This is a genomic window from Nocardioides sp. CF8 (assembly GCF_000389985.1).
GTDB classification, from domain to species: Bacteria; Actinomycetota; Actinomycetes; order Propionibacteriales; family Nocardioidaceae; genus Nocardioides; species Nocardioides allogilvus.
In genome coordinates, this window is record NZ_CM001852.1 from 2913179 (window position 1) to 2969611 (window position 56433).

General features: G+C 71.2%; 54 protein-coding genes and 1 pseudogene (1 of these 55 running past the window's edge). 24 read left to right on the top strand and 31 right to left on the bottom strand.

Translation table 11 applies throughout. The annotated features are described in order from the left end of the window. Positions 1 to 447 (bottom strand): annotated as a pseudogene (locus tag CF8_RS22585) (hypothetical protein); the annotation flags it as partial. Between the two features lie 165 nt (positions 448 to 612). Here CF8_RS22585 and CF8_RS14275 point away from each other — a divergent pair. After that, positions 613 to 1125: a GNAT family N-acetyltransferase gene (locus CF8_RS14275; RefSeq protein ID WP_036491093.1), complete on the top strand. Its 513-nt coding sequence runs from the start codon at positions 613 to 615 to the stop codon at positions 1123 to 1125. Here CF8_RS14275 and CF8_RS14280 read toward each other — a convergent pair. Both CF8_RS14280 and CF8_RS14285 read right to left on the bottom strand, forming a co-directional pair. Then, positions 1101 to 1766 (bottom strand): DUF402 domain-containing protein, encoded by a 666-nt coding sequence (locus tag CF8_RS14280; RefSeq protein WP_036493212.1) that lies wholly within the window; start codon positions 1764 to 1766, stop codon positions 1101 to 1103. The two genes, CF8_RS14275 and CF8_RS14280, sit on opposite strands and share 25 nt — an antisense overlap. 8 nt (positions 1767 to 1774) lie before the next feature. Further along, on the bottom strand, positions 1775 to 2131 hold the full coding sequence (locus CF8_RS14285; protein ID WP_036491095.1) for a DUF3499 domain-containing protein: 357 nt from the start codon (positions 2129 to 2131) through the stop codon (positions 1775 to 1777). A 50-nt stretch (positions 2132 to 2181) separates the two neighbouring features. Between CF8_RS14285 and CF8_RS14290 the strand changes: the two genes are divergently transcribed. Then, entirely contained in the window at positions 2182 to 2613 is a 432-nt protein-coding gene (locus CF8_RS14290) for a metallopeptidase family protein (RefSeq protein ID WP_010833816.1), read from the top strand. Between the two features lies 1 nt (position 2614). Here the strand turns inward: CF8_RS14290 and CF8_RS14295 are convergent, their stop codons facing one another. From CF8_RS14295 to CF8_RS14305, 3 genes are all read right to left on the bottom strand, one after another. After that, positions 2615 to 3973, bottom strand: a complete 1359-nt coding sequence (locus tag CF8_RS14295; RefSeq protein ID WP_010833817.1) for a DUF5719 family protein — start codon at positions 3971 to 3973, stop codon at positions 2615 to 2617. Further along, positions 3966 to 6863 carry a glycosyltransferase family 2 protein gene (locus CF8_RS14300; protein WP_010833818.1) on the bottom strand — a complete coding sequence of 966 codons (2898 nt, stop codon included), beginning with the start codon at positions 6861 to 6863 and terminating at the stop codon, positions 3966 to 3968. The genes CF8_RS14295 and CF8_RS14300 overlap by 8 nt, the downstream gene beginning before the upstream one ends. Positions 6864 to 6957: 94 nt before the next feature. Continuing rightward, a complete protein-coding gene (locus tag CF8_RS14305; RefSeq protein ID WP_010833819.1) occupies positions 6958 to 7215 on the bottom strand; it encodes a WhiB family transcriptional regulator in 258 nt (85 codons plus the stop codon). Between the two features lie 165 nt (positions 7216 to 7380). Here CF8_RS14305 and cofD point away from each other — a divergent pair, with 165 nt between their 5' ends. From cofD to CF8_RS14320, 3 genes are all read left to right on the top strand, one after another. After that, the gene (cofD, locus tag CF8_RS14310) at positions 7381 to 8397 is read left to right on the top strand and encodes a 2-phospho-L-lactate transferase (protein ID WP_010833820.1); all 1017 of its coding nucleotides are present in this window, start codon (positions 7381 to 7383) and stop codon (positions 8395 to 8397) included. A gap of 7 nt (positions 8398 to 8404) precedes the next feature. Next, positions 8405 to 9364: a coenzyme F420-0:L-glutamate ligase gene (cofE, locus tag CF8_RS14315; RefSeq protein WP_010833821.1), complete on the top strand. Its 960-nt coding sequence runs from the start codon at positions 8405 to 8407 to the stop codon at positions 9362 to 9364. A 63-nt stretch (positions 9365 to 9427) separates the two neighbouring features. Further along, a complete protein-coding gene (locus tag CF8_RS14320; RefSeq protein ID WP_010833822.1) occupies positions 9428 to 10165 on the top strand; it encodes a DUF3105 domain-containing protein in 738 nt (245 codons plus the stop codon). An 18-nt stretch (positions 10166 to 10183) separates the two neighbouring features. Here the strand turns inward: CF8_RS14320 and CF8_RS14325 are convergent, their stop codons facing one another. Then, a complete protein-coding gene (locus tag CF8_RS14325; protein ID WP_010833823.1) occupies positions 10184 to 11251 on the bottom strand; it encodes a mannose-1-phosphate guanylyltransferase in 1068 nt (355 codons plus the stop codon). Positions 11252 to 11274: 23 nt separating this feature from the next. Between CF8_RS14325 and CF8_RS14330 the strand changes: the two genes are divergently transcribed. After that, entirely contained in the window at positions 11275 to 11991 is a 717-nt protein-coding gene (locus CF8_RS14330; RefSeq protein WP_010833824.1) for a TIGR03089 family protein, read from the top strand. On the opposite strand, the gene CF8_RS21100 is transcribed toward CF8_RS14330, so the two are convergent. The 9 genes from CF8_RS21100 to CF8_RS14375 form a co-directional block, all read right to left on the bottom strand. Continuing rightward, entirely contained in the window at positions 11988 to 14711 is a 2724-nt protein-coding gene (locus CF8_RS21100) for an FG-GAP-like repeat-containing protein (protein ID WP_010833825.1), read from the bottom strand. The two genes, CF8_RS14330 and CF8_RS21100, sit on opposite strands and share 4 nt — an antisense overlap. A gap of 267 nt (positions 14712 to 14978) precedes the next feature. Continuing rightward, positions 14979 to 15761: an ABC transporter ATP-binding protein gene (locus CF8_RS14340; protein ID WP_010833826.1), complete on the bottom strand. Its 783-nt coding sequence runs from the start codon at positions 15759 to 15761 to the stop codon at positions 14979 to 14981. After that, positions 15761 to 16675: an ABC transporter permease gene (locus CF8_RS14345; protein ID WP_010833827.1), complete on the bottom strand. Its 915-nt coding sequence runs from the start codon at positions 16673 to 16675 to the stop codon at positions 15761 to 15763. Before CF8_RS14345 ends, CF8_RS14340 begins: the two co-directional genes overlap by 1 nt. Then, positions 16672 to 18690: a glycosyltransferase gene (locus CF8_RS14350; RefSeq protein ID WP_010833828.1), complete on the bottom strand. Its 2019-nt coding sequence runs from the start codon at positions 18688 to 18690 to the stop codon at positions 16672 to 16674. Before CF8_RS14350 ends, CF8_RS14345 begins: the two co-directional genes overlap by 4 nt. Further along, complete coding sequence (gene glf / locus CF8_RS14355) at positions 18687 to 19877, bottom strand: UDP-galactopyranose mutase (RefSeq protein ID WP_010833829.1); 1191 nt, start codon at positions 19875 to 19877, stop codon at positions 18687 to 18689. Before glf ends, CF8_RS14350 begins: the two co-directional genes overlap by 4 nt. 50 nt (positions 19878 to 19927) lie before the next feature. Further along, positions 19928 to 20836 carry a glycosyltransferase gene (locus CF8_RS14360; protein WP_010833830.1) on the bottom strand — a complete coding sequence of 303 codons (909 nt, stop codon included), beginning with the start codon at positions 20834 to 20836 and terminating at the stop codon, positions 19928 to 19930. Beyond that, positions 20833 to 21756: a glycosyltransferase family 2 protein gene (locus tag CF8_RS14365; protein ID WP_036493227.1), complete on the bottom strand. Its 924-nt coding sequence runs from the start codon at positions 21754 to 21756 to the stop codon at positions 20833 to 20835. Before CF8_RS14365 ends, CF8_RS14360 begins: the two co-directional genes overlap by 4 nt. 16 nt (positions 21757 to 21772) lie before the next feature. Beyond that, positions 21773 to 23263, bottom strand: a complete 1491-nt coding sequence (locus CF8_RS14370) for an LCP family protein (protein WP_010833832.1) — start codon at positions 23261 to 23263, stop codon at positions 21773 to 21775. A gap of 90 nt (positions 23264 to 23353) precedes the next feature. Continuing rightward, complete coding sequence (locus CF8_RS14375; protein ID WP_036491100.1) at positions 23354 to 23860, bottom strand: acyl-CoA thioesterase; 507 nt, start codon at positions 23858 to 23860, stop codon at positions 23354 to 23356. 23 nt (positions 23861 to 23883) lie between these two features. On the opposite strand from CF8_RS14375, the gene CF8_RS14380 reads away from it, so the two are divergent. From CF8_RS14380 to CF8_RS14400, 5 genes are all read left to right on the top strand, one after another. Beyond that, a complete protein-coding gene (locus CF8_RS14380) occupies positions 23884 to 25062 on the top strand; it encodes an LCP family protein (RefSeq protein WP_010833834.1) in 1179 nt (392 codons plus the stop codon). Continuing rightward, positions 25059 to 25925 (top strand): crotonase/enoyl-CoA hydratase family protein, encoded by an 867-nt coding sequence (locus CF8_RS14385; RefSeq protein ID WP_010833835.1) that lies wholly within the window; start codon positions 25059 to 25061, stop codon positions 25923 to 25925. The genes CF8_RS14380 and CF8_RS14385 overlap by 4 nt, the downstream gene beginning before the upstream one ends. Positions 25926 to 26026: 101 nt before the next feature. Continuing rightward, positions 26027 to 26674 (top strand): PadR family transcriptional regulator, encoded by a 648-nt coding sequence (locus CF8_RS14390; protein ID WP_084622887.1) that lies wholly within the window; start codon positions 26027 to 26029, stop codon positions 26672 to 26674. Beyond that, positions 26674 to 27084 (top strand): DUF1707 SHOCT-like domain-containing protein, encoded by a 411-nt coding sequence (locus tag CF8_RS14395; protein ID WP_010833837.1) that lies wholly within the window; start codon positions 26674 to 26676, stop codon positions 27082 to 27084. The genes CF8_RS14390 and CF8_RS14395 overlap by 1 nt, the downstream gene beginning before the upstream one ends. Before the next feature lie 59 nt (positions 27085 to 27143). Then, positions 27144 to 27824, top strand: a complete 681-nt coding sequence (locus CF8_RS14400) for a GAF and ANTAR domain-containing protein (RefSeq protein ID WP_010833838.1) — start codon at positions 27144 to 27146, stop codon at positions 27822 to 27824. 63 nt (positions 27825 to 27887) lie between these two features. On the opposite strand, the gene CF8_RS14405 is transcribed toward CF8_RS14400, so the two are convergent. The 3 genes from CF8_RS14405 to CF8_RS14415 form a co-directional block, all read right to left on the bottom strand. Next, positions 27888 to 28496, bottom strand: a complete 609-nt coding sequence (locus tag CF8_RS14405) for a flavodoxin family protein (RefSeq protein ID WP_036493236.1) — start codon at positions 28494 to 28496, stop codon at positions 27888 to 27890. Between the two features lie 54 nt (positions 28497 to 28550). Continuing rightward, positions 28551 to 29189 carry a response regulator transcription factor gene (locus CF8_RS14410; RefSeq protein ID WP_036491102.1) on the bottom strand — a complete coding sequence of 213 codons (639 nt, stop codon included), beginning with the start codon at positions 29187 to 29189 and terminating at the stop codon, positions 28551 to 28553. 79 nt (positions 29190 to 29268) lie between these two features. Further along, the gene (locus CF8_RS14415) at positions 29269 to 30459 is read right to left on the bottom strand and encodes an acyl-CoA dehydrogenase family protein (RefSeq protein WP_010833841.1); all 1191 of its coding nucleotides are present in this window, start codon (positions 30457 to 30459) and stop codon (positions 29269 to 29271) included. Between the two features lie 61 nt (positions 30460 to 30520). Here CF8_RS14415 and CF8_RS14420 point away from each other — a divergent pair, with 61 nt between their 5' ends. The 3 genes from CF8_RS14420 to arfB are packed head-to-tail and all read left to right on the top strand — an operon-like array spanning position 30521 to position 32040. Then, complete coding sequence (locus CF8_RS14420; protein ID WP_010833842.1) at positions 30521 to 31186, top strand: TetR/AcrR family transcriptional regulator; 666 nt, start codon at positions 30521 to 30523, stop codon at positions 31184 to 31186. A gap of 9 nt (positions 31187 to 31195) precedes the next feature. After that, on the top strand, positions 31196 to 31609 hold the full coding sequence (locus CF8_RS14425; RefSeq protein WP_010833843.1) for a CoA-binding protein: 414 nt from the start codon (positions 31196 to 31198) through the stop codon (positions 31607 to 31609). Between the two features lie 11 nt (positions 31610 to 31620). Continuing rightward, positions 31621 to 32040 carry an alternative ribosome rescue aminoacyl-tRNA hydrolase ArfB gene (arfB, locus tag CF8_RS14430; protein WP_010833844.1) on the top strand — a complete coding sequence of 140 codons (420 nt, stop codon included), beginning with the start codon at positions 31621 to 31623 and terminating at the stop codon, positions 32038 to 32040. Here arfB and CF8_RS14435 read toward each other — a convergent pair. The 7 genes from CF8_RS14435 to CF8_RS14465 all read right to left on the bottom strand — a co-directional run bounded on the left by CF8_RS14435 (position 32037) and on the right by CF8_RS14465 (position 37423). Continuing rightward, complete coding sequence (locus CF8_RS14435; RefSeq protein ID WP_010833845.1) at positions 32037 to 33020, bottom strand: Gfo/Idh/MocA family protein; 984 nt, start codon at positions 33018 to 33020, stop codon at positions 32037 to 32039. The two genes, arfB and CF8_RS14435, sit on opposite strands and share 4 nt — an antisense overlap. A 4-nt stretch (positions 33021 to 33024) precedes the next feature. Next, positions 33025 to 33516: a 5-(carboxyamino)imidazole ribonucleotide mutase gene (purE, locus tag CF8_RS14440; protein ID WP_051204514.1), complete on the bottom strand. Its 492-nt coding sequence runs from the start codon at positions 33514 to 33516 to the stop codon at positions 33025 to 33027. 37 nt (positions 33517 to 33553) lie between these two features. Next, on the bottom strand, positions 33554 to 34705 hold the full coding sequence (locus tag CF8_RS14445; protein ID WP_010833847.1) for a 5-(carboxyamino)imidazole ribonucleotide synthase: 1152 nt from the start codon (positions 34703 to 34705) through the stop codon (positions 33554 to 33556). Between the two features lie 15 nt (positions 34706 to 34720). Next, a complete protein-coding gene (locus CF8_RS14450) occupies positions 34721 to 35032 on the bottom strand; it encodes a winged helix-turn-helix domain-containing protein (RefSeq protein WP_010833848.1) in 312 nt (103 codons plus the stop codon). Between the two features lie 71 nt (positions 35033 to 35103). Further along, positions 35104 to 36132 carry an adenylate/guanylate cyclase domain-containing protein gene (locus CF8_RS14455; protein WP_010833849.1) on the bottom strand — a complete coding sequence of 343 codons (1029 nt, stop codon included), beginning with the start codon at positions 36130 to 36132 and terminating at the stop codon, positions 35104 to 35106. Continuing rightward, the gene (locus CF8_RS14460) at positions 36122 to 36625 is read right to left on the bottom strand and encodes a PH domain-containing protein (protein WP_010833850.1); all 504 of its coding nucleotides are present in this window, start codon (positions 36623 to 36625) and stop codon (positions 36122 to 36124) included. The genes CF8_RS14455 and CF8_RS14460 overlap by 11 nt, the downstream gene beginning before the upstream one ends. Positions 36626 to 36637: 12 nt before the next feature. After that, complete coding sequence (locus CF8_RS14465; RefSeq protein WP_010833851.1) at positions 36638 to 37423, bottom strand: biotin--[acetyl-CoA-carboxylase] ligase; 786 nt, start codon at positions 37421 to 37423, stop codon at positions 36638 to 36640. A gap of 41 nt (positions 37424 to 37464) precedes the next feature. On the opposite strand from CF8_RS14465, the gene CF8_RS14470 reads away from it, so the two are divergent. The 4 genes from CF8_RS14470 (at position 37465) to CF8_RS14485 (ending at position 41744) form a co-directional block, all read left to right on the top strand. Next, on the top strand, positions 37465 to 39087 hold the full coding sequence (locus CF8_RS14470; protein ID WP_232211517.1) for an acyl-CoA carboxylase subunit beta: 1623 nt from the start codon (positions 37465 to 37467) through the stop codon (positions 39085 to 39087). Beyond that, positions 39087 to 39308 (top strand): acyl-CoA carboxylase subunit epsilon, encoded by a 222-nt coding sequence (locus CF8_RS14475; protein WP_036491105.1) that lies wholly within the window; start codon positions 39087 to 39089, stop codon positions 39306 to 39308. The genes CF8_RS14470 and CF8_RS14475 overlap by 1 nt, the downstream gene beginning before the upstream one ends. Positions 39309 to 39359: 51 nt before the next feature. Beyond that, positions 39360 to 41036 carry a DUF885 domain-containing protein gene (locus CF8_RS14480; protein ID WP_036491106.1) on the top strand — a complete coding sequence of 559 codons (1677 nt, stop codon included), beginning with the start codon at positions 39360 to 39362 and terminating at the stop codon, positions 41034 to 41036. 102 nt (positions 41037 to 41138) lie between these two features. Beyond that, positions 41139 to 41744 carry a Maf family protein gene (locus CF8_RS14485; protein ID WP_010833854.1) on the top strand — a complete coding sequence of 202 codons (606 nt, stop codon included), beginning with the start codon at positions 41139 to 41141 and terminating at the stop codon, positions 41742 to 41744. On the opposite strand, the gene CF8_RS14490 is transcribed toward CF8_RS14485, so the two are convergent. From CF8_RS14490 to CF8_RS14500, 3 genes are all read right to left on the bottom strand, one after another. Then, positions 41734 to 42207, bottom strand: coding sequence for a GtrA family protein (locus CF8_RS14490; protein WP_010833855.1), 474 nt, complete (start codon positions 42205 to 42207; stop codon positions 41734 to 41736). The two genes, CF8_RS14485 and CF8_RS14490, sit on opposite strands and share 11 nt — an antisense overlap. 24 nt (positions 42208 to 42231) lie before the next feature. After that, positions 42232 to 43278, bottom strand: a complete 1047-nt coding sequence (locus CF8_RS14495; RefSeq protein ID WP_036491108.1) for a sialidase family protein — start codon at positions 43276 to 43278, stop codon at positions 42232 to 42234. 185 nt (positions 43279 to 43463) lie between these two features. After that, positions 43464 to 44660: an acyl-CoA dehydrogenase family protein gene (locus CF8_RS14500; RefSeq protein ID WP_010833857.1), complete on the bottom strand. Its 1197-nt coding sequence runs from the start codon at positions 44658 to 44660 to the stop codon at positions 43464 to 43466. Between the two features lie 95 nt (positions 44661 to 44755). On the opposite strand from CF8_RS14500, the gene CF8_RS14505 reads away from it, so the two are divergent. The 4 genes from CF8_RS14505 to CF8_RS14520 all read left to right on the top strand — a co-directional run bounded on the left by CF8_RS14505 (position 44756) and on the right by CF8_RS14520 (position 50187). Then, positions 44756 to 45772, top strand: coding sequence for an iron ABC transporter substrate-binding protein (locus CF8_RS14505; RefSeq protein WP_010833858.1), 1017 nt, complete (start codon positions 44756 to 44758; stop codon positions 45770 to 45772). Positions 45773 to 45819: 47 nt separating this feature from the next. Continuing rightward, the gene (locus tag CF8_RS14510) at positions 45820 to 47298 is read left to right on the top strand and encodes an ABC transporter permease (RefSeq protein ID WP_010833859.1); all 1479 of its coding nucleotides are present in this window, start codon (positions 45820 to 45822) and stop codon (positions 47296 to 47298) included. Beyond that, entirely contained in the window at positions 47295 to 48326 is a 1032-nt protein-coding gene (locus CF8_RS14515) for an ABC transporter ATP-binding protein (RefSeq protein ID WP_010833860.1), read from the top strand. The genes CF8_RS14510 and CF8_RS14515 overlap by 4 nt, the downstream gene beginning before the upstream one ends. Positions 48327 to 48399: 73 nt before the next feature. Beyond that, on the top strand, positions 48400 to 50187 hold the full coding sequence (locus tag CF8_RS14520; RefSeq protein ID WP_010833861.1) for an acetyl/propionyl/methylcrotonyl-CoA carboxylase subunit alpha: 1788 nt from the start codon (positions 48400 to 48402) through the stop codon (positions 50185 to 50187). 21 nt (positions 50188 to 50208) lie between these two features. Here the strand turns inward: CF8_RS14520 and CF8_RS14525 are convergent, their stop codons facing one another. Next, on the bottom strand, positions 50209 to 51126 hold the full coding sequence (locus CF8_RS14525; RefSeq protein ID WP_010833862.1) for an SGNH/GDSL hydrolase family protein: 918 nt from the start codon (positions 51124 to 51126) through the stop codon (positions 50209 to 50211). Between the two features lie 94 nt (positions 51127 to 51220). On the opposite strand from CF8_RS14525, the gene CF8_RS14530 reads away from it, so the two are divergent. After that, a complete protein-coding gene (locus CF8_RS14530) occupies positions 51221 to 54598 on the top strand; it encodes a pyruvate carboxylase (protein WP_010833863.1) in 3378 nt (1125 codons plus the stop codon). Here CF8_RS14530 and CF8_RS14535 read toward each other — a convergent pair. Continuing rightward, positions 54595 to 55824 (bottom strand): SpoIID/LytB domain-containing protein, encoded by a 1230-nt coding sequence (locus CF8_RS14535; RefSeq protein ID WP_010833864.1) that lies wholly within the window; start codon positions 55822 to 55824, stop codon positions 54595 to 54597. The two genes, CF8_RS14530 and CF8_RS14535, sit on opposite strands and share 4 nt — an antisense overlap. Positions 55825 to 55973: 149 nt before the next feature. Between CF8_RS14535 and CF8_RS14540 the strand changes: the two genes are divergently transcribed. Next, positions 55974 to 56433 carry the 5' portion of a hypothetical protein gene (locus CF8_RS14540; RefSeq protein WP_010833865.1) on the top strand. 203 nt of this gene lie beyond the right edge of the window, so the window shows 460 of its 663 coding nt (coding positions 1–460); the start codon lies at positions 55974 to 55976; its stop codon lies beyond the right edge, outside the window.

Genomic DNA, 56433 nt, shown 5'->3' on the forward strand with positions numbered 1-56433 from the left:
GCACCATGCGGTTTGCTGGTCCACGAACGTCGCTGCTTCGGGGGTGAGCCCGACGGTGGTCTGCGCGATCCGCCGCGCCCGCCACGGGGTGACCAGTCCGGCCAGCACGCCGGCCCACAGCTGTGGGAGTCGGTAGCGGAGCTCGATCACGTCGGTGAGGTAGGACCCGACCGCATCGCAGGTCTGGCCGAGCATGGTCGCGACATCAGGAATGGTGAACTCATCGATCGCCGGCGACCCTTCACCGGCGAGTGTCTTCGGGGACTGGAAGCACGCGGCCGGATCCGACGAGTCGAGGACGGGGTGCAGCGCGACCCAGTGGGCCGCCAACTGCATCGAGCGGACCTCGGAGGCGTGGCGCTGGTCCTGCTCGGCCCGCAGCGCGACCAGCACCTGCGCCGGGGTCTCCGGCAAGGTGTCGGTGCTGCTGCGGGTCGTGGTCGCCATACGAAAATCCAAGCAGGGACCACCGACAGCGGACCCCCGAAACAGCCGATTCCGGGGGGTCTGGGGAAAAAGAATTTCAAAAAGTTTGCGGGGTTTCGTGACGGTCGCTGCGCGACCTCCTCAACCGCCGAGAGCGGCTCCCGACGCACACCTGAGAATGAGAGCATGAGATCCGTGGATCTCCGTGATGTCGTGCTGACAACGCCCAGGCTGACGCTGACATCGTGGCTCCCCGGCGATGTCGGACCCTTGCTCGAGGTGCACTCGAACCCCGAGACCATGAGGTTCGTGCGCCACGGCCGCCCAGAGTCGCGAGCCGAGACCGAGCAGCTCGTCGGCTGCTACATCGCCGAGCACGCTGCTCGGGGATGGACCAAGTGGCGCCTCGCAGACGCCGAGGGCAGTGTGGTCGGGAGAGCGGGTTTCGGTGGCGACGACGCCGTTCGACAGCTCGCCTTCGTGATTCGGCGCAGCCACACCGGACGCGGGCTCGCGACGGAGATCGCCGAGGCGTTGGTGGGCTGGCATCTGTCACACGCAGACGGCGCGCAGCTCAGGGCGATCGCCGCAGTCGGGAACGACGCCAGCGTCAGGGTGCTCCAGAAGGCCGGCTTCGTCGAGGACGGGACAGAGGACTTCGACGGCATTGCCTGTCACTCGTTCGTCCACCCGTCGTGAAGGACCGACCAGACCGGATCCGGCCTGAAGCGCTCCCACCCATCACAGAACGGCGGGCCCCAGTCGGCCACGATCGCAAGGACGTCGGCAGCATCGGCCTCGATGGCCGCGGCGACAACCGGCGTGAAGACTCCCTGCGACACCGCGAGTGCGAGCTCGTCCTGGTCCTTGAGCGTCGCCGTTCGGTCGGGCGCGACGACCACGTCGAGCACGTGGTCGCTCGTGTAGAGCGTCGTCGAGTCGCGGACGTGGGGACGCTCGAGGTTCACGTACCAGCCGACGAACTCTCCGAAGACGAAGAACAGCCACACCGACCACGGGCGACCGGTCGGCGCGATCCGCAGCTGGTCGTGGCGTGCGTGCACTTCCGTCTCCGCGACGACCGGCGCCGTGAACAGAGTGCCGGGGTCATCGCGCTTGCCCCGCCCATCGGCGCGCGCGGCCCGCAGCACCGGCGTGCCCACCGGCAACCACACGACCAGTCCGGCAGCGTCGTCGCGCACCACCGTGACCGGTTGCGCGAAGTGCGGAGCGGACGTGTCCAGGACCGGGTCACCCGTGCCCAGCGGACCGGAGCCCTCCCGCCACATGACCTGCGTGCCGACAGGCCAGTACGGCGCTGTGCCGGACGGGCGCCGCACGCGACGGTTCACTCCGAGCTGAAGACCCGGAGGTGACCGCGCTTCTCACCGAGGCGGGGGTCGTCGGCGGAGTGCATCGGCGGGGCGGGCTCGGGCGGGCGCGCGGCTTCGCGGACGGCGTCGGCGAGGGCGAGCAGGTCGTCGGAGCTCGGGCCTCGGGACTTGATGTCGGAGGCGAGGCGCAGGACCTCCCAGCCACGCGGCGCGGAGAGGCGTTCGGAGTGGAGCTCGCACAGGTCGTAGGCGTGCGGTTCGGCGTAGGTCGCCAGCGGTCCGAGGACGGCGGTCTGGTCGGCGTACACATAGGTCAGCGTGTTGACGGCGCTGCGCCCGCAGGCAGTGCGCGAACAGCGACGGAGACTCACGCGCCAGACGCTACCCGCCGAGTCGCCCGCTTCGGATTAGGCTCGCGGTCGTGACTGAGGCCAGGCGGTTGACCCGCGACCGTCGTGGCCGTGGCCAGCGTGGCCCCGGCATCGTCCCGCGCGACCCGGGCGTGCCGGAGCGACCGACCCGGCGCGAACGCTTCGACCGGCTCGTCCTCGACATCGTCACCGAGGTCGACGCCCGCTGGCACCGCCAGCTCGGGATCGTGGAGTACGCCGTCGAGGACACTCCCCTGCTGCCCGACGACTGGGGCGAGGACACCGTCCCGCTGTCGTCGCTCATCCGCGGCGCGGGTGGCGACGCGAGCCGGCTCGTGCTCTTCCGGCGACCGATCGAGCACCGCTGCGAGACGCGCGCCGAGCTCGAGGCCATGGTGCTCACGCTCGTCGTCGAGCAGGTGGCCGAGCTCCTGGGCCTGCCGCCCGAGGACGTCGACCCCCGCTACACCGACCAGGGCTGAGTCAACGCAGCGCCGGCCGCACGTCCGGCACCCGGCCGGCCACCGCCAGCGTGGTCAGCGGCAGCACCGCCAGCCCGGGCGGTCCGACCTCGAGCGCGGCGACGACCCCCGACCGGTCCACCCGGAGGTCCAGGACCGCTCCGTTGCGCGGGAGCTTGAGCCGGCTGGCCATGCCCGGCGTCAGCTCGACGCGCTCGCGGGCGATCTCCTTGCCGTCGGCATCGACCACGACGTAGGTCGCCACGCCCACTCCGTCGGCGCCGGAGAGCACCAGCCGCGACGCCCCCCGCGGCAGGGCGAGCGCGGCGCGCGCAGCGACCCGCTCCCCCGCCACCGCGTGCGACAGGTCGCCGCCGGCGAGCGTGCGCAGGGAGGCGGTCACCGGTTGGGACGCGTCGAGCCGCAGCCCGAGCGCTCCACGGGCGGCGCGGCTCCCCAGCAGGTCGGTGAGCTCGACGGTCTGCGTCGAGCCGGGCGCGACGCGGATCTCGTCGGTGTCGGCCGGCGCGAACTCGCTCTCCTTGGTGATGACCTTGAGCTCGACGCGCGCCTCGCTCGTCCCGGGGTTGGCCAGCACGAGCGTGCGCTCGCCCGTCTTGCCGCCCATGCCGAGGAGGTACGCCGACGTGCCGGGCTCGCTCTGGGACGGCAGCCAGTCCCGGCTGCGCGCGCCCCGGCCGAGCTCGTCGACCTGGTCGACGACGTCGACGCCGAGCCGCCCACGCGAGACGAGCACCTGCAGTGTGAGCTCCTCACGGGTGGGCACGATGTCGGCCAGCTCGAACCGCATGGTCCGCCCGCCCGGCACGGTGACCCCGCGCAGTGCGGGGACGTCCAGTGGGCCGTCCGGCCCGAGCACGGTGACGTCGGCGACGGCCGGTCCGCCGTCGGGGTTGACCAGCTCCAGCGTGGAGGAGTGCTCGGGGGCAGCGCCCACACCGGTGAACCACTGCCCGGGCTTCGGCGCGCTGCACGAGATGGCCGACGCGGCGCCGTAGCGCACCCCGAGCAACCCGGCGGCGAGGTCGCCCTCGGCCTGCGCCACCACGGCGTCCGCCCGGCCCAGCCGACGGGTGCCGTCGAGCGCGACCTCGTCCTCGTCGGGGAGCCGGAGCGTGACGTCACCGGCGACGCCGTCGGCGTTGGCGAGCCCCACGGTGCGGGCCCCCGGCAGGGCCGGCGGGCAGACGAGCGTGGCGCGGGTGAGCGGCACGTCGGTGGGCGGGTGCGTGGTCGACGGATCGTCGAGCGGTCGCACCAGCGCCAGCGCGGCGACCGTGAGCAGCGGCACGACGATCGCGAGGATCTCGAGCGGTCCGAGGCGGCCGGTCGGCAGGGAACGTCGGGAACGGTCAGTCATCCTCGCGCGCCTTCCGCAGGGTGGGGGCGGCCAGCACCAGCACGACGACGATCGCCAGGCCCTGCACGACCAGCAGCAGGATCCGGAAGACCGAGGTGCGGCTCTCGACATCAGCGGCGGCGAGCGGGCGGTCGACCCGCCAGGCCCGGGTCGAGCGGTCCTCGGCGCTGGCCTGGTCGAGCCCGGCCGTGGCGTCGAGCCCGGCCGCGACGGCGCCGTCGGCGGGCGAGGGCAGGACGACGTACTCGATGCCGGCATCGCCGAGTGCCTTGACGACGCTCGCGGTGGGCGCCGAGACGAGCGCGCGCACCTGGGCGTCGAAGTCGGGGTCGACATCGGCGAGCGCCAGGATCTCGTCCTCGCCGAGGGTGACACCGTCGCCGCGACGGACGCGGTAGTCGACACCGGTCTCGACCGAGCCGCGGAGGACCAGCACGCCGTGCTCGTCGCCGAGCTGCGAGCTCTGCTCCATGTAGGCGGGCACCACGGTCGGCTCGGTGCGCGTGAGCGCGTCGTCCTGGTCCACGAGCCACCACCCGAGGCCGCCGAGCGGCACGGCCGCCGCGAAGACTGCGAGCAGGACGGCGAGGCCCCGCTGCCAGAGCGGGTGCGCCTGCCCGTCGTGGAGGCGCCGCAGCCAGGCCTCGGCGCCGATGACGGTCGCGATCACGGCGACGCCCTGCAGGATCACCACGAACAAGCCCAGGCTCGGCCGCGTCTCGGTCACGGGCAGCGACAGCCGCACCCAGCCGAGGACGGCGACGACGAGGGCGGCGGCGAGCGCGACCAGCCAGCAGACGAGCACCGGGACACGCGTCGAGCGCGGCACCAGCGCCATGACGGCGAGTACGGCGAGGAGCGCGCCGAGCCACCACGGTGCCCCGACGTCTCCGAGCCGGCCGGTCACCAGCCCGACGAAGTCCACGCGATCGCCCGGGAGCCGACCGGCCTCGAGCAGCAGGCCGGGCGCGGACCCGGTGGTGATGAGCGGGAGCAGCCACGGCGCCAGCAGCACGGGCACCGCGAGCAGCGAGACGACCGGCGGGCCCCACGCGTCGCGGTCCTTGAGCAGCCGGGGCGCCACGAAGGCGGCGGCACCGAACACGATGGCGGCGACGAGGAGCGCGAAGAGCCAGACACCGGGCACGAACGCCGCGCCGAGCGCCACCAGCAGGGCGGTGCGCCACGCGGCGCGCCAGCGGCCGTCGCGCTCGGGGTCGGCGAACCCGAGGGCGGCACGCGCGGCCCACGGCAGGAGGGCGGCGACGGCGACCGTGCCGAACCGACCCTCGCCCCAGGCACCGGAGGTGGCCGGCACGAGGCCGTAGGTGACGGCACCCCAGACGTGCACCCACCGCGGCAGGTCGCGGGTGTCGACCAGGTGGCCGACGACCGTCAGCAGGCGCCAGGCGCCCCAGGCAGCGAACGGGATGGCGAGCAGCATCAGCGTCGAGACCACCGCGCCCGTGCTGCCGCCGAAGAGGGTCGCGAGCAGGGCGAAGGGCAGGACGTAGGCCGGCGCGGGCACGTCGGTGCCGGTGCCGAGCGGGTGCCTGGTCTCGACGTGCAGCCGCCACCAGTCGGCCGCGTCGGCCGGCACCTGCGACAGCGCGCCGCCCGTGATCGTGCCGAAGGCCGGGCGGGCCGCGACGACGGCCAGGACGGCGAACAGGGTGAGCGCCATCGCGACCGGGTTGGTGACGAACTTCGCGACGATCCCGGAGTCCTGGAGGAACTCGTCCTCCTCGTCGGCGGGCGCACGCGAGGACCCGGCGCCCGAGGGGGCCGGCGGCTCGGCGGCGAGCTTGGCCGCCCGGCGACGCTCGGCGACGTCGGCCGCCTGGTTGGTCGCCGCTGCGGCGAGGTCGGTGACGAAGTCGAGGCCGTGGCGGTAGGGCAGCCACACCGGGGCGAGCAGGGAGCGGGCGTCGGACTCCTCACGGCGCCGGTCGACGCGCGCGCGACGGGCGGCGAGCAGGTGTCCCGGGCGCGAGTAGACCGACAGCACCGCCGCGAGCTCGTCGAGCGCCTCGCCCGGCGAGCGGACGACGAGATAGCCCAGCACGCGCAGCAGCGAGCCGAAGAACAGCCGGACGACCTGCCAGGCCAGCCAGCGCCGCGGGGCGTTGGCGAGCATGGTGAACAGGGCGGCCCGGCGCTCCTGGTAGTGCGTGTGCCGTCCGGTGAGAGGCGTGCGGCGCACGCCGCGGTGTGCCGCCTCGGCGTGGAAGACGACCGCCTGCGGGATCACCATCGTGTGGTGGCCGGCCTGCGCGGCGCGCCAGCCGAAGTCGATGTCGTTGCCGAAGATCGGCAGCTCGTCGTCGAAGCCACCGAGCTCCTCGAGCACGCGGCGGCGTACGAGCATGCCGGCGGTGTTGACCGCGAGGACGCGGCGGGCCTCGTCGTGCTGGCCCTGGTCGTACTCGCCGCGCTCGAGCCCCGTCTCGCGGTGCCCGGTGCCGGTGATCGTCAGGCCGACCTCGAGCAGCCGCCGCAGGGAGGGCCACTCGCGCAGCTTGGGACCGAGGATGTCAGCGTCGGGATATTCCTCGATCGCCAGCGTCAGGGCCAGCAGGGCGTCGGGATCGGGGTTGGCGTCGTCGTGGAGCAGCCAGATCCACTCGTCGTCGCCGGCGGGGTCCGGGGACAGCGGCGGCAGCGTCGCGAGGGCGGCACGGACGGCCTGCGGGAAGGTGGTCGCACTGTCGAGGACGTGCACGACCTGCTCACCCCAGGCGTCGCGGACGAGTGAGGCGCTGTCGTCGCGGCTGCCGGTGTCGACGGCGACGAAGGCGTCGACCGGACGGTGCTGGGCGGCCACCCCGTCGAGCACCGCGGGCAACCATCGCGCCCCGTCGTGGCTGACGAGCAGGGCAGTGACGGTCACCGGAGCACCCTAGCGAGCAGGCGGTCACGCCCTGAAATGCAGTCGCCCCGGGTCGAGGACGACCCGGGGCGCGACTGGTGTTCGGTGCTGCGACTCAGACTGCACGCTTCTTCAGCTTGCGACGCTCCCGTTCGGAGAGACCGCCCCAGATGCCGAAGCGCTCGTCATTCATCAGTGCGGACTCGAGACAATCGTTGCGGACCTCGCACGTCAGGCAGACCTTCTTGGCCTCACGCGTGGACCCACCCTTCTCCGGGAAGAAGGCTTCTGGGTCGGTCTGCGCGCAGAGCGCACGGTCCTGCCAACCCATGTCTTCGGCGTCCGGCTCAAGGAGAAACAGTTCTGCTCTCATGGCTTTCGCCCTTTCGACCCTTGGCGGTGCACGTTGTTCGTATGAACAACACTATGGGAATTACATGCCTGTCGTACCCATGAAGTCAAGCCCGAATCTGCTATGGCCCGAACGGGCCATGGGACTCGGACGTCCGGGCCACGAGCCGTAGGGCAGGCTGGTCGCATGCAGAAGATCACTGTTCTCTCCGGCGGGACCGGCGGTGCGCGCTTCCTCCAGGGCCTCCTCCACGGCATCGCGACCTCCTCCCTGCCGGGGGTGGCCCCCGACGCCGAGGTCACGGTCATCGCCAACACGGCCGACGACCTGTGGATCCACGGCCTGAAGGTCTGTCCCGACCTCGACACGGTGATGTACACCCTCGGCGAGGGCATCGACGTCGAGCGCGGGTGGGGCCGCAAGGACGAGACCTGGAGCGCGAAGACGGACCTCGAGGCGTACGGCGTCGAGTCGACCTGGTTCGGACTGGGCGACCGCGACATCGCGACCCACCTCGTCCGCAGCCAGATGCTGGAGGCGGGATACTCGCTCTCCGAGGTCACCGCGGCCCTGTGTCGCCGCTGGAGCACGGCCCCCTCCTGGGGAGGCGTCCGGCTGCTGCCGATGACCGACGACCGGGTCGAGACCCACGTCGCGATCGCCGACGCCGAGGCCCCGAGCGGCAAGCGCGTCATCCACTTCCAGGAGTACTGGGTGCGCCTGCACGCCGAGGTTCCGGCCGAGGCGCTCGCTTTCGTCGGTCTGGACCAGTCGGCGCCCGCACCCGGCGTCCTCGAGGCCATCGGCGACGCCGACCTCGTCATCCTGCCGCCGTCCAACCCGGTCGTCTCGGTCGGCACCATCCTCGGCGTGCCCGGCATCCGCGCCGCCCTGACGGCCACCAGCGCCCCGGTCGTGGGCCTCTCCCCGATCGTCGGCGACACCCACGTGCGCGGGATGGCACACCAGGTGCTCACCGCCATCGGCGTGGACGTGACCGCCGCCGCGGTGGCCGAGCACTACGGCTCGCGCGCCACCGGCGGCGTGCTCGACGCCTGGCTGGTCGACGAGACCGACGCCCACCACGTCGCCACGGTCGAGGCCGCGGGCATCGCGTGCGTCGCCGTACCCCTCATGATGACGGACCACGACGCCACCGCGGCCATGGCGGCCGCGGCGATCGAGCTGGTCCGTCCCGCGTGAGCACCCCGTGACGCACCTCGAGGTCACCGCCCCCGACGGGCTGCCCGAGATCACGCCGGCGTCCGACCTCGCGGCCCTGGTCGTCGGCGCTACGACCCTGCGCGACGGCGACGTCGTGGTCGTCACCAGCAAGGTGGTCAGCAAGGCCGAGGGCCGGGTCCGGCTCGGCGAGCGCGAGGGCGCACTCGCCGAGGAGACCGTCCGGGTCGTCGCCCGCCGGGGCCCGACCACGATCGTGCGCAACCGGCTCGGGCTGACCATGGCCGCCGCCGGCATCGACGCCTCCAACGTCACGGCCGGCTCGATCGTGCTGCTGCCCCTCGACCCCGACGCGAGCGCGCGCGGCCTGCGTGCGCGCCTCCACGAGCTCACCGGCGCCAACGTCGGCGTCGTCATCACCGACACCGCCGGGCGGGCGTGGCGCGAGGGCCAGACCGACATCGCCATCGGTGCGGCCGGGCTGCGCGTCACGGTGGACCTCGCCGGCCGGGTCGACGGCTACGGCAACGACCTCGCCGTCACGCTGCCGGCCGTCGCCGACGAGATCGCCGGCGCCGCCGACCTCGTGCAGGGCAAGCTCGCCGGCCGGCCCGTCGCCGTCGTGCGCGGCCGCGCCGACCTCGTCCTTGCGATCGGCGACGACGGTCCCGGTGCCGGCTCGCTGATCCGGCCCGAGGGCTCCGACCTCTTCGCGTACGGCGCTCGTGAGGCCGTCGTCCGGGCGCTGATCGGCGCCGACGACGACCGGGCGCCCTTCGGCCGGCCCGTCGAGGCCGACGAGCTGGCGGCGGCCGTCTCCCGGGTGGTGGGCGGCGCGTCGCCGTACGCCGAAGGCACCCTCACGCTGCCCGCGGCCGCCGAGCAGCACGCCGTCGCGGCCGTCTGCTTCGCGCACGGCTGGCGCCTGGACGCGTGGCTGCCGGGCGTTTCGGGAGTGGTGGCGCACGTCTCACCGACGACTCCGTAGACTCTGCCCCCGACCCCGCCTGAACACAGGGCGAGCCCACCGACTTCGAGAGACTCACCGACCGTGGCCAAGAAGGACAGGACCGACCGTCAGGCGGTCATCGACTCCATCCGCAGCAAGCAGAAGGGTGCCGAGAAGCGGCGTGGCTACGCCATCGTCGGCATCTGCGCCACCATCGCCCTGCTGATCGTCGGCGCCGCGGCCTACCAGCCGATCAAGGACTGGTACGACCTGCGCGGGTTCGAGGAGCAGGGGCTCGACGAGATCGGCGCGGCGGCCGACGCCTGCGGTGAGATCACCACCAAGAAGGCCAACGGCTCCCAGGAGCACGTCGACCCGGGCACCCCGATCTCCTACGAGGACTCGCCCCCGGCCTTCGGCCAGCACTACAACGTGTGGGACACGATCGACCGCAAGCTCTACACCAGCAGCGACCGCCCCGACGTGGGCGAGCTCGTGCACAACCTGGAGCACGGCTACACGATCCTCTGGTACGACGCGACCGTGGCCGAGAGCGACGCGATGATGGACGACCTGCGGGGCATCGCCTCCAAGTTCGACGACAACGCCAACTACCGCAACAAGTTCAAGGCCGTGCCGTGGACCTCCGAGGACGGCGAGCCCTTCCCCGGTGACGAGCACGTCGCGATGACCCACTGGTCGGTCGGCGGGGCCGGCGAGTCCGCCGCCGACAAGCAGGTCGGTGTCTTCCAGTACTGCTCGGCTCCCAGCGGCGCGGCGCTGGAGGACTTCATGAAGAAGTACCCCTACACCGACTCCCCGGAGCCGGACGCGATCTGAGTCCTCGAACGACGCACCTCACGTGAGGTGTCCGTGGCCGTCCTCCTTGAGGGCGGCCACGATCGATTTCACGTCCTGCGCCCGCTCGAGCGTGGTCACCAGCAGCGCGTCGCCGGTGTCGACGACCACGACGTCCTGCAGTCCGACCACGGCGACCGTCCGACCTCCGTGGGGCACGACCAGGCCGCTGGCGTCGATGGTTCGCACGAGCCCGGCGTCGCCGAGCACGGTCACCGCGTCGTCGCCCACCAGAAGGCCCTCGAGCGAGGCGAAGTCGCCGATGTCGTCCCAGCCGAACGTTCCCGGGACGACCGCCACGCGGCCGGCGGCGGCCGCTGGCTCGGCCACGGCGTGGTCCACGGCGATCCTGGGCAGCGTCGACCAGAGCTCGGCCAGGGTCGACGGGTCGGCGGCGATCGCGCGCAGGGTGGCCGCGAAGTCGGGGTCCTGCTCCGCGAGCAGGTCCAGCAGCACTCCGGGTCGTACGACGAACATGCCGGCGTTCCAGCGACAGCCGTCGGCGACGTACGCCGCTGCGACCTCGGCCGAGGGCTTCTCGACGAACTCCCGGACGGCGAAGGCACCGGTGACGTCGTCGAGCGCGTCGCCGACGCGGATGTAGCCGAACCCGGTGGCGGGGTGGGTCGGCTCGATGCCGATGGTCACCAGCCAGCCGGCGCGAGCCGCCTCGACCGCCGTGGCGGCGGCTGCGTGGAAGGCCTCGGTGTCGGTGATCACGTGGTCGGCGGCGAAGGAACCCATCACCGCATGGGGGTCGCGGACCTCGAGGAGGGCCGCAGCCAGCCCGATCGCGGCCATCGAGTCACGCGCCGAGGGCTCGGCGACCACCGCGTCCGCGTCGAGCTCGGGCAGCTGGGCCGTGACAGCCGCCCGGTGCGCCTGCCCGGTGATGACGAGCATCCGGTCCTCGACCAGCGGGGCCAGCCGGTCATGGGTGGCCTGGATGAGGGTGCGGCCGCTGCCGGTCAGGTCGTGCAGGAACTTCGGCGAGTCCTGCCGGGACAACGGCCACAGGCGCGTGCCCGCACCACCGGCGGGGACCACGGCCCAGAAATGCTCGATCATGGCCGCAACCCTAGGGTGTGCCCGTGACGACGTTCTCCGCCGAGCTGGCCCGACAACTGCGTGGTGACGCGGGTCGCCCGTTCATCACCTTCTACGACCACGCCACCGACGAGCGGGTCGAGCTGTCGGTGACGACCTACGCCAACTGGGTGGCCAAGGCGGCGGGGCTGCTCGTCGAGGAGGGCGACCTCGAGCGCGGGATGCGGCTGCGCATCGACCTGCCCACTCACTGGCTCGCCCCGGTGTTCATGGCCGCCGCCTGGACGGTCGGGCTGGCGCTCACGGACGACGACGACCCGGACGCCGTCGTGTGCGGTCCCGACACCCTGGCCGACTGGGCCGAGCGGGCCGACGACCTGCCGGTGCTCGCGTGCAGCCTGCGCCCGCTCGGGGTGCGGTTCGCGGAGCCGGTCCCGGCCGGCGTGCACGACGTCGGCATCGAGATCTGGACCCAGCCCGACGCCTTCTCGCCGTGGGACCCGCCGACCGGCGACGACGTCGCGTGCGACCTCGAGGGCCTGCGCCGGACGCAGGGAGAGCTGATGGAGGCGGCCGCCGCCGGGAGTCTCCTCACCGACGGCGGCCGTCTCTTCTCGGGGACGAACCCGGCTTCCCCACCGGGGATCGTCACCCTCACCGAACCGCTCGCACGCGGCGGTTCGCTGGTCCTGGTGCGACATCTCGCTGCCGAGCGGTCGCAGTCGACGTACGACGCTGAGCGCGCCACCCACCGGGTCTAGCCGGCGAGGTTGTAGGCCCCCATCCCCTCACCGAGGAAGCGCGGACGCGCGACCCCGGAACGGGTGCCGGAGTAGAGGTAGAGGTAGCCGGTGCTCGGCTGCCGCACGAGGTAGTCGCCGGCCCCCTTGGCCTTGATGTCGCTGACCGGGATCACCCAGTCGAAGGGCGTCAGGTCGGTGGGCAGCCCGGTGCGGGCCACCGAGCGTCCTGCCACCGCGCGGCCCGCGCTGATGGCCGTGCCCGTGCCGGCGAAGACCGACAGTGCGCCGCCCGGGGGCGTGCCGAGCAGGTCCGGGAAGCCGTCGCCGGTCACGTCGCCCACGGCCGTGATCCCGGCGATTCCACCGAATCCGGACCCGATCGCCGTCGGCGAGGCGAGCTGGCCTGCACCGTTGCCGCGGTAGAGCCACAGGCTGCCGTCGGTGCGGCGGGTGATCACGTCACCGGCGCCGTCCCGGTCCCAGTCGCCGGCGTTGATGATCATGTCCGCGTCGGCGATGACCACGCCGGTGTCGATCGGGGCGCCCAGCTCGAAGGTGCCCTTGTGCGGCACGACGACCAGGCTGTTGCCCTTCACGCCGACCAGATCGGGCGCGCCGTCACCGACGAGGCTGCCGGCCGACGTCAGCGAGCGCAGGGACCGCATGTTGGCCGCGGGACCCAGCGGCAGCGAGAAGGTGCCGTCACCGTGTGCGAGGTGGATGTAGACCTTGCCCTTGGCGCTGCGCGCGACCAGGTCGCCGCGCCCGTCGCCGTTGAAGTCGGCTCCGCCGGTGATCCGGTTGTACGCCGACCACGACCCGGGCACCGCGGAGCGGTCGCCGAACTTCCCCGTTCCCGAGCCGGCGTACGAGAAGAGCCGGCCCTTGGCGTCGCGGGCGAACACGTCGGGTGCACCGTCACTGTTCTGGTCGCCGACACCGATGAGCTGGGTGTAGTTGCCCAGGCCCTTGCCGAGCACCGAGCGGAGGAAACCGCCCTTCTTCGTCCCGAGGAGGGCGACCATGCGGCCCTTGTGCCGGGCGACGAGGTCGTTGCGGCCGTCCTTGTTGAGATCGCCGACCGCCGTCATCAGCGTGTGGTCCTTCGTGGTCTTGACGACCTTGGAGGTGGCCTTGAACTTGCCGTTGCCCTTGCCGGGGCGGATCCGGAGCACGCCCTGCTTGCTGGTCGAGACCAGGTCGAGCACGCCGTCGCCGGTGACGTCGGGCGAGACCAGCACCTCGGGACGGTTGGCCCAGCCCTTGGCGGAGGTCACCGACGCCTTGCTGAACGACGTCAGGCCACCGGTGGGCAGGATGAGCGCGCGGTTGTCGGCGGCGCTGCGCACGACCATGTCGGGGTAGGCGGCTCCGACCAGGTTGGACTGCGGCGCCGGGTCGGTGATCTGGACCGGCGGCGGCGGGGCCGGGGCTGCCGGTGCGGCCGAGGAGGCGTAGGCCCGGATGTTGGGGAGCTTGGCGTAGAGGTAGCGGCCGGGGCACGCGGTCTTGCCGGCGTCGCGGTGACCGCTGATCGCCTGGAACGTGGACTTGCCGACCTGCTGGGCGGTCGAGGCGGGGTTGACGCCGTTGATGGCGAGCTTCCAGGCGAAGAGCGCGCCGTAGGACTGCAGCATCACCTCGGGGGGCTGGACGACGTCGAAGTTCCCGATCGCCGACATCGCGAAGGAGTAGTCGTTGTAGCCGAGGGTGTGGGCGCCGACGACGTTCTTGTCGACGCCGCCGTAGCGGCCCTCCCAGATGCGACCGAAGCGGTCGACGAGGAAGTTGTAGCCGATGTCGCTCCAGCCCCGGGACTTCACGTGGTAGGCGTAGATGCTGCGCATGATCGCCGGCACCTGGGCCTCGGTGTAGTCGTTGGCGTTGACCGTGTGGTGCACGAAGCCGGCGCTGACCGTGCCGTAGCGCAGCGACGACTTGTTGCGGATCGACTCGTCGGCGCCCCACTGGGCGCGGCTGTAGATGGTCGGCATGGCCGGAGCGGTGCGCGCCGCGCGGAGCGAGATGGCGCCCTCGCTGCGGTCCTCGAACTCCTCGTCGTAGGAGCCCTGCGTCTGGCTGCCCGACTGGGTGCCGGACTCGGCCGGCGCCTCGGTCTCGGTGTCCTCGGCGGTGCCGGGCTCCACCACTGCGAGCTTGAGGTCGGCCGGCAGCGCGGTGGCGGCCTCGCCGTCGACCGCAGCCTTGACCTGGACGTCGTCGACGTCGCCGATGATCACCGGGTCGGTGCCCGGGCGGGCAGCGGCGGCTTCTGCCGTGTCCGCGTCGGGGGCGTGGTCGTCGTGGTAGTCGATCGTGCTCCAGCCGCTCCACGTGCCGTCCTGGCGCGTGCGGACGAGCACGGTGATGCCGCCCTCGGGGATCTCCTGGCCATGGGCCCAGGTGACACCGACCGCGCCGTAGCCGGAGACGCTCTGCGGCCGGCTGGTCACGTGGTCAGCGGCGGCCGAGCCGCGCATCAGCGTCGATCCGGCCAGCGGGCGGGCATCGCCGCTCTGCGTGGTCAGCGGCACCTCGGTGACCTCGGAGGGGACGGCCGCCGTCGGCACGGTGGCCGAGGCCAGCGCGCCGGTCAGCGCCGGGGCGCCTCCCGGGGCGGGGGCTCCCACGATGTCGAGAGACAGGACACCTGCTGCCGGGGTGAGCACAGCAAGGACCACACCGAGGGCCAGCAGCTGCTGGCACGCAGTGACGAAACGGGCTTGAACAGGACGCATAAGTAACGACTCCAAGTGCGCGGGGAAGGTCACACAGGAAGCAACAATCACACCAGTCACTCTGGTTCGCCAGAGTTCGTGAGTAACTACAACGTTGTAATTTCCACTCGCCACGCCGATGACTTTGCGAAATGTCAAGTTTTGACGCTGATATTCGCACGCAACGACGCCGCGCGGGGTAGTTCAGTGAGGGTTGGTGGCCGTCAGGACGAAATCCGACGAACTCTCACTGAACTACCCCGCGCGGGGGTGACGTGGCGCGGCGACTCAGATGTCGGCGCCGAGCCCGTCGTCGGAGGAGGCCTTGCCGCGCTCCTCGTCGTCATCGTCGTCGTAGTGCAGGAACGCGATGCCCTCCTCGACGTCGCCGTCGAAGGCGAGCTTGCCGTGGTCGAGGACGAGCACGCGGCTGCACAGGTTGCGCACGGAGCCGGGGGCGTGCGAGACGTAGAACATCGTCACGCCGGACTTCACGATCTCGTCCATGCGCTTCTTGCACTTGCGCTTGAACGGCCGGTCCCCCACGGCGAGGGCCTCGTCGGCGATGAAGATGTCGGCGTCGACGTTGATCGCGACCGCGAAGCCCAGGCGGGCCTTCATCCCCGAGGAGTAGTAGGCGACCTCGGTGTCGAGGAACTTGCCGAGGTCGGCGAAGTCGACGATCTCGTCGAACTTGCGCAGCGTCTCGTTGCGCGACATCCCGAGGATGGCGGCGTTGAGGAAAAGGTTGTCGCGCCCGGTCAGCTGCGGGTCGAAGCCCGCGCCGGTGGCGATCAGGCCGGCGATCCGGCCACGGGTCAGCACCGAGCCGGCGTCGGGACGCATCACGCCGCTGACGAGCTTGAGCAGGGTGGACTTGCCGGAGCCGTTGAGCCCCATCAGCCCGATCGCCTCGCCCTCCTGGACGGTGAAGGAGACGTCGTCGACGGCGTTGAAGACGTCGTGGGTCTTGCGTCCCCGTGCCTTCGCGAGCGCGAGCTGCTTGAGCGAGCGGTGGTAGGACATCGTGAACGACTTGGTGGCGTTCTCCACCTGGATCATCGTCGTCATCAGAGGCGCTCCGGGACCTTGGCCTCGAGGCGCGAGAAGAGCCGCTGGGCGAGCACGACGCCGACCAGGGCGATCAGCGTCATCACCAGGCCGCGGGTGTAGAGGTCGCCCGGCAGGTGCAGCGCCTGGGTGTAGGTCGGGTCGCTGGTGGTGCCGGTCCAGAACCCGCGCTGGATGAGCAGCACGGCCTCCGCCATCGGGTTGAAGAGGTAGTAGGAGGCGATCGGCTCGCCGAAGCGGTCCTGCACCAGCGTGTAGGGGTACATCATCGGCACGCTGAACGTGACGAACTGGGTCAGCGTCTGGGCGACCTTGCCGAAGTCGCGCATGAAGACGTTGGCCACGCTGAACACCAGGCCGAGCGCGAGCCCGAGGAGCGCCACGAGCAAGAAGCCGAGCAGCGCCGCGGCCATGCCGGCAGCGTCGGGCCGCCAGCCCAGCAGCACGCAGACGAACACCAGGATCACCATCATCGGGAAGGTGTGCCAGGCCGCCACGAGCATGCGGGCGACCGGGAACATCTCGCGGGGTACGGCGAGCTTGGTGATCAGCGACCGGTTCTGCACCAGCGACTGGGTGCCGCCGTTGAAGGTCTCGGTGAAGAAGTGCACCATCACCATGCCGGCGAACAGGTGCACGGCGAAGTTCTCCATGCCGGCACCACGACCGACCATCACCTGGAACAGGAAGTAGAACAGGCAGAAGCGGATCGCGGGCTGCAGGTAGCTCCAGGTCCACCCCAGCACCGTGCCCTGGTAGCGCGACTGGATGGTGTTGCGCACCAGCATCCGCAGCAGGTAGCGGCGGCGGACGACCTCAGCCAGACCCGTCGCCGCCGGCGGCACCAGCGGCAGCGCCTCCAGCTCCTCGGGGGTGCTGCGACGCCGTACCGGCGACGGTGAGCCTGTGGTCATTTCCACGGCTCGAAGGTCTTCTCCCACGCCTCCGGTGAAGTGATGTCGCCCAGGGCTGCGCGATATTCGGCGGCCAGGCGCGGCCACTCCCGCTGGAACTTCGCGTGGATCTCGACGGTGCGCTTCATCAGCTCGCGGAACTTCTCGGGGTCGCGCTGGTAGAGCGCGGCCGAGGTGCCGTCGGGCATCGAGACGACGGCCGAGTCGTAGCGAGCGATGCGGTACCACTTCGCGTCCATCGCCGGGATCTCGGCCTCGGGGTTGCGCTGCGCGGTCGGCCGCACCGACTTGAGCTGGCGCAGCGGCATCGTGGCCGCGCGGACCAGTAGCGACTTGCGGCTCGGCACCCCGGAGTCGTCCTTGCCCTTGCGCGGGGGCTTGTGGCGGCGTACGGCGGGGAAGCTGTCGGGATCGGCCTGCAGCTGGGCATCGGTGAACTGCTTGCGGAACGCGTTGACCTCGGCGAGCTTGCCGGGGAGCATCTCGTGCAGGCCGTAGGGACCCGCCAGCACGTCCTCGAGCGCCTTCAGCCGGAGCTCGACCGTGGAATATTGCATCGAGACCAGGTGGGCGACCTGGTGGTTGAGGCTCTCGCGCACCATGCGGCCGCCCCGCTCGTAGGCCGAATGGAGCAGCGCCGCCACGAACCGGTTGCGCTGGTGGAAGTAGGCCTGCCAGTCGAGGGCGTCGTTCTTGTCGGTCCACGGGATGTGCCAGACGGCCGCACCGGGGAGCGAGACGGTCGGGTAGCCGGCGGCCTTGGCGCGCAGGCCGTACTCGGAGTCGTCCCACTTGAGGAACAGTGGCAGGCTCAGCCCGATCTCCTCGAGCACCTGGCGCGGGATCAGGCACATGAACCAGCCGTTGTAGTCCACGTCGACGCGCTTGTGCAGCCAGCGCGTCGAGCGCAGGTTGCGGGCGCCGAAGTCCCAGTCCTGGAACACGCCGGGGGCCGAGAGCCACCAGAAGCGCCACGGCGTGATGACCTCGCCGAAGCTGTGCAGGCGGGTGCGGGCGTAGATGGAGAACATGTGGCCGCCCACGATCGTGGGGCGGCGGGCGAGGTCACCGAAGGTGATCGATCGGATGATGCCCTCGGGCTCGCAGATGACGTCGTCGTCCATCATCATCGCGTAGGTCGCGGTGCCCTTGCGGACCGACTCGAGCTGGCCGCGGGCGTAGCCGCCGGAACCACCGAGGTTGCCCTGGACGATCACGCGCAGCTTGTCGCCGAGCGCCTCGGCCGCCGCGGGGTAGAACTCGGAGTCCTGCATCAGCTGGGTGCCCTGCTCCATCACCATCACCTCGTCGAGGTAGGGACGGAGCTCGGGGGTGCTGCCCAGCTGACCGATGAGCTTGGCCACGAAGTCGGGCCGGTTCATGGTGGTGATGCAGAGGTCGACGGTGCCGTGATCGGCGCGGTCCTCGGGGACCTCGGCGGTCCACTCGGCCGAGCGGACGACCACGTCGTACTCGCCGGCGACGACGTCGTACCAGTACCAGCCGCCGTCCACGAAGGGCTTGAGCGGCAGCTCGAAGATGAAGGTCGAGCTCTCCTCCGAGCCCGTGGTCACGGTCTCGACGCGCTGCGAGCGGCCGTTGGCCATCGAGCGGTAGACGGTGACGGTCGCCCCGGCACCCTCGATCTTCAGGGTCAGCGTGACGTCGGTGACGATGGTGTAGCGCCGCCAGTAGGACGCCGGGAACGCGTTGAAGTAGGACCCGAAGGAGATCCGCTGCTCCATCGGCAGGTGCAGCGCCTCGCGGTCGAGGATCTGGTCGGGGTGGATGCTCACCCCGGTCGAGGTCGACTGGCGCATCTGGGCGCTGTTGAGGTCCTGGGCTGCCCGGCTCGATCCGACCTCGTACTTGTCGGCGTCGAGGACCGCGGCCTCCGGGTCGACGTACAACCGGAAGACGTCGGTGTCGCCGTCGATCGGCAGGACCTGTCGCTGGAGCAGACGGGTCACCGTCGCTGCCGCGCTGTGCTTGGGCTTGGTGGCGGTCGTCGTCATTCGTCCACTCCTCCGCTCGTGAGCGGCACTCCGTCGACGAAGTGCGGCTTGAGCTTGTTGTCGAACATCGACAGCGCCGACCCGATGGCCATGTGCATGTCGAGGTACTTGTAGGTGCCGAGTCGACCACCGAAGAGCACCAGCGGCTCCTTCTTGGCCAGGTCGCGGTACTTCAGCAGCTTCGCGCGGTCGTCGGCGGTGTTGATCGGGTAATAGGGCTCGTCGTCGTCCTCGGCGAACCGGCTGTACTCGTGGACCACGATGGACTTGCCGGGCAGGTAGGTGCGCTCGGGGTGCAGGTGCTTGAACTCGAGCACGCGGGTGAACGGGACGTCCGGGTCGTTGGCGTTGACGACGCCGGTGCCCTGGTAGTCGTCGACGTCGACGGTCTCCTGCACGAGGTCGACCGTGCGCCACGACAGGCGGCCCTCGGAGTTGTCGAAGTATTCGTCGACCGGGCCGGTGTAGACGACCGGCACCTTGCCCTTGAACTCGTCCTGCACGTCGAACCAGTCGGTGTCGACACGCACCTCGATGTTGGGGTGGTCGGCCATCTTGTTGAGCCACGCGGCATAGCCCTCGGTGGGCAGGCCCTCGTAGGTGTCGTTGAACCAGCCGTCGGCGAACGTGTAGCGGACCGGGAGGCGCGTGATGATGTCGGCACTCAGCTCGGTCGGGTCGGTCTGCCACTGCTTGGCGGTGTAGCCCTTGATGAACGCCTCGTAGAGCGGGCGCCCGATCAGGCTGATCGCCTTCTCCTCGAGGTTGCTGGCCGTCGCGGTGTCGAACTCGCTGGCCTGCTCGGCGATCAGGGCGCGCGCCTCGTCGGGGGTGTGGGCCTTGCCGAAGAACTGGTTGATCAGGCCGAGGTTCATCGGCAGCGAGTAGACCTGCCCCTTGTACTTGCCGAAGACCCGGTGCCGGTAGTTCGTGAACGTCGTGAAGCGGTTGACGTACGCCCACACCCGCTCGTTCGACGTGTGGAAGAGGTGGGTGCCGTACTTGTGCACCTCGATCCCGGTCTCCTCGTCGATCTCGCTGTAGGCGTTGCCACCGAGGTGGTAGCGCCGCTCGAGCACCAGGACCTTGAGGCCGAGCTCGGTGGCGCAGCGTTCGGCGATGGTGAGGCCGAAGAAACCGGATCCGACGACGACGAGGTCTGGCTGGGAAATCGAGCCCTGGGACAAGGGGGTTACTCCTGAGGTGTGGACGTGCCGGAAAGTCAGGCGCCGCGAGTCTAGCGAGGAGGTGCGGCGGATCCGGAAAGGCTGCGCATCCCCCGTGCCGACCGAATGGCCCGGATCACGTTGCCCGCCTCGCCGCGACCGCCGCGGACCGGGCTGAGCAGCACGACGACGACCATGATGAGCCACGGCTTGAGGCGGACGAGCACGTTGTCGCCGTACCGGAAGTGCACGACGAACAGGTTGCGGAACATGTAGAAGCCCTTCCAGCCAGCCATGTCGTGCTGCTGGTTGAAGTCGAGCTGGCGGACGAGCCGCGCGTCGCGCACGGCCCAGATGCGGAACCCGGCCCGGCGGGCGCGGATCGCGAAGTCGACGTCGTCGTAGAAGATGAAGAACTCCGGGTCGGGGAAGCCGATGGCCGTCACCACCTCGCGGCGCACCATGAAGCCCTCGAAGGCGACGTTCTCGACCTCGACGCGCTCCGGCAGGTCCGCCCGGGTGGCGTACGTCGAGTCGACACTCGCCGTCTTGGGCCGGATGGCCAGGGGGTTGGCCAGGTCGAAGCGAATGGCCGCCTTCTCCACGAGGTTGCCGTCGAGGTCGTCGCGCACCGCCATCAGGCAGGCCTCGTCGGTCGCCATCAGCACCGCGAGGCAGTCCGGGTCGGGCACCACGTCGTCGTCCATCAGCCAGATGCGGTCCCAGCCGGCGTCGTACGCCGCTCGCATCCCGACATGGAAACCGCCGGCGCCGCCGAGGTTGCTCTCGGTGGTGGTGACGTGGAGGGGCAGGTCGGTGCGGGCGTCGAGCACCGAGCGCGTGTGGTCGGTGCTGGCGTTGTCGATGACGATCACCGCATCGGGCAGGTGCGTCTGGGCAGCGAGCCCGTCGAGCATGCCGACCAGCAGGTCGGCCCGGCTGTAGGTGACGATCACGACCGCCACGGTCTCGCTGGTCACGTCAGGAACCTCTCGTGGCCGTCGTACTCCCCCGCCAACCCGTCCCGCATCGCGCGGGCGCTGAGCTTGAGCCGGGCCAGGCTGGGCCTGGTGAACGTGTAGAACCAGATGGTCTTCGCCACGAACGCCAGCGCGTGCAGCGGACCCCGGTAGTCACGGAGGTTGACGAGGTTGTTGCGAGCCATGCAGTAGTGCTTGAGCTCGCTCGGGCTGTGGTTGTAGGTCGTGCGGCCGAACGCCATCGGCGTGCCGAGCTCGCCCACGCTGGGGTGTCGCACGACCGCGTCGGTCACCGTCGCGACGCGGGCGCCTGCCTCGCGGGCTCGCCAGAGGTATTCGACGTCGTCGCCCCAGATGAAGAACTCCTCGCGGGGCAGCCCGATCCGGTCGACGAGCTCGCGGGTGACGAGCACCCCGTTGAAGGGGATGACGATGTCGGCCAGCACGCCGTCCCGGTCCTTGGCCCGGACCTGCGCCACGGTGCGCAGCGCGGTCGGGCTGCCGGGCGGGCGGACCGGGAAGACGAGGGTGTCGCTGTCCTCCTCGTCCACGACGAGCGGGCCCCAGAAGTCGTAGTCGTGCTCGAGCAGCCGGCCGAGGCAGTCCCGGTCGGGCAGGCCGTCGTCGTCCATCAGCCAGACCAGGTCGGCATCGCGGTCGAGGGCCCAGCCGAGGCCGTCGTGGAAGCCGCCCGCACCGCCGCGGTTGCGCTCGAGGGTGCGCGCCAGCACCGGGGTCTCCCCCGTCGTCGGGACGCCGGCCAGCCAGGCACCCGTGCCGTCGGTCGAGGCGTTGTCGATCACCAGCACCTCGTCGAGCCCGGCGACCTCGCCCAGCCGCTCGACCAGCCGTTGCACGAGGGCGAGCCGGTTGAAGGTGACGACGACCGCTACGACGCGTCGATCCGGTCCGTGGGCCACGCCGTACACCCTAGGGTCAGCAGACCGATCCGAGGTCGTCGGCCTGGTTCGCGGCGTAGCCCTCCTTGAGCGAGCCCAGGGAACCGCCCGTGACAGGCGGCGTCGGGGTCGCTGCCGGTGCCTTGGTGCCGGCGCCGCCCTCGGCCGGCGCCGTAGCGACGTCCTCGGTGGCCGGTGCCGGAGTCTCGCCCTCGGCCCGGTCGATCGCGTCGGCCACCATCGCGTGCACGACGTCGATGTCGGGGTCGGCGGTGACGACCTTCGGCGGCACGAGGCTGACGGTGCCGATCTTCTGCGACTTGGCCTTGATCGCCAGGTCGAGGAAGCGGTCGACCTCGCTCTTCGGCACGTTGGTCGAGATCATCTGTGACGACGCCGCCGCGATCTTGGAGAAGTTCCGCAGGGCGTCCTGGGGGCTGATCTGCTGGAGCATGGCGTTCATGACGCACTTCTGCCGCGCCATCCGCGAGTAGTCGTCCGACCCGTCGCGGGCCCGCGCGAACCACAGCGTGTCCATGCCGTCGAGCTTGCGGGTGCCGGGCTCGATGAAGCGGTAGAAGTCGTCGGAGGGCAGTCCCACGGGGATCCGGTCACGGACGGTCAGCGTGACGCCGCCGACGGCGTCGACGAGGCTGCGGAAGCCGGCGAGGTTGACCATCGACCAGTAGTTGATCTCCAGGCCGGTGATGCCCTCCACGGCCATCACGGTCGCGTCGACACCGGGCGTCCTGGAGCCCTTGAACAGGTCGGTGTGGTCGCCGGCCCAGGTGCTGACGCCGTTGAGGTAGCAGTCGTCGCAGTCGAAGCCCTTCGGGAACTGCTCGGCCATGACCGAGCCCTCGGCGAAGGGGAAGTTGGCCATGTTGCGCGGCAGGCCGACCAGCACGGTCTTGCCGGTGCGCGCGTCGATGCTGGCCACGGTCAGTGAGTCGGGGCGCAGCCCCCAGCGCCCGGCGCCGGCGTCCCCGCCGAGCAGCAGCACGTTGAAGCGACCGTCGTGGGCGCCGACGACGTCGCCGTCCCCGAACATCGTGATCATGAAGTTTCGCTGCACGCCGGCCATGTGGGCGCCGAAGAGCAGCGCCGCGACCACGGAGAAGCAGAGGACACCGTTGACACCGACCACGGCGAGCCGGTGCTGGCGCTGCAGGCCGAGCGGCTGCCCGAGCCGCCACGCATCCATGAACAGCAGCGCCCAGCCGACGGCGAGCGCCATCAGCACGATCCGCACCAGTCCGAGCACCCAGGTGTTGGAGATCGCCCAGAAGGCGAAGCCGTGCGAGAAGTAGGAGATGACGACCGACAGCAGCCCCGTCGCGATCAGTCCGAGCCAGACGCGCATCGCGATGCGGCCCACCCGTCTGTTGCCGGCGACGAGCTGGGCGGAGCCGGGGACCAGCACGGTCATGACCATCAGCGCGACGGCGCGGCGGAAGCGGACGCGCTGCGCGCGGTCCAGGGTCGTGAACCGGGCGACCTGCGACCCGGGGGAAGATGCGGGCGGCATCAGGGTGCTCCTCTGCTGGGGGAAGTCAGCAGAGCCAGTATCACCAGTCACACGCGTTACATGCGGGTCCGACGCGCCGTGATCCTCAGGTCACAGGTCGCGACCCTGCTCGATCTCCATCTTGCGGGCGAGGCGGTGGGCCCGGCGGATCTCGGCCTCGCGCTGGCGACGGACCTCGGTCGGCGTCTCGGTGATCAGGTCGGGCACGGGCCGCGACTCCCCGGACTCGTCGATCGCTACGAAGACGAAGTAGGCGCTGGCGACATGCACCGGTTCGTCGGTGGCGTTGCCGAAGGGCTGAGCCTCCACGCGCACCCCGATCTCCATCGACGAGCGGCCGGCCCAGTTCACCTCGGCGTACGTCCTGATGATGTCGCCGACGTGCACGGGCCGCAGGAAGGTCATCTCGTCCATCGCCGCGGTGACCGCGGGGCCGTCGCTGTGCCGGAACGCCACGGCGCCCGCGGTCGAGTCGGCCAGCTTCATGATGTCGCCACCGTGGACGTTGCCGAGCACGTTGGCGTTCGTGGAGCTGGCGACGATGGCCAGGGACACTCGCGAGAAGGACACCGGACGCGCGGTGAGCGGTTCACTCATGCCGGCACGGTAGCGTCTCGCGCATGGCTGAACGTCCCCCCGGGAAGGGTGGTCCCGAGGAGGGCACCCCCGAATACGACTGGCTCTACGGCTCCCGCGGCACCGCGCGCCCTGACGACGCGACCCGCATGGTCCCCCAGCAGGACCGAGCAGGAGAGCGTCCCGACGAGACCCGCATCATGCCGGCACAGCCGCGAGCGACGCCGCGTACGCCGCCGGCTGCTCCGGCACCGAAGCCCGCCCGCACCCGTCGACGCCCACGCTTCCGCTTCGGGTTCGTGAAGCTGGCCCTGCTGCTGTGGCTGGTCTTCATGGTCGCCGTACCCTTCTGGGCCTGGTCCAACATCGACAAGGTCGACGCGGAGCCCAGCGGCGCACGGCCCGACGACCAGCCCGGCACCAACTACCTCATCGTCGGATCCGACAAGGCCGACGACCTCACCGCCGAGCAGCAGAAAGCGCTCGGGACCGGGCCGCGGGGCGGCACCAACACCGACACGATCATCGTCCTGCACACCGGCTCCGGGGCCGACACCCGGATGTCGATCCCCCGCGACACGCTGGCCGAGGTGCCGGGACACGGGACGCAGATGATCAACGCGGCGTTCTCCCTGGGCAAGGCTCCCCTGCTGGTCGCCAGCGTCGAGAAGCTGACCGGCATCCACATCGACCACTACGTCGAGCTCGGCTTCGGCAGCGTCATCAACACCGTCGACGCCCTCGGCGGCATCGAGATCTGCCCCAAGACCGACATGGACGACCCCCGCGCCCGGCTCGACATCAAGAAGGGCTGCCAGGAGGTCGACGGCGAGACGGCGCTGGCCTACTCCCGCTCGCGCTACGTCAGCGCGCTCAGCGACCTCGACCGCGTCGGTCGCCAGGGTGAGGTCATCGGCGCCCTGGGCGCCGAGGCCAAGTCGCCGTGGACCTTCCTCAACCCGGTGCGCTACTGGCGCCTCACCGATGCCTCGGCCAAGGCCATCCGCATCGACGAGGACATGGGCCCGATCTCGCTGGGCCGCTTCGCCCTGGCGATGACCGGCGACAGCCGCACGTGCACCATGCCCAACATGGCGGCACCCAGTGACCCCAACCGGATCGTCGCCGATCCCGACCGGGCGCCGGCGGTCTTCAAGGCGATCATCAACGACGACGCCGTCCCCAAGTCCCTCTGCACCCCGACCGGGAGGGCCCGCCAGTGACCTACGAGACCCTCACCGTCGAGACCGACGACGACGGCGTCACCCTGCTGACGCTGGCGCGGCCCGAGGCGATGAACTCGTTCACGGTCACGATGGCCCGCGAGCTCGAGGCGTTCTTCCTGGCCGCAGCCGCGGACGACGAGATCAAGGCCGTCGTGGTGACCGGGGCCGGCAAGGCGTTCTGTGCCGGCATGGACCTCTCGGCCGAGGGCAACGTCTTCGGCCTCGACGAGTCCCTCTCCCCCACGGCCGCCGACCTGCGCGAGCACCTCGGCGAGGAGCCCTGGCAGACCGGGGTCCGCGACACCGGCGGCAAGGTCACGCTGGCCATCCACGCCTGCCCCAAGCCGGTGATCGCGGCGATCAACGGCGCCGCTGTCGGCATCGGCGCGACGATGACGCTGGCGATGGACATCCGGCTCGCCTCGAGCCGGGCCCGGATCGGCTTCGTGTTCGGCCGGCTCGGCATCGTTCCCGAGGCCTGCTCCTCATGGTTCCTGCCGCGCATCGTCGGCACCCAGCAAGCGCTGGAGTGGGTCTACTCGGCCGACATCCTGACCGCCGAGCAGGCACTGGCCGGTCGCCTGCTGCGCTCGGTCCACGAGCCCGACGACCTCGTCCCGGCCGCCCTCGCGCTGGCCCGCTCGTTCGTCGTCGACCGCTCCCCCGTCGCGCTGGCCCTGGCCAAGCGCCTCATCTACGCCGGCACCGCCGCGCCCCATCCGCTCGACGCCCACATCGCCGACTCACTGGCGATGTTCCACACCTCGATCGGGGACGGCAAGGAGGGCGTGGCCGCCTTCCGCGAGAAGCGTGCGCCCGAGTTCACCGGCCGCGCGTCCGACCTGCCGGAGATCTTCTGAGGCTCTGCCTCTTGAACCTCGTGTTCACTCGTGTCTACTATCGCGATATATCGCAATAGGTTGGCGATATCCTGACGACTGACGTGACGAGGGAGACGAGCATGGGACACAGACACAGCCCCTGGGACCAGCGGTTCGGACACGGCGGTCCCCCGCCCTGGGTGCAGGGCCTCCTCGGCTGGGGCGGCGCACCCGGCGCGACGCCGAGCAGCCCCGGTCCACGAGCCAAGCGCGGCGACGTTCGCCTCGCGATCCTCTCCGTGGTCGCCGAGGCCGCCCGCCGGGAGGAGCCGATCAACGGCTACCAGGTCATCCAGCAGATCGCCGAGCGCAGCGACGGCGCGTGGCGACCCAGCCCCGGCTCGGTCTACCCGACCATCCAGCAGCTCCAGGACGAGGGCCTCGTCGAGGCCGACGACGCCCGGGGTCGCCGGACCCTGCAGCTCACGGCCGAGGGTCAGGCGTACGTCGCTGCGCACACCGCCGACCTGGACGCCGTGTGGGCGCCGTACGAACGTGCCACGCAGCGCGCCACGACCGGGACCTCCGGCGACCTCAAGTCCGAGATCGGACAGATGATGAGCGCGGTGTGGCAGATCGTCACCCAGGGCTCCGACGCCCAGCGCAAGGCCGCGATCGGCGTGCTCGTCGACACCCGGCGAGCGCTCTACGGCATCCTCGCGGACGGAGCGGCGCCGACCGGTCGTGGCCCCGACGGCGCTGACGAGCCCGACGACGGGAGCCTGTGATGGAGCCGCGCATCGGCGACGCCGAGCGGGACGTCGCGACCGCCCGGCTGGGCGACCACTTCGCCGCCGGTCGCCTCGACCACGACGAGTACGACGAGCGGCTGGACGCCATCTGGTCGGCACGCACCGGCGCGGACCTCGACCAGGTGTTCTGGGACCTGCCCCGGGCCGTGGCCCCGGTCGCGCCCCCGGTCGTGCAGCGACGCCCCCGCGACTGGCGGACCCCGGCGTGGGCGCTCGCGCTCGGCGCCGTACTGCTGATGGCAGCGCTCGGCGTCGACTGGTGGGTCTGGCTGATCGCCCTGGTGATCTTCCTGAAGCGACCCTGGGCACGCGGGCACCGCCTCCACGGCCACTGCCTCAACGCCGCGAATGGGCACAACAGCCACGTCACCCGCTCACGCGCATGAGAGAATCGCCGCCTCGAACTGCCTGAGTCCCGACGTCCGCCCGCTCCGGAGGTATCGCGTTGACCCTGTCCCCCGACGCGGCGTCGTTCGCCGACCTGGTGCTCGACCTGCACGAGACGTCGAGCCTCGACGAGACCGTCGAGCGCATCATCGAGTTCGCCTGCAAGATGTTCGACTGCGCCTACGCCGGCGTGATCCTCGTGCACCCGGGGTCCCGGGTCGAGACGGTCGCCAGCAACCACAAGGTCGTCGCCCACCTCGACAAGATCCAGCTCGAGGCCGGGGCCGGTCCCGACATCGAGATCATCGCCGACCGGCCCGGCGTCCTGGTGCGCGACGTGCGCCAGGAGCAGCGGTGGCCGCAGTGGACCGCCGCCGTCGAGGCGGCCGGCATCCGCAGCATGCTGGGGGCCCGCCTGCACACCAACCGCCAGGTGCTCGGCAGCCTCAACCTCTACGCCCTCGAGGTCGATCGGTTCGACGAGGTCGACGTCGACGTCGCCCACATGCTGGCGCGGCACGCGGCCGTCGCTCTCGAGTCCGCCCGGGGCACCGAGCACCTGCGCCGGGCCGTCGACGCGCGCAACCTGATCGGCCAGGCCCAGGGCATCTTGATGGAGCGCTTCAACATCGGTGCCGACCAGGCCTTCCAGGTGCTCAGGCGCTACTCCCAGGACAACAACCTCAAGCTCCACTCGGTGGCCCAGCGCCTCATCGACACCCGGTCCCTGCCGCGCTGAGTCGGTCAGACGGTCGGTCAGCGCCGGGGTCTGCGTAAGTCCGGCGCCGGCCGACACGTCTGGTCAGGGTGCGGGGTACGGCGACGCGCGCAGCACCTTCGCGAGGTGGGCCGCGCTCGCGGCGGCCGCGGTGATCGCCTTGCCCGTCGCCTCGGGACGCTCGTCGAGGTCCTGGTAGTCGGTCTTGTGCATCGCCTCGCCCACCCAGTAGGCGCCGGCGGTGGCGGGGATGGTGAAGCCCACGTCGTTGAGGGCCTGCAGGCACTCGGCGACGACGTGGTGGGCGCCGTCCTCGTTGCCGACGACCCCGACCAGGGCGACCTTGTCGGTCATCGACATCCGCCCCTGGTCGTCGGTCTCCGACAGCTCGGCGTCGAGTCGCTCCAGCACCACCTTGGCCACGGAGGCTGGCTGACCGAGCCAGATGGGCGTGGCCAGCACCAGCACGTCCGCAGCCAGGATGCGGGCCCGGATGCCCGGCCAGGCATCACCGTCCCCCTCGTCGGTGGAGACACCGAACCGGACGTCGTGGTCGGCCACGCGGATCACCTCACCGGTGACTCCGTGCGTGCCGAGCTCGTCGAGCAGCTGCCGCCCGATCAGCTCGGAGCTGGACGGAGCCGGCGACGGCTTCAGGGTGCAGACGAGGACAAGTGCTCTCAGCTGGCTCATGGCAGCGCCGTACCCCGCAGCGTGCGGCGCCATGCGCGGTCGGCCGACGCCGGCTCAGGCACTGAGCGTGCCCGAGTCGTCGCGCATCCGGGCGGGGCCGAGGTAGCCGTGACGCACTCCCCACAGCACCGCCTGGGACCGGGACGTGACGCCCATCTTGCGGTAGGCCGAGCGGATGTAGGACTTGACCGAGTTGATGCTGATGCACGCGGTGTCGGCGATGCTCTGGTTGTCCAGGCCGCTGGTGATCATCGCGATCACGTCCGCCTCACGCGGGGTCAGCGGGTCGGGGCGCTGTCGCCGCGGCGAGGTGTGCCCCTCGCCGAGATCGACCACGACGCGTCCGTGGTGGATGGCCTCCAGCGCCCGGACGAGGACCTCGCCCGGCAGCGCCTTCGACAACACCCCGCACGCACCGCTGCCCAGCGCCATCTCGGTCAGGTCGGGTCGCGCGTTCCAGGTCCAGGTGACCAGCCGCCCGTCGTGCGGGACGGGGTCGCCCAGCACTCCGGGGAGCACCTGGATGTCGGCGAGCGAGTCGAAGAGGGTCAGGTCCACGCCTTCGGCCGGCGTGCCGCCGTGGGCGGGGAGCACGGCGACCCGGTCGGCGTACGGCGCCATCAGCGCGTTGAAACCACGCGTCACCAGCTCGCTCTCGCGAGCCAGGGTGACGCGGACAGGGCGCTTGTTCATGCACGAGGTCGTCATGCACCGGCCGTACCCGAAACCGGCTGTTGCATGCGCCGCGGTCACCCGCGGCGCATGCGTGGGCTCAGAGCTCGGACTGGATCCCGGCGAGGAGCTGGCGAGCCATGACGATCCGCTGCACCTGGTTGGTGCCCTCGTAGATCTGGGTGATCTTGGCGTCGCGCATCATCCGCTCGACCGGGTAGTCGCGGGTGTAGCCGTAGCCACCGAGCACCTGCACGGCGTTGACGGTGACCTCCATGGCGACGTCGGAGGCGAAGCACTTGGCCGCGGCACCGAAGAACGTGAGGTCCTTGTCGCCACGCTCGGAGCGACCGGCGGCCGCGTAGGTCATCTGGCGGGCAGCCTCGACCTTCATGCCCATGTCGGCGAGCATGAACTGCAGGCCCTGCTGCTCGGCGATCGGCTTGCCGAACTGGATCCGCTCCTTGGCGTACTCCAGCGCGTAGTCGAGCGCACCCTGCGCGACACCGACCGCCTGCGCGGCGATGGTGACGCGGGTGTGGTCGAGGGTCCGCATCGCGATGTCGAAGCCCTGGCCCTCCTCGCCGATGATGCGGTCGGCCGGGATGCGCACGTTGTCGAAGTAGACCTCGCGCGTGGGCGAGCCCTTGATGCCGAGCTTCTTCTCCGGCGCACCGAAGGAGACGCCCTCGTCGGACTTCTCGACCACGAAGGCGGTGATGCCGCGGGTGCGCTTGGAGGCGTCGGTCATCGCGAGCACGGTGTAGAACTCGGAGACACCGGCGTTGGTGATCCAGCGCTTGACACCGTTGAGCACCCAGAAGTCGCCGTCGCGGACCGCGGTGGTCTTCTGGTTGGCCGCGTCGGAGCCGGCGTCGGGCTCGGAGAGGCAGTAGGAGAAGCCGCCCTCGCCCGCGGCGAGCTTGGAGAGGTACTTCTTCTTGATCTCCTCGCCGCCACCGATCTGGACCGGCAGGGAGCCGAGCTTGTTCACGGCGGGGATCAGGGACGAGGCGACGCACGCGCGCGCGACCTCCTCGATCACGATCACGGTCGCCAGCGCGTCGGCACCGGCACCGCCGTACTCCTCGGGCACGTGCGGAGCGTGGAAGTCGGCGGCCTGCAGGGCGTCGTGCGCCTCCTGCGGGTAGCGGGCCTCCTCGTCGACGGCAGCGGCGTACGGCGCGACCTTGGCGTCGCAGACCGCGCGGACGGCCTCGCGGATGGCCTGGTGCTCCTCGGAGAGGGAGTAGAGCGGGAAGTCGGACACGCTGATCACCTCGGGCGTCATCGGGACAGGTTGATACTGAGTACGATAACAGCGGAACTGCGTTTCATCACCAGGAGGACCTGTGCCAGACCGCACCGTGGCCGACCGTCTGCGCGAGGCCGCCTTCTCCCTGTTCGCCGAGCGGGGCTACGACGCGACGAGCGTGGAGCAGATCGCCGAGCGCGCCGGGGTCGGCCGCTCCACCTTCTTCCGCGCCTACCCCACCAAGGAAGCGGTGATCTTCCCCGACCACGACGCGGTGCTCGCGCGGATCGAGGCGCGGCTCGAAGCGGCCACCCCCGGCCAGCACTTCCTCGCGGTCCGCGAGGCCGCGCGCCTGGCCCTGCGCCACTACCTCGACGAGGACGACCACGCCCGGGCGCGCTACCGGCTGACCCGCAACGTGCCGGCGTTGCGCGAGCGTGAGATCGCCGGCATGCAGCGCTACCAGGAGGTCTTCCGCTCCTTCATCCGCAGCTGGGACGTCGGGTCCGACCCGGCGACCGCGCGACGGGTTGACCTGCGTGCGGAGCTGCTCGCCGCCGCCGTGGTCACCGCTCACAACCACGTCCTGCGCCGGTGGCTGCGCGGCACGACCGATGCCCCTGAGGCCGAGTTCGACACCGCGATGGCCGAGGTCGAGCAGCTGTTCGCTGCTCGCGAGCCCGGTGGCGGCCACGTCGTGGTGCTCGGCCCGGGAGCCGACCTCGACCGCGCGCTCGCGGCGGTCCGTGAGGTCCTGTCGTAGGTTCGACCCATGAGCCAGTGGCAGGAACGCGCGAACATCGACCTCATGCTCGACGACTGCGAGACCTGGGCGATCGTCGGCCTCTCCGACAACCCCGCCCGCACTGCCTACTCCATCGCAGCCATGCTGCAGGAGCGCGGCAAGCGGATCGTGCCCATCCACCCCGACGCCCCCGTCGTGCACGGCGAGCAGGGCTACGCCACCCTCGCCGAGGTGCCGTTCCCGATCGACGTCGTCGACGTGTTCCGGCGCTCCGAGGACGCCGGCCCGTTCGCCGACCAGGCGGTGGCGATCGGTGCGAAGGGGGTGTGGTTCCAGCTCGGGGTCATCGACGAGGCCGCCTTCGAGCGGACCGTCGCGGCCGGCGTGCCGATGGTGATGGACACCTGTCCCGCGATCGAGTGGCGCAACCGCAGCCGGTGAAGCCGCCCCCGATGCGGGTCCCACCCGGGCCCGGCCTGCCCGACGGGCTCGCCATCCCCGACAGCGACCTCGTCGAGCGCTTCTCCCGCTCCCCCGGCCCCGGTGGCCAGTCGGTCAACACCAGCGACAGCCGGGTCGAGCTGGAGTACGACGTGCGTACGGCGACGACGCTCTCCGAGGCACAGCGACGACGCGCCCTGCAGCGCTGGCCCGGCGGCGTGATCGCGATCGCGGCCTCCGAGCACCGCTCGCAGCACCGCAACCGGACCGCGGCCCGCGAGCGCCTCGCCGACCTGCTCCGGACCGCGCTGGCCCCACCGCCGCCACCACGGCGTCCGACGAAGCCGACCCGGGGCTCGAAGGAGCGGCGGCTCAAGTCCAAGAAGGAGCGCAGCCACCTCAAGTCGATGCGCGGGCGCGTCACCGACTAGATCTCGACGCGTCCCTCGACGGCCGTGATGCCCAGCTGAGTGAGCGTCTCCTCCAGCACCCACTGGACGCCGAGCGTGTCCTCGAGCGGCATGACCGGGCTCTCGGTCAGGCCGGCGTCGAGGCAGCGGCCGACCTCGAGGACCTGGTGGCTGTAGCCCCGCCCGGCAGGAGGCAGTGCGACCGCCTCCGCCGCCTCGCCGTTGCGACGGACGACGATCGTGTCGGGGTGGTGGAAGCGGGGCGCGATCTCGACCGAGCCGCCGGTCCCGATGACGACCGCGCGTCCGGGCGTCTCCGCGGCGAGCGAGCACCACAGGGAGGCGGCCCGCCCGTCGGCGTACGCCAGGTGGATCGCGGCCGAGGCGTCGGCCCCGTTGGGATAGCGGGTGCCGTGGGCGGTGACGCTCACCGGGGTGCCGAGGAAGTGCTGGGCGATCGACACGGCATAGACCCCGAGGTCGAGGGTCGCGCCGCCGCCGAGCTCCGGGGCGAAGAGGCGGCTGTCCTCGTCATAGGCGCGGAAGGCACCGAGGTCGGCCTGCACACCGATCACCTCGCCGATCTCGCCGGCCGCGACCAGCTCCCGCGCCCGCACGACCGCGGGCTGGAAGCGGGTCCACATCGCCTCCATGCAGAAGACCTGCGCCGACCGGGCGGCCCAGACGACCTCGCGCGCGCCGGCCAGCGTCGCGGTGAACGCCTTCTCCACCACCACCGCCTTGCCCGCCGCGATCGCGGCCAGGGCCAGGTCGCGGTGCTGCGGGTGCGGCGTCGCGACGTAGACCACGTCCACGTCGGCGGCCAGCAGCCCCGCGTGGGTGTGTGCGTGGTCGATGCCGTGGACCTCGGCGAACTCGCCAGCCCGTTGCTGGGTGCGGCTGCCGACGGCCACGACCCGGTGACCGGGGGCGTGGGCGAAGTCGGCGAGGAACGCCGCCGCCATGGCGCCGGTGCCCGCGATCCCCCAACGCGTGGTCATGGGTTCAGAAGCCGGTCCGGCGGATGCCCTGCGACGCGTCGCGCACGACCTGGCCCTTGGCCCGGGCGGTCTCGACCAGGGACGCCTCGAACTCGACGAGCTTCTGCTGGAGCGCCTCGTCGGAGGTGCCGAGGATCCGGGCGGCGAGGATGCCGGCGTTGCGGGCATTGCCGATCGCCACCGTCGCGACCGGGATGCCGGCGGGCATCTGGACGATCGACATCAGGGAGTCGAGGCCGTCGAGGTACTTCAGCGGGACCGGCACGCCGATGACCGGGAGCGGCGTGACCGAGGCGAGCATGCCGGGCAGTGCGGCCGCACCGCCGGCGCCGGCGATCAGCACCCGCAGCCCGCGACCGTGGGCCTGCTTGCCGTAGTCGAGCATCTCCTGGGGCATGCGGTGGGCGGACTGGACGTCGGCCTCCCACGCGATGCCGAACTCGTCGAGGACGTCGGCGGCCGCCTGCATCACCGGCCAGTCGGAGTCCGAGCCCATCACGATGCCGACGCTCGGGCCAGGGCTGGTGGCGCTGTCACTCACTGGTGTCTCCTAGGTCTCCGCGGAACCACGCGGCGGCGTGCCGCGCCCGCTCCAGGCAATCATCGAGGTCGTCGCCGTAGGTGTTGACGTGTCCCACCTTGCGGCCAGGACGCAGGTCCTTGCCGTAGAGGTGTACGCGCAGGTGCGGGTCGCGGGCCATGGCGTGCGGGAAGCCGTCGTAGAGGCGGCCGGTGTCGGTGGGTCCCCCCAGGATGTTCACCATCACCGTCCAGCGCGACCGCGGGGCGGGCGAGCCCAGCGGGAGGTCCATGACAGCGCGCAGATGATTCTCGAACTGGGACGTCACGGCGCCGTCCTGGGTCCAGTGGCCGGTGTTGTGGGGACGCATGGCCAGCTCGTTGACCAGGATGCGACCGTCGGCGGTCTCGAAGAGCTCGACGGCGAGGATGCCCGTGACGTCGAGCGCACCGGCGACGCGCAGCGCGATCTGCTGCGCCTCCCCGGCCAGGGCGGGCGAGAGGTCCGGCGCCGGCGCGATGACCTCGTGGCAGACGCCGTCGAGCTGGGTGGACGCCACCACCGGGTAGGCCGCGGCCTGACCGCTTGGCGAACGCGCCACCAGCGCCGAGAGCTCGCGGCGGAAGTCGACGAGCTCCTCGGCCAGGATCTGCACACCTGCGGCGTCGGCGGCAGCGAACGCGGGCTCGGCGTCGGCGAGGTCGCGCACGACCCAGACGCCCTTGCCGTCGTAGCCGCCGCGGGTGGTCTTCAGCACGCAGGGCAGGCCGAAGGCCTCGACCTCGGCGGTGGAGGCGACCACGGCGTTGCGCGGGCAAGGCACGCCGAGCTCGGCGAGGCGCGCACGCATGACCGCCTTGTCCTGGGCGTGCACGAGCGCGTCCGGTCCGGGTCGTACGGCGATGCCGTCGGCCTCGAGGGCGTGCAGGTGGGCCGTCGGGACGTGCTCGTGGTCGAAGGTCACGACCGGGCAGCCGGCGGTGACGGCACGCAACGTGTCGAGGTCGGTGTAGTCGCCGACGACGTGGTCGGGAATGACCTGGGCGGCCGAGACACCGGGCGCCTCGGCCAGGAGCCGGAGCGGCAGCCCCAGCGCGATGGCGGGCTGCGCCATCATCCGGGCGAGCTGACCGCCACCGATCACGGCAAGGGTGGGTGCTCGCATCGACACGCGGGCACCCTACGACAGCGGCGGGTCGACCTCGAACCGCAGCCCCGCTCCGCGCACGGTGGTGATCAGCCCGGGCGAGCGCGGATCGTCCCCGAGCTTGCGGCGCAGCCACCCGAGGTGGACGTCGATCGTCTTGGACGAGGACCAGAAGGTCGTGTCCCAGACCTCGTGCATGAGCTCGGCGCGGGTCACGACATCGCCCGCACGGCTCATCAGCGCGTGCAAGAGGTCGAACTCCTTGCGTGAGAGCGTCAGCTCCCGATCCCCCCGCCACACCCGTCGCTCGTGCGGGTCCACCAGAACATCCTGTACGGACAGCACCCGGACAAGGTAGGAACGCCCGGCCGGACGTGCGGCTCGTTCGACGAAAGTCGCCGGACTGGTCTAGACCCTCAGCGGCGGCGTACGGCGACCGGCTCGACCAGCCCGAAGCCGCGGACCGGCCGCGCGGGGAGCCGCCGGGACTCGAAGGCGTCCTCCGGCAGCAGGTCGGCGGTGACCTGGTCGATGATCAACCGGTTCCGCCTGGCCACCGCCGTCAGCCGCGACGCCAGGTTGACCGGCGGTCCGAAGACGTCGCCGAGCCGGGGGACGACCGGTCCCGAGGCCAGCCCGATGCGCACGTCGGGCATCCGCGGGTCGCGACCGATCACGTTGATGATCCCCTCGGCGACCTCGATCGCCGGCACCGCGTCGTTGAGCACGAACAGGACCGAGTCACCGAGGCTCTTGATGATCCGGCCGCCGTGCACGGAGACGACGTCCTGGCAGCGGGTCTCGAACTTCTCGACGAGGTCGCCGATCTGCTCGCGGTCCAGCTGGTTGGACAGCGCCGTGAAGGAGACCAGGTCGGCGAAGCCGACGGTCACGTCGACGGTGTGCAGGTCCTCGTGCTCGGCGCCCATGGCCTCCATCCGCGCGACGGCGGCGGCGAGGTGGCGGCGCCAGGCATAGATCAGCATCTCCTCGAGGGGCTCGCTGAGCTCCTCGATCAGTCGCAGCGCGGAGCCCACGCGCGAGCCGGTCGCCTGCTCGCCCGCCTCGAGCTCCTCGACCCTGCTGGCCAGCGTCGAGACCTCCCAGTCGGCCAGCCGCGCCATCGTCTGGCCGGCGCCACGGGTGAGACCCACGGCCATGTCGAAGTCCACGGCCCCGGAGTCGACGATCGACATCATCGCCGACACCGCCTCGACATCGGCCGCGCTGAAGGCGCGCTCGCCGCCCATCTCGGGGAAGCCGAGGGCGCGCCACAGCCGCCGGGCCTGGTCGATGGTCACGCCCGTCTCGGCGGCCACCTCGGCGGCGTTCAGGGTCGGAGACTGCTTGAGCACGGCGAGGTCGAGTCGCTCGGGCACGCTCAGCTCGGCCTCGGCAGCAGCGTCGGACTTGTCCGAGGACGAGCGGCGACCCTCACGTCCCATCGTCGGCCCGGTCGCTGCTGGAGAGGGAGTGCAGCTCCTCGGCGACCTTGAGCTGCACTTGCTCGACGCGCGGGATGTCGTCGAGCAGCACCCGACCGTTGGTGCTCGCGTCGGAGACGATGAGCGTGCCGCAGCCGAAGAGGCGATCGATCACGCCGACCTCGAAGTCGACCCCGCTGATCCGGTTGAGCGGGATCGTGCGGCCCTCCTTGGCGATCAGCCCCGAGCGCTTGATGAAGCGACGGTTGGTGAACGTGTAGGTCGTCGTCAGCCACGCGATGAACGGCCGCAGCACCCACCACACGACGATGCCCGCCGCGACCGCTCCGGCGACGGCGCCCAGCACCGTCGAGTCGCTGCGGCTCGCCAGGAACAGCACCGCCGCCACGACGAGCACGAGGATCAGCGCGGGAGCGAGCAGTGCCTTCGGGTGCGTGCGGGTGGAGATGACGACGTGCTCACCGTCGTTGAGGAGCTTGGTCGGGTAGGCCACGACGCGATCATGTCACTGCTGTGGGCGGACGTGAATCACATCGCCGGCGCCGACGGTGAACGTCCCCTCGGCCGAGCTCACGACCAGGGCGCCACGCGAGTCGATGTCGAGGGCCTCGCCCCGACGGACGTCCCCTCCGGGCAGGTGGACGTCGACCGAGCGCCCAAGGGTCGAGCACACGTCGACGTACGCCGCGCGCAGCGCCTCCGGGTCGCGGAGCAGGCCCTGGAGCCCGTGCAGGGAGCCGAGCACCTGGCCGAGCAGGCCCGTGCGCTCCACGGGCTCGCCGGTCTCGAGCTCGATGGAGGTGGCCAGTGCGACCGGCAGCTCCTCGAGGGTCTGGGAGACGTTGATCCCGATCCCGATCACGGCCGCCGGGCCGAGGGGCGTGTCGATCCGCTCGACCAGGATGCCGGCGACCTTGCGCTCCTCGACGAGCACGTCGTTGGGCCACTTCAGGGCGATGTCCGGCAACCGGTCGGCGAGCGCCGCCTGCACGGCATAGCCGGTCAGCAGCGGGAGCCACGGCCAGTCCTGCGCGGGCGCGTCGGGTCGGAGCAGCACGGAGAGCGTCAGCGACGACCTGGCCGGCGTCTCCCACACCCGGTCGAGACGCCCGCGACCGGCGGTCTGGTGCTCGGTGACCACGACCACGCCCTCGTCCTCGCCGGCGCGGGCACGCTCGGCGACGACCGCGTTGGTGGAGGGCGAGGCCTCGGTGATCTCGACCCGCCAGCCCTGCGGCGTGACGAGGCGGTCGGGATCGAGGACTGGGCGCGGTGCGGGAACGGAGGTCATGGGCACTAGATTGGCGCAGCAGACAACAGGAGGCCACTGGAGTGAGTGCACAGGTGCAGCCCGGCGAGGGCACAGACGTCCCCACGGACATCGACATCCACACGACCGCGGGCAAGCTCGCCGACCTCGAGCGTCGTCTCGACGAGGCCGTGCACGCCGGGTCGGCCAAGGCGATCGAGAAGCAGCACGCGAAGGGTCGCAAGACCGCCCGCGAGCGCATCGAGATGCTCTTCGACGAGGGCTCGTTCGTCGAGCTCGACGAGCTGGCGCGCCACCGTTCGGTGGCCTTCGGCCTCGAGAAGCGCCGCCCCTACGGCGACGGCGTCGTCACCGGCTACGGCACGGTCGACGGCCGCCAGGTGTGCGTCTTCTCCCAGGACTTCACCGTCTTCGGCGGCTCGCTGGGCGAGGTCTACGGCGAGAAGATCACCAAGGTGATGGACCTCGCCATCAAGACCGGCTGCCCGATCATCGGCATCAACGAGGGCGCCGGCGCCCGTATCCAGGAGGGCGTCGTCTCGCTCGGCCTGTACGGCGAGATCTTCAAGCGCAACGTGCACGCCTCGGGCGTCATCCCGCAGATCAGCCTGATCATGGGCAACTGCGCGGGCGGCCACGTCTACTCCCCCGCGGTCACCGACTTCACGATCATGGTCGACCAGACCTCGGCGATGTTCATCACCGGTCCCGACGTCATCAAGACGGTCACCGGCGAGGACGTCACGATGGAGGAGCTCGGCGGCGCCCGCACGCACAACACCAAGTCGGGCAACTCGCACTACATGGCCTCCGACGAGGAGGACGCCATCGAGTACACCAAGGCGCTGCTGTCCTACCTCCCGCAGAACAACCTCGACGAGCCCTTCACGTTCGACGAGCCGGCCGACCTCGAGGTCAGCGACCTCGACCGGGAGCTCGACACGCTCATCCCCGACGGGGCCAACCAGCCCTACGACATGCACACGGTCATCGAGTCGGTCCTGGACGACCAGGAGTTCCTCGAGGTGCACGCGATGTTCGCGCCCAACATCATCGTCGGCTACGGCCGCGTCGAGGGCCGCCCCGTCGGCATCGTGGCCAACCAGCCGATGCAGTTCGCCGGCTGCCTCGACATCGATGCCTCGGAGAAGGCCGCGCGCTTCGTGCGCACCTGCGACGCCTTCAACATCCCGGTGCTGACCTTCGTCGACGTGCCCGGCTTCCTGCCCGGCACCGACCAGGAGTTCAACGGCATCATCCGCCGCGGCGCGAAGCTGATCTACGCCTACGCCGAGGCGACGGTCCCGCTGGTCACCGTCATCACCCGCAAGGCCTACGGCGGCGCCTACGACGTGATGGGCTCCAAGCACCTCGGTGCCGACATCAACGTCTCCTGGCCCACCGGCCAGATCGCGGTGATGGGCGCCCAGGGCGCGATCAACATCCTCTACCGCGGCGAGATCGCCGAGGCGGTCGCGGCGGGCAACGAGCCCGAGCGCCGGGCCGAGCTGGTCCAGGAGTACGACGACACGCTGGCCAACCCCTACATCGCGGCCGAGCGCGGCTACATCGACGCGGTGATCATGCCGCACGAGACCCGCTCGGAGATCGTCCGGTCGCTGCGGCTGCTGCGCTCCAAGCGGGCCACGCTGCCGGCGAAGAAGCACGGGAACATCCCGCTCTGATGAGTGCCGACCAGCCCGACGCCCCGATCCTCAAGGTCGTCAACGCCGACGCGACACCGGAGGAGATCGCCGCCCTGGTGGCGGTCTTCTCCGCGCTCGGGTCGGCGACGGAGGACGTCGCCCCGCGGCGTACCCCCGAGTGGTCCCAGCCTGCCCGGCGCGTGCGCACCCCGCACGCGCACGGCCCCGGCGGCTGGCGCGCGAGCAGCCTGCCCCGCTGAGCAACAACTCCGTGGCCGTCGCCGGCGCACGGGTGGCAGGGTGTGCGCGTGATGACGCGCACCATTGATGCCCTGTGTGACCAGTTCGTCGAGGACTACGCGGCCCTCGACCCGATCACCGCGACCTTCCTCGGTGTACCCGGACACGACGACCGGCTGACCGACCTGTCGCCGGCTGGTTACGACGCCCGGATCGCGCTCGTGCGGGCCGCTGTCGAGGCCGTCGAGGCCGCGACCCCGGTCGACGACCTCGAGGCTGCGGCGCGTGACTCGTTCCTGGAGCGCAACCGTCTCGAGCTCGAGCTCGAGGCCGCCGGGCTGAGCCGATCGCGGATGTCGGTGCTGTGGAGCGCGCTGCACGAGATCCGCGAGGTCTTCGACCTGATGCCGACCGAAGGCGCGGAGGCGGTCGCGAACATCGGCGCGCGCCTGGCGGCCGTGCCCGCCACCCTCGAGGACCTCCGCGTCACGCTCGCCGACGAGGCGCGCAAGGGCCACGTCGCCGCGGCCCGGCAGTACGCCGAGGTCGCCGAGCAGGTACGCCGCTGGACCGGCCAAGCAGGTGAGGGCGGCGACTTCTTCGCCGGCCTCGTGGAGCGACTGCAGGCACCCCAGCTGACCGAGCAGGCGAAGGCCGCGAGCCGGGCGTTCGCCGGCTTCGGGCTCTTCCTGTCCGACGAGCTGGAGCCGCAGGGGCGCGACAAGGAGGGCGTCGGGCGCGAGCACTACGCCCTGGCCAGCCGCTACTTCCTCGGCGCCGAGGTCGACCTCGACGAGACCTACGCCTGGGGCTGGACCGAGCTCCAGCGGCTCTCCGACCTGATGGCGCGGACCGCCGAGGAGATCCTGCCGGGCGCGAGCGTCGACGAGGCAGTGGCCCACCTCGAGGCCGACGCCTCCCGGGTCGTCAAGGGCCGCGAGGCGTTCCGCGAGTGGATGCAGGACCTCGCCGACCGGACCATCGCCGACCTGGCCGACACCCACTTCGACATCCCCGAGCCGATCCGCCGCATCGAGTGCAAGCTCGCCCCCACCAACGACGGCGGCATCTACTACACCGGCCCCTCCGAGGACTTCTCCCGCCCGGGACGCATGTGGTGGTCGGTGCCCGACGGCATCGAGGACTTCCACCCCTGGCGCGAGGTCACGACCGTCTTCCACGAGGGCGTCCCCGGCCACCACCTGCAGGTCGCCCAGACCGTCTACCGCAAGGAGAGCCTCAACCGCTGGCAGCGGCTGATGTGTTGGTGCAGCGGGCACGGCGAGGGCTGGGCGCTGTACGCCGAGAGGCTGATGGAGGAGCTCGGCCACCTCGCCGACCCCGCGGACCGGCTCGGCATGCTCGACGGCCAGTCGCTGCGCGCGGCCCGGGTCATCGTCGACATCGGCATGCACCTCGAGCTGGAGATCCCGGCGGACAACACCCTCGGCGCCGACGGCAGCGCGTTCCACCCCGGGGAGACCTGGACGCCGGAGCTGGGCCTGGAGTTCATGCGCCTGCACTGCCGGATGGACGACGAGGTGATCCAGTTCGAGGTGAAGCGCTACCTCGGCCTGCCGGGTCAGGCGCCGTCGTACAAGGTGGGCGAACGCATCTGGCTCGATGCGCGCGCCGAGGTCCAGCAGCGCCACGGCGACGCCTTCGACCTGAAGGCCTTCCACCGTGCCGCCCTCGACCTCGGTTCGCTCGGCCTGGACCCGCTGAGGGCGGCGCTCGCCCGCCTGTGATCGGCCGGCGGGGCGCCGTACGACCGCACTGCGGTGCTGGTGCCGCTCATGCGGTGTCCGGCCACCGCCGCAGCGACAAGAGCGCCGCATAGGGTCGGCGGCATGCAGCTCGTCCTCGCCTCCGCCTCCCCCGCCCGGCTCGCGACCCTCAGGAGCGCGGGCATCGACCCGACGGTCATCGTCAGCGGCGTCGACGAGTCCCAGCTCGACGGACTGCCGCCGGCCGAGCTGGCGCTCCAGCTGGCCGAGCTGAAGTGCGCCGCGGTCGCCGAGCGCGACGACCTGCCGGCGGGGTCCCTCGTGCTCGGGTGCGACTCGGTGCTCGAGCTCGGCGGCGAGGCGCTCGGCAAGCCGGAGTCGCCGGAGGTCGCGGTCGAGCGTTGGCGCGCGATGCGCGGCAACCAGGGCGTCCTCCAGACCGGCCACTGCCTGCGGGACACCTCGACCGGCCGGGTCGCGGCCGCGACGGCCAGCACGGTGGTGCACTTCGCCGACCTGAGCGACGCGGAGATCGAGGCCTACGTCGCCACCGGCGAGCCGCTGCACGTCGCCGGCGCGTTCACCGTCGACGGCCTGGGGGGTGCGTTCGTCACCCGCATCGATGGCGACCACCACAACGTGGTCGGCGTCAGCCTCCCGCTGCTGCGCGACCTGGTGGCCGAGCTCGGCCACCAGTGGACCGAGCTCTGGCGCCCGGTCAGCGCCTGAGGCGCTCGAGCCCGTCGGTCTCGTCGCGTACGCCGAACACGAGCTGTCGCGTCAGCACGAACCGGGCCGCGTTGCTGAGCGCGAGCCCGATGACGTTGGCCGAGATGTTGTCGGAGAAGGGGTCGTCGAGGCCCAGGACGTTGCGGCTGAACCACAGGCAGCCGATCGGGATGATCATCGTGCCGATGCTGATCGCCACGAACGCGGTCCGGCCGCCGTCGATGTGCGTGGTCGAGCGGTGCCGGAACGCCCACCACCGCGTGCCGCGGTAGCTGATCGCCGTACCGACGAGATTGGCGATGAGGTAGCCCAGGATCGGGTGCCCGTTGAGGGGTGCGACGTGCGCCATGTTGAAGCCGTGCACGAGCCCGTTGAACAGGATGAAGGACACGATGGTCGCGCCCAGGCCCACGGCCAGGTAGCGCCCGATCTCCCCCGCCAGCTGGCGTCGTCTCGGCGTCACGCCTGCAAGGCTACGGCCCGCGGCTCAGCGGGCCCGCATCTTCCGCCAGGTCGCGCCGAGGTCGTCCGAGGTCCACGCAGTGGTCTGGTCCGGCCCGATCGCGGTGATCAGCGCGCCGTCCGCGGTCACGTCGATGTCGGTCACCATGGGCTCGAACGGTGCGGCAGTCCTGAAGGGCGCGCCCGATTCGATGCGTTCGTACGTCGACCAGTCATCGCCGTCGGAGACGTAGATCCCCGGTGGTGTGCCCCTCGGCTTCTCCTTGGCCAGGCCGTTGTCGCTCCAGGACTGGATACTGGCGAGGAAGCGCCCGTCGGGCAGGACCGCCGTGGGGCCGATGTAGGCCATGGGGTCGTCGGCGGGCACGACCACGGACCAGTCCCCATCACTCTCGAGTCGGCGGATCTCGGAGAACGGGAAGAGGGTGGCGCCGTCGCCGCCATGGACCACCACGTGGGTGTCATCGGTCGACGCGACGAAGCTCGTCAGGAAGTTGCGCCCCAGGCCGTCGAAGACCCTTGACCACGTGACTCCTCCGTCGTCGGACCACGCATAGGACTGTCGCTCGATCAGCGCGCGCAGCTGGCCGGTGTCGGTCTGGATGAGCTCGTGGGTTCCGTCGGGCACCGGCACCAGGGGTGCCGTCGCTGTCGCCGGGTCCGTCGCCCAGAACCGGTTCCTCGCCGGCCGGAAGACCATGCCGGCGACCACCTCGCCGCGCGCGACCGGCGCGACGTCCTTGACCATGTCCACGGGCAGCACTGACCCGTCGTCCCGGACCACGTCGAGGCTCAAGCCACGCTGGTAGTCGAGGACGACGACCTCACCGCCGGCGGAGAGCCGGACGAACGCGTGGTGCCAGGTGGCGTCGGCCAGGGTCCTGGTCCTGAAGCCGTCGGTCGTGACGGCGATGGCCAGCCTTCGGGACAGACAGCTCGCGCCGGCGCAGAGGCGCCACAGGGCGACGCGGCGGTCGCGGTCCCCCGGCACGAACTGCACGTCGACGAGTCGTGACTCGGGGTCGTCGACGATCTCCTCGGGGCTGGGGCGGTCGACGACCTCCTCAGTCACGGTCGGACTCGAGGTCGGGGGCTGCGTCGGCTCGGGGATGGCGGGAGGTGCGCCCCTTGAGGTGCACCCGGCAAGCAGGAGCACCGGCAGGAGCGGCGCCACCAGGCGCCGTACGAACGGACCAGGCATGGGCGCCCCTCTCGTCACGAGAGAGACGCGCCGGAGCCCCAGCAGGTTGCCCCGGTCTACTCCACCGGCAGGCCGAGGCCTCGGGCGATCAGCATGCGCTGGATCTCGGAGGTGCCCTCGCCGATCTCGAGCACCTTGGCGTCGCGGTAGAACCGGACGACGGGGTATTCCTCCATGAAGCCGTAGCCGCCGAAGATCTGGGTGGCGATCCGGGTCGCGGTGACGGCCGACTCGGTGGAGTAGAGCTTCGCGATGGCGGCGGCCTGCTTGAAGTCCTTGGTCGAGACGCCGGCTCCGGCGTCCATCGCGTCCTTCATGGCGGCGGCCTTGTAGGTCAGCAGGCGCGAGGCCTCGAGCATCACCTGGAGGTCGGAGACCTGGAAGGCGACGCCCTGCTTGCGCCCGATCGGGCCGCCGAAGGTCTGGCGGTCGAGGGAGTACTCCAGGGAGAGGTCCAGGCAGGCCTGGATGCAGCCGACGGCGAGCGCCGCGATCGCGACCCGGCCGTCGTCGAGGGTGGCGAGGAACTGGGCGTAGCCGCGACCACGGTCACCGAGCAGGTTGGCCTCGGGGACGCGCACGTCCTCGAAGGACAGCGGGTGGGTGTCGGAGGCGTGCCAGCCGAGCTTGTCGTAGGCCTTCTCGGCGGTGAAGCCGGGCGTGCCGCTCGGCACGATGATGGTGGAGATCTCGGGACGGCCGCCCTCGCGCTCACCGGTCTTCGCGGTGACGGTGACCAGCGAGGTGATCGAGGAACCGGAGTTGGTGATGAACTGCTTGGCGCCGTTGACGACCCACTCGCCGTCGACGAGCTCGGCCTTCGTGCGGGTCGCGCCCGCGTCGGAGCCCGCGCCCGGCTCGGTCAGGCCGAAGCCGGCGAGCTGCTCACCGGCGACCAGGGAGGGGAGGTACTCCGCCTTCTGCGCGTCGGTGCCGTAGGTCAGGATCGGATTGATGCCGAGCCCGACGGCCGCCTCGAGCGTGATGCCCATCGACTGGTCGACCCGGCCGATCTCCTCGATCGCCAGGCACAGCGACGTGAAGCCGCCGTCCTCGCCGGCCAGCCCTGACCCGCCGTACTCCTCCGGAGCGGTGAGCCCCATGAGGCCGAGCGCGCCCATCTTCTGCACGACGTCGGTCGGGAAGTGGTGGTCTCGGTCCCACTGCGCGGCATGGGGCGCGATCTCTGCCTGCGCAAAGTCACGGACGCTGCGACGGAACTGCTCGTGCTCGGGCGACAACTCGAAGGTCATGGGCGGCAGCGTAGCGCGAGAGGTTAACGATCGCTAACCTCAACTCTCCGGGGTAAGGTTAGGCGGCCCTAATGACCGAGTCGAGGACGTCCCCTGTGAGCACCAAGCCCCTGCGCCGCCTTGCCGGCATCGCCGCCGCCGCCGCGCTGGTCGCGCCGCTGAGCGCGTGCAGCATCCTCAACCCGCCCGACCTGGTCGTCTACAACGCCCAGCACGAGGAGCTCCTCGACGAGCTCGTCCCGTTGTTCGAGGAGGAGTCGGGCCTCGACGTCGAGCTGCGCAGCGGCAAGGACCTCGAGATGGCCAACCAGATCGTCGCGGAGGGCACCGACTCCCCCGCCGACGTCTTCCTGACCGAGAACTCCCCGGCCATGAGCATCGTGGACAACGCTGACCTCTTCGCCCCGGTCCCGGCGGGCGCCCTGGAGACGATCCCGGCGGCCTACGTGCCGAGCTCGAAGAACTGGGTCGGCTTCCTGGCCCGCTCGACCGTGGTCATGTACAACACCGACAACCTCACCGAGGCCGACCTGCCGCAGAGCATCCTCGACTTCGCCGAGCCCGAATGGGAGGGCCGCGTCGGCTTCTCCCCCACGGGTGCCGACTTCCAGGCGATCGTCAGCGCCGTCCTCGAGCTCGAGGGCGAGGACGCCACCCGCGCCTGGCTTGAGGGCCTCAAGGCCAACGGCGTCATCCTGCAGAACAACCTCGTCGTCATGCAGGAGGCCAACGAGGGCGCGATCGACGCCGGCATCGCCTACCACTACTACTGGTACCGCGACCAGGAGGAGAGCGGCGCCGACTCCGACAGCTCCGCGCTGCACTTCTTCGGCGACCAGGACCCGGGCGCCTTCCTGTCCGTCTCCGGCGCCGGCATCCTCAAGAGCTCCGAGCACGCCGCGGCCGCCGAGGAGTTCGTCGAGTGGCTGACCGGCACCGAGGCCCAGCAGGCGATGGCCGAGTCCTACGCCCTCGAGTACCCCCTCAACCCCGAGGCCACCCTCAACCCCGACGTCAAGCCCTTCGACGAGCTCGAGCCGCCGAACGTCGACGTGTCCAGCCTCAACGGTCCCCGGGTCACCGAGCTGATGACCGAAGCCGGCCTGCTCTGAGCAAGAGGAACACCACACCGACACCACCCCTGCTGCTCGCGGCCGGGGTGGTCGTCGCGCTGCTGGCACTCATCCCGTTGGTGTACGTCGCCGTCTACACCGTCATCATCGGGCCGGTCGAGCTCTGGCAGCTCGTGGTGCGGCCGCGGATCCTGGAGCTGCTCCGCAACACCGTCACCCTGGCTGTCGCCTGCATGGCCGCGACGGCGCTGCTCGGCGTCGCGCTGGCCGTCCTCGTCGAGCGCACCGACCTGCCCGCACGGCGGCTGTGGCACGGACTGCTCGTCGCGCCGCTCGCCGTACCGGCCTTCGTCAACGGCTATGCGTGGATCTCGCTGGACCGCTCGATCCAGGGCTTCGGCGGCGCCTTCCTGGTCATCACGCTGTCCTACTACCCGCTCGTCTACCTCCCGGCCGTGGCCGCGCTCCGCGGTCTCGACCCGGCGCTCGAGGAGGCGTCGTGGTCGCTGGGCCACAGCCGATGGCAGACGTTCGCCCGCGTCGTGCTACCCCAGCTCCGGCCGGCCCTGCTCGGCGGCGTGCTGCTCGTCGGCCTGCACCTGCTGGCCGAGTTCGGCGCCCTCGCGCTGCTCCGCTTCCCGACGTTCACCACGGCCATCTACGACCAGTACGGCTCCACCTTCAACGGCTCCGCGGCCACCGCGATGGCCGGCGTGCTGGTCATGCTCTGCCTGTTCCTGCTGCTCGCCGAGCTGCGCCTGCGCGGCAGCCGCCACTACGCCCGCATCGGCCACGGCGCCGCCCGACTCTCCGAGCCCGCGCGCCTACGCGCCCTCCGCTGGCCGCTGGTGGCGCTGGTCGCCGGACTGGTCGCCCTCGCTGTCGGCGTGCCGGCCTATGCCCTCGTCCACTGGCTCGTCGTCGGCTCCTCCACCGAGTTCCCCCTCGGCGAGCTGCTCGCGGCGACCGGCAGCACCGTCGCGCTCGCCGGAGCGGGCGCGATCGCCACGACGCTGGCCGCACTCCCCGTCGCCTGGCTGGCGGTGCGCCACCGCAACCGCGTGAGCACCCTCGTCGAGCGCAGCACCTACATCGCCAACGCGCTGCCCGGCATCGTCGTCGGCCTCGCCCTCGTCGTGGCGAGCCTGCGACTGGTCCCGGTGATCTACCAGAGCGCCCTGCTGCTCGTCGTCGCCTACGCCATCCTCTTCCTGCCGCGCGCGGTCGTGACGGTGCGCTCCGGGCTCGAGCAGGCGCCGATCGTGCTCGACCACGTCGCGCAGAGCCTCGGCTCCGGCCCGATCACCACCGCCCGCCGGGTCACGCTGCCGCTCATCGCTCCCAGCCTCGGCGCCGGCGCCGCCCTCGTCTTCCTCGCCATCTCGACCGAGCTGACCGCCACGCTCATGCTCAGCCCCATCGGCACCCGCACGCTGGCCACCGAGTTCTGGTCGGCGTCCTCGGAGCTGCGGTACGGCGCCGCGGCGCCGTACGCCCTGCTGCTGGTGCTCATCTCGGTGCCCGCGACGTTGCTGCTGATGCGGCAGGAGAGACTGACGCCATGAGCGCCCTGACCATCACCAAGGTGCGCAAGGCGTTCACCGACACCGTCGCCCTCGACGACGTGAGCCTGCACGTGCCGCACGGCTCGCTGACGGCCGTGCTCGGACCGAGCGGCTGCGGCAAGACCACCCTGCTCCGCCTGATCGCCGGCTTCCTGGCCCCCGACGCCGGCACCATCGCCTTCGACGACCGCGTCGTCGCCGGCGCCGGCCGACCGGTGCCCCCGCAGGACCGCAAGGTCGGCTACGTCCCCCAGGAGGGAGCCCTCTTCCCCCACCTCGACGTCGCCGGCAACATCGGCTTCGGCCTGCCGCGGGCCGAGCGCGTGGGCGACCGGATCGACGAGATGCTCGACCTGGTCGAGCTCCCCCGGTCCTTCCGCTCCCGTCAGCCCCACGAGCTCTCCGGCGGCCAGCAGCAGCGCGTCGCCCTGGCCCGGGCGCTCGCGCCCGGACCCACCGTCGTGCTGCTCGACGAACCCTTCTCCTCCCTCGACGCCTCGCTGCGCGAGTCGACCGGCCGGGCCGTCGCCCGCGCCCTGCGCGCCGCGCACGCGACCGGGCTCCTCGTCACCCACGACCAGTCGGAGGCGCTCTCGCTGGCCGACCAGGTCGCCGTCCTGCGCGAGGGGCGGCTCATCCAGGCCGGCTCCCCCGCCGACGTCTACCTCACGCCGCACGACCCCGAGCTGGCCCGCTTCGTCGGCGGCGCCACCTCGCTCGAGGGCCGCGCCGGCGCCGGGAGCACGGCGACGTGCGCCCTCGGCACGGTCACGCTGACCCATCCCGCGTCGGCCGACGACGTCGTGCTCGTCATCCGGCCCGACCAGGTCGTGCTGGACACGGCCGGTGTCGATGCCCACGTCGACGAGGTGAGCTTCTACGGCCACGACGCGGCCATCCGGCTGACCGTGGGCGGCGCGGCCCTCGTGGCCAGGGTCTCCGGACCCAGCGCCCCGGCAGCCGGTGACAGCGTGCGGATCAGCGTGCGCGGCGCCGTACACGCCTATCCCGCACCCGTCCGCGACTGAGACCTCGGTCGGGAAGCCGGAGCGGGGACGATAGTCTCCGCAAGGAAGTCATCGAGGAAGCCAGGAGTATTTCGTGCCCGAGAACCAGGGGTTGCAGAAGGTCCTCATCGCCAATCGCGGCGAGATCGCAGTGCGCGTCATCCGTGCCTGCAAGGACGCCGGCATCGGCAGCGTCGCGGTCTACGCCGACCCGGACCGGGATGCCCAGTTCGTGCGCCTGGCCGACGAGGCCCACGCCCTCGGCGGTGCGACCCCGGCCGAGACCTACCTCGACATCGAGAAGATCATCAAGGTCGCGACCGACTCCGGTGCCGACTCCGTGCACCCCGGTTACGGCTTCCTCGCCGAGAACGCCGTCTTCGCCCAGGCCGTCATCGACGCCGGGCTGATCTGGATCGGCCCCTCGCCCGAGGCGATCGAGGGCCTCGGCGACAAGGCGAAGGCCAAGCAGATCGCCCTCGCTGCCGGCGCTCCGCTGGCCCCGGGCCTGAAGGACGCGGTCAAGGACGCCGACGAGATCATCGGCTTCGCGAAGGAGCACGGCCTGCCGGTCGCCATCAAGGCGGTCTTCGGCGGCGGCGGTCGCGGCCTCAAGGTCGCGCGCACCCTCGAGGAGATCCCCGAGCTCTACGAGTCGGCGGTCCGCGAGGCGATCAGCGCCTTCGGTCGCGGCGAGTGCCTGGTCGAGAAGTTCCTCGACCGGCCGCGCCACGTCGAGACCCAGTGCCTGGCCGACCAGCACGGCAACGTCGTGGTCATCTCGACCCGCGACTGCTCGCTGCAGCGTCGTCACCAGAAGCTGGTCGAGGAGGCGCCCGCGCCGTTCCTCACCGACGAGCAGAACAAGCGTCTCTACGACTCCTCCAAGGCCATCCTCAAGGAGGCCGGCTACGTCGGCGCCGGCACCTGCGAGTTCCTCGTCGCGGCCGACGGCACGATCTCCTTCCTCGAGGTCAACACCCGCCTCCAGGTCGAGCACTGCGTCTCCGAAGAGGTCACCGGCATCGACCTGGTGCGCGAGATGTTCCGCATCGCGGCCGGCGAGGAGCTCGGCTACGACGACCCCGAGGTCCGCGGCCACTCGATCGAGTACCGCATCAACGCCGAGGACGGCGGCAACAACTTCATGCCCGCCCCCGGCACCCTCACCGCCTGGCAGCCGCCGGCCGGCCCCGGTGTCCGCGTCGACTCCGGCTACATCAACGGCGAGACGATCCCGGGCAACTTCGACTCGCTCGTCGCCAAGCTGATCGTCACCGGCAAGGACCGCACGCAGGCGATCGAGCGCTCGCGCCGCGCGCTGTCCGAGTTCGAGGTCGACGGCATGCCGACCGCCATCACCTTCCACGAGGTCATCGTCAACGACCCGGCCTGGGTCGGCGCCTCCACGCCGTCCGGCGAGGGCGAGTTCACGGTCTACACGACCTGGATCGAGACCGACTTCGACAACCAGATCACGCCCTACTCCGGTGCCTCGGCCGACGCCGACGAGCCCGAGGAGCGCCAGCGCGTCACCGTCGAGGTCGGCGGTCGCCGCCTCGAGGTCGTGCTCCCGGCCGGCCTCGGTGGCCTGTCGTCGGGCGGCGGAGGCGGTTCGGCCAAGAAGCCGAAGCGCGCGGCCAAGAAGGCCGGCGCCGCGGCGTCGGGCGACTCGGTCACCTCGCCGATGCAGGGCACCATCGTCAAGGTCGCCGTCGAGGAGGGCCAGGTCCTCGCCGAGGGCGACGTCGTCGTCGTGCTCGAGGCGATGAAGATGGAGCAGCCGCTCAAGGCCCACAAGGCCGGCACCGTGACCGGCCTCGTGGCCGAGGTCGGCGCCACCGTCACCAACGGCGCGGTCATCTGCGAGCTCAAGGACTGATCGACTCGGTCCCCGGGGCGATCACCGGGGCACGTGGTTGCGCACGACCGCGTCACGAGGCGGTGCTGCCCGCTCGGCCTCGGGCGCGTCGTCGCCGGTGATCGCCGCGAACACCTCGGCCGCGACGCCGTGCATGCCGGCGAGCACGGGGTGGAACGGCGCGGCGATGCCCACCCGCATCTGCGGGCCGTTGATCCACGCAGACCTGCCCGCGCAGACGTCGTGGCCCTCCGAGGCCGGGTCGACATCGACGTACGACGCTCCCGCGGACTCCGCGCCCGCCCGCAGCGACGCGTTGAGCCGGTCGGCGATGCTGGCCGCTGCCGCCAGCTGCTCCGCCGCCAGCGGTACGGCCCGGCAGGTCTTCTCCGGCGGGAGCACCTGGGGATAGCCCACGACATAGACCGCGGCGTCGGGCGCCCGCTTCGCGATGGCGCGTACGGCGCCCGCCACCCGTTGCTCCACCCGGCCGGCGTCGCGCAGCAGCCCCCGCTCGTGCTGCGGCGAGCAGCCCTCGATGCAGGCGAGCAGGGAGCCGAAGATGCCGAAGTCGTTGCCGCCCATGCCGAGGGTGACCAGGTCGGTGTCGGCGGACACGGCGTCGAGCTGCGGAGCGACCCGCTTGCCGTCGAGCAGCCGCTGCCGGCGCGAGAGGTCGCGGGTGTCGGCCGCCGAGCAGGTGACGTCGGTGTAGGACTCGACCGAGAGCCAGCCGGCCAGGAAGGCCGGGTAGTTGTCGGTGGAGCGGACGCAGCCCGACGGGTCGGACCGGATCGTGGTGATGAGCGGGCCTGCGCTGTAGGAGTCGCCGAGCGCGACGTAGTCGATCTCGGCGGGCAGGTCGCCGAACACCCGCGACTCGCGCAGGTCGGCGCCGGCATCGCCGGAGCAGGCCGTGAGTGCGAGCAGGAGTGACGCCACGAGGGCGATGAGGCGCATCGGCAGATCATGTCACCGGACACCAACGACCGGTCTCGCCACGGTACGGACGAGTAGCAACCTCGTGTGAGCCAGGTCTCGTTAGCCTTCCGCCATGTTCTCCAAAGTGCTCGTCGCCAACCGGGGCGAGATCGCGATCCGCGCCTTCCGTGCTGCCTACGAGATCGGCGCCCGCACGGTGGCGGTCTTCCCCCACGAGGACCGGGGGTCCGAGCACCGGCTGAAGGCCGACGAGGCCTACGAGATCGGCGAGCGCGGCCACCCCGTCCGGGCCTACCTCGACCCCGACGCGATCGTCGCGATCGCCCTGAAGGCAGGCGCGGACGCGGTCTACCCGGGCTACGGGTTCCTGTCGGAGAACCCCGCACTGGCCGAGGCGTGCGCCAACGCCGGCATCACCTTCATCGGCCCGACCGCCGACGTGCTGACCCTCACCGGCAACAAGGCCCGCGCGATCGCCGCGGCCAAGGCGGCGGGGGTGCCGACCCTGCGCAGCGTCGAGCCCGGCACCGACGTGGACGTGCTGATCGCCGCCGCGGAGGAGATTCCCGCGCCGCTCTTCGTCAAGGCTGTCGCCGGCGGTGGCGGGCGCGGCATGCGCCGGGTCGACGACCGCTCGCAGCTGCGGGAGGCGATCGAGACCTGCATGCGTGAGGGCGAGGCCGCCTTCGGCGACCCGACGGTCTTCATCGAGCAGGCCGTCGTCGACCCGCGCCACATCGAGGTGCAGATCCTGGCCGACGGCGAGGGCAACGTGATGCACCTCTTCGAGCGCGACTGCTCGGTGCAGCGTCGGCACCAGAAGGTCATCGAGATCGCGCCCGCACCCAACCTCGATCCCGGGATCCGGGAGCGGATGTGCGCCGACGCCGTGCGGTTCGCGACCGAGATCGGCTACCGCAACGCCGGCACCGTCGAGTTCCTGCTCGACCCGGCGGGCAACTACGTCTTCATCGAGATGAACCCGCGCATCCAGGTCGAGCACACCGTCACCGAGGAGATCACCGACGTCGACCTCGTGCAGTCGCAGATCCGGATCGCGGCCGGCGCGACGCTGGCCGACCTCGGTCTCTCCCAGGAGACGGTCACGGTCCGTGGCGCGGCGCTGCAGTGCCGGATCACCACCGAGGACCCGGCCAACGGCTTCCGGCCCGACACCGGCAAGATCACGACCTACCGCTCCCCCGGTGGTGCCGGGGTCCGCATCGACGGCGGCACGACCTACACCGGCGCCGAGGTCAACGCCCACTTCGACTCCATGCTCGCCAAGCTGACCTGCCGGGGCCGCACGTTCGACAAGGCCGTCGAGAAGGCCCGGCGCGCGGTCGCGGAGTTCCGCATCCGGGGTGTCTCCACCAACATCGCGTTCCTCCAGGCCGTGCTCGACGACCCCGACTTCGCCGCCGGCCACGTCACGACCGCCTTCATCGAGGAGCACCCGCACCTGCTCTCGGCACGCGCCTCCGGCGACCGCAGCAGCAAGCTGCTGACCTACCTCGCCGACGTCACCGTCAACCAGCCGCACGGTCCGGCGCCGGTCACGATCGACCCGGTCACCAAGCTGCCCGACCTCGACCTGGGCGTGCCTGCTCCCGACGGCACCCGGCAGCAGCTCCTGCACCTCGGCCCCGACGAGTTCGCCCGCCGGCTGCGGGCCCAGGACACCGTGGCGGTCACCGACACCACCTTCCGCGACGCGCACCAGTCGTTGCTCGCGACCCGGGTCCGCACCCGCGACCTGCTCGCGGTCGCCGGACACGTGGCCCGCACGACGCCCGAGCTGTGGTCCCTCGAGGCGTGGGGTGGAGCGACGTACGACGTCGCGTTGCGCTTCCTCGCCGAGGACCCGTGGGAGCGGCTGGCCCAGCTGCGCCAGGCCGTGCCGAACATCTGCCTGCAGATGCTGCTGCGCGGCCGGAACACGGTCGGCTACACGCCGTACCCGACCGAGGTCACCGAGGCGTTCGTGCAGGAGGCCGCGGCGACCGGCATCGACGTGTTCCGGATCTTCGACGCCCTCAACGACGTCGAGCAGATGCGCCCGGCGATCGAGGCAGTGCGCGCCACCGGGACGACCGTCGCGGAGGTCGCGCTCTGCTACACCGGCGACCTCTCCGATCCTGACGAGAAGCTCTACACGCTCGACTACTACCTCAGGCTGGCGGAGCGGATCGTCGACGCCGGCGCGCACGTGATCGCGATCAAGGACATGGCCGGGCTGCTGCGCGCGCCCGCCGCGCGCACGCTGGTGACCGCGCTGCGCCAGGAGTTCGACCTGCCGGTGCACCTGCACACCCACGACACGACCGGCGGCCAGCTCGCCACCCTGCTGGCGGCCATCGAGTCGGGCGTGGACGCCGTCGACGCCGCCTGCGCATCGATGGCTGGCACCACGTCCCAGCCGCCGCTCTCCGCGCTGGTCGCAGCCACCGACCACGGGCCGCGTGAGACCGGGCTGACGCTGGCGCACGTCAATGCGCTCGAGCCCTACTGGGAGGCGACCCGCCGCGTCTACGCGCCCTTCGAGTCGGGGCTGCCCGCCCCGACCGGCCGCGTCTACCGCCACGAGATCCCCGGCGGTCAGCTGTCCAACCTGCGCCAGCAGGCGATCGCGCTCGGCCTCGGCGAGAAGTTCGAGCAGGTCGAGGACATGTATGCCGCGGCCAACGACATCCTCGGCAACGTCGTGAAGGTGACGCCGTCGTCCAAGGTCGTCGGCGACCTCGCGCTGCACCTCGTGGCGGTCGGCGCCGACCCACGAGCGTTCGAGGAGGACCCGGGCTCGTTCGACATCCCGGACTCCGTCATCGGCTTCCTCAACGGCGAGCTCGGCGACCCGCCCGGCGGCTGGCCCGAGCCGTTCCGCACCAAGGCGCTCGCGGGCCGCAGCTGGAAGGAGCCCGCATCCACGCTGACCGACGCGCAGTCGACGGGGCTGGCCACCGACCGTCGAGCGACCCTCAACGCACTGCTCTTCCCCGGCCCGACCAAGGACTTCCTCGAATCGCGGGAGACGTACGGCGATGTGTCGGTGCTGCGGACGCTCGACTACCTCTACGGCCTGCGTCGTGGCGAGGAGCACGCGGTCTCGCTCGGCGAGGGCAAGACCCTGCTGATCGGGCTGGAGGCGATCGGCGAGCCCGACGAACGCGGCATCCGCACCGTGATGTGCACGATGAACGGCCAGCTCCGGCCGGTCGGCATCCGCGACCACGCCGTCGCCTCGGCCGTGGCGGCTGCGGAGAAGGCCGAGACCGGCAACGCCGGCCACGTCGCGGCGCCGTTCGACGGTGTCGTCACCGTCGGCGTGGCCGAGGGCGACGCCATCGAGGCCGGCCAGACCGTCGCGACGATCGAGGCCATGAAGATGGAGGCCTCGATCACGGCTCCGCGTGCGGGCACGGTCGCGCGCATCGCCGTACCGGGAACCCAGGCCGTCGAAGGCGGCGACCTGGTGCTGGTGCTGGACTAGCGGCTGCGCTGCTCGCGCTGGGTCAGCGGCGAGACGGCGAAGGTGAACCACGACGACCGCAGCCCCAGCAGGGTGCGCAGGGTGTCACCGCTGATGTCGGCGCGCCCGGCGTTGCCGACGAGCGACATCGACTGCACGCGCCCGCCCCACTCGCCGTTGCCGTCGCGGGTCGCGACCTCGATGGAGGTCAGGTCACCGATGGCCGGGTAGTGCTTCTCCAGGGTCGCGTCGTCCACCTCGACGCTCCAGGTGTGGACCTTGTTGCCGGCCCAGCCGTCGTAGGGGTCCTCCTTCGCCACGAGGTAGGGCGTCGACCCGGCCGAGGTCCAGCCGCCGCTGCTCGCGGAGAACTGGGTGAAGGCCGGCCGCCCGTCGTAGGTCAGCCCCCGGCGCGCGGTGGCCTTGATCGCGGCCGTGGCGTTCGGGTGCTCGACGTCGTAGCCGCCGTAGACCTGGCACTGGGTGGTGTCGCAGAGGTCGTAGTGCGCGGCGTTGGGGTGCGAGCGCTCGGCCGCGGCATAGGTCCTGGCAGCCACCGACTGCGCGCTCACCGCGTCCTTGCTCCACAGCGCGGGGATCTCCAGCGGCACGACGCCCTTGAGGTAGGCCTCGAGGCTGAGGATGTTGACCGTGTCACGCGTCCCCGGGCCCGACGAGGGCATCGCCGAGCGCAGGCGACCGCGGTACGTCGACGTGGTGCCGCCCGCCACGAGGTCGACCCGCTTCGAGGCGGCCGAGAGCTCCGCCTCGCCGGGGAACGACTTCCACGTCTTCCACCCACCCGACTTCTTGGACTGCACCAGGGTCTTGGCACCCGAGGGCTGCAGCCGCCACCGCTTGGCACCGTTGGCCGGCAGCGCCCACGTGGTGCGTGGCCGGAGCCGCGTCACCTTGAGCCCGGGCTGGGCCAGCACCTGCACGTCGCTCGAGGTGTCGTCCGAGATCAGCACCTTGATCGAGCCCCGAAGATCCCCCCATGAGGTTCCCGGGTAGTAGAACTCGACGATCTGCTGCCAGCCGAGGCCCTGCTGGGCGGCCCCCTCGGCGCCGTACTGCGAAAGCCCGTGGCCGTGGCCGTAGCCGTGGCCGTGGATGGTGATCGTGGCCGCGCCGCTGACCGCGAACACCTCCACCTTGCGCCGCGCCTCGGCGGGGGCGACGACGGTCGTGGCAGCGACCACGGTGGCGAGGGCGACGGTGGTGAGGACTCGGGAAAGGCGGCGCATGAGGCGTCGGGCTCCGTGACTGTGGGGTGCGTGTGGGACGGGTGTGACTGGCGTGACGATTGATCAGAACACGTCATTTCCGGGGGGACAACAGCGCGGCGATAACTACAAGCCTGTAGTTGTGGCGCCTCGGGGCTAGGGTCGCCGCCATGGTGTGGAACCCGTTCGGCAAGGCCCGTGACCGCGAGCTCGAGGCGCTCGATCGGTGGCGTACGGCGCGCAAGCTGGCCGGCGCCGACCTCACCGATCTCGAGGAGCAGCTCGCGGGCGAACCGGCGGGCCATGCGGCGTCCCACCACCACTCGTTGGCCCTCGAGATCCACGAACGGGCGCGCGAGGCGCTGCGGTCCTCGACCACGGCCGAGGACGTGTTCACCGTCGAGCCGCTGCTCGTCGACGCGCGCTACCACCTCGCGGCCGCTCGCGCGTTGTCCGCAGGCGAGCCCGTGCCCGAGCGCCGGGAGCCCTGCTTCTTCGACCCGTGCCACGGCCCGAGCACGACCGACGAGCTGTGGTCGCCGCCCGTCGGTGACTCTCGACGCGTGTCGGTCTGCTCCCTCGATGCCGAGCGTCTCTCGACCGGAACGGAACCGCTGACCCGGATGATCC

What these genes read in the sequence shown, in the direction of transcription:
- CF8_RS14485 (WP_010833854.1), top strand. Translation starts at nt 41,139, where the DNA reads ATGCAGCTCGTCCTCGCCTCCGCCTCCCCCGCCCGGCTCGCGACCCTC.
- CF8_RS14395 (WP_010833837.1), top strand. Translation starts at nt 26,674, where the DNA reads ATGGAGCCGCGCATCGGCGACGCCGAGCGGGACGTCGCGACCGCCCGG.
- CF8_RS14390 (WP_084622887.1), top strand. Translation starts at nt 26,027, where the DNA reads ATGGGACACAGACACAGCCCCTGGGACCAGCGGTTCGGACACGGCGGT.
- CF8_RS14530 (WP_010833863.1), top strand. Translation starts at nt 51,221, where the DNA reads ATGTTCTCCAAAGTGCTCGTCGCCAACCGGGGCGAGATCGCGATCCGC.
- arfB (WP_010833844.1), top strand. Translation starts at nt 31,621, where the DNA reads ATGCGGGTCCCACCCGGGCCCGGCCTGCCCGACGGGCTCGCCATCCCC.
- CF8_RS14535 (WP_010833864.1), bottom strand. Translation starts at nt 55,824, where the DNA reads ATGCGCCGCCTTTCCCGAGTCCTCACCACCGTCGCCCTCGCCACCGTG.
- CF8_RS14500 (WP_010833857.1), bottom strand. Translation starts at nt 44,660, where the DNA reads ATGACCTTCGAGTTGTCGCCCGAGCACGAGCAGTTCCGTCGCAGCGTC.
- CF8_RS14275 (WP_036491093.1), top strand. Translation starts at nt 613, where the DNA reads ATGAGATCCGTGGATCTCCGTGATGTCGTGCTGACAACGCCCAGGCTG.
- CF8_RS14445 (WP_010833847.1), bottom strand. Translation starts at nt 34,705, where the DNA reads ATGCGAGCACCCACCCTTGCCGTGATCGGTGGCGGTCAGCTCGCCCGG.
- cofD (WP_010833820.1), top strand. Translation starts at nt 7,381, where the DNA reads ATGCAGAAGATCACTGTTCTCTCCGGCGGGACCGGCGGTGCGCGCTTC.
- CF8_RS14410 (WP_036491102.1), bottom strand. Translation starts at nt 29,189, where the DNA reads ATGAACAAGCGCCCTGTCCGCGTCACCCTGGCTCGCGAGAGCGAGCTG.
- CF8_RS14475 (WP_036491105.1), top strand. Translation starts at nt 39,087, where the DNA reads ATGAGTGCCGACCAGCCCGACGCCCCGATCCTCAAGGTCGTCAACGCC.
- CF8_RS14415 (WP_010833841.1), bottom strand. Translation starts at nt 30,459, where the DNA reads ATGACGCCCGAGGTGATCAGCGTGTCCGACTTCCCGCTCTACTCCCTC.
- CF8_RS14295 (WP_010833817.1), bottom strand. Translation starts at nt 3,973, where the DNA reads ATGACTGACCGTTCCCGACGTTCCCTGCCGACCGGCCGCCTCGGACCG.
- CF8_RS14465 (WP_010833851.1), bottom strand. Translation starts at nt 37,423, where the DNA reads ATGACCTCCGTTCCCGCACCGCGCCCAGTCCTCGATCCCGACCGCCTC.
- CF8_RS14340 (WP_010833826.1), bottom strand. Translation starts at nt 15,761, where the DNA reads ATGACGACGATGATCCAGGTGGAGAACGCCACCAAGTCGTTCACGATG.
- CF8_RS14435 (WP_010833845.1), bottom strand. Translation starts at nt 33,020, where the DNA reads ATGACCACGCGTTGGGGGATCGCGGGCACCGGCGCCATGGCGGCGGCG.
- CF8_RS14350 (WP_010833828.1), bottom strand. Translation starts at nt 18,690, where the DNA reads ATGACGACGACCGCCACCAAGCCCAAGCACAGCGCGGCAGCGACGGTG.
- CF8_RS14405 (WP_036493236.1), bottom strand. Translation starts at nt 28,496, where the DNA reads ATGAGCCAGCTGAGAGCACTTGTCCTCGTCTGCACCCTGAAGCCGTCG.
- CF8_RS14425 (WP_010833843.1), top strand. Translation starts at nt 31,196, where the DNA reads ATGAGCCAGTGGCAGGAACGCGCGAACATCGACCTCATGCTCGACGAC.
- CF8_RS14380 (WP_010833834.1), top strand. Translation starts at nt 23,884, where the DNA reads ATGGCTGAACGTCCCCCCGGGAAGGGTGGTCCCGAGGAGGGCACCCCC.
- CF8_RS14480 (WP_036491106.1), top strand. Translation starts at nt 39,360, where the DNA reads ATGACGCGCACCATTGATGCCCTGTGTGACCAGTTCGTCGAGGACTAC.
- CF8_RS14345 (WP_010833827.1), bottom strand. Translation starts at nt 16,675, where the DNA reads ATGACCACAGGCTCACCGTCGCCGGTACGGCGTCGCAGCACCCCCGAG.
- CF8_RS14375 (WP_036491100.1), bottom strand. Translation starts at nt 23,860, where the DNA reads ATGAGTGAACCGCTCACCGCGCGTCCGGTGTCCTTCTCGCGAGTGTCC.
- CF8_RS14370 (WP_010833832.1), bottom strand. Translation starts at nt 23,263, where the DNA reads ATGCCGCCCGCATCTTCCCCCGGGTCGCAGGTCGCCCGGTTCACGACC.
- CF8_RS14525 (WP_010833862.1), bottom strand. Translation starts at nt 51,126, where the DNA reads ATGCGCCTCATCGCCCTCGTGGCGTCACTCCTGCTCGCACTCACGGCC.
- purE (WP_051204514.1), bottom strand. Translation starts at nt 33,516, where the DNA reads ATGGGCTCGGACTCCGACTGGCCGGTGATGCAGGCGGCCGCCGACGTC.
- CF8_RS14325 (WP_010833823.1), bottom strand. Translation starts at nt 11,251, where the DNA reads ATGATCGAGCATTTCTGGGCCGTGGTCCCCGCCGGTGGTGCGGGCACG.
- CF8_RS14515 (WP_010833860.1), top strand. Translation starts at nt 47,295, where the DNA reads ATGAGCGCCCTGACCATCACCAAGGTGCGCAAGGCGTTCACCGACACC.
- CF8_RS14305 (WP_010833819.1), bottom strand. Translation starts at nt 7,215, where the DNA reads ATGAGAGCAGAACTGTTTCTCCTTGAGCCGGACGCCGAAGACATGGGT.
- CF8_RS14455 (WP_010833849.1), bottom strand. Translation starts at nt 36,132, where the DNA reads ATGGGACGTGAGGGTCGCCGCTCGTCCTCGGACAAGTCCGACGCTGCT.
- CF8_RS21100 (WP_010833825.1), bottom strand. Translation starts at nt 14,711, where the DNA reads ATGCGTCCTGTTCAAGCCCGTTTCGTCACTGCGTGCCAGCAGCTGCTG.